Origin of the sequence: Selenomonas sp. ND2010 (assembly GCF_000702005.1) — a bacterium.
Lineage (GTDB): Bacteria > Bacillota > Negativicutes > Selenomonadales > Selenomonadaceae > Selenomonas_A.
Genome location: NZ_JNKI01000018.1, coordinates 1 through 57,671, shown reverse-complemented (window position 1 = coordinate 57,671; position 57,671 = coordinate 1). Strand labels below are relative to the sequence as shown.

General features: G+C 50.4%; 51 protein-coding genes and 1 riboswitch (1 of these 52 running past the window's edge). Of the genes, 26 read left to right on the top strand and 25 right to left on the bottom strand.

Annotated elements, in window-relative coordinates; genetic code table 11:
- Positions 1-222: the beginning of a Cof-type HAD-IIB family hydrolase gene (locus tag T504_RS0108230; protein ID WP_033170594.1), read on the bottom strand. Its footprint begins 594 nt before the window's first position; 222 of the gene's 816 nt are visible here — the first part of the coding sequence; its start codon is at positions 220-222; its stop codon lies beyond the left edge, outside the window.
- A 190-nt stretch (positions 223-412) separates the two neighbouring features.
- Here T504_RS0108230 and T504_RS0108225 point away from each other — a divergent pair, with 190 nt between their 5' ends.
- The gene (locus T504_RS0108225) at positions 413-814 is read left to right on the top strand and encodes a hypothetical protein (protein ID WP_033170593.1); all 402 of its coding nucleotides are present in this window, start codon (positions 413-415) and stop codon (positions 812-814) included.
- A gap of 78 nt (positions 815-892) precedes the next feature.
- Here the strand turns inward: T504_RS0108225 and T504_RS0108220 are convergent, their stop codons facing one another.
- From T504_RS0108220 to T504_RS0108190, 7 genes are all read right to left on the bottom strand, one after another.
- On the bottom strand, positions 893-3,229 hold the full coding sequence (locus tag T504_RS0108220; RefSeq protein ID WP_033170592.1) for an FAD-dependent oxidoreductase: 2,337 nt from the start codon (positions 3,227-3,229) through the stop codon (positions 893-895).
- A 27-nt stretch (positions 3,230-3,256) separates the two neighbouring features.
- Positions 3,257-4,888 (bottom strand): glutamate synthase-related protein, encoded by a 1,632-nt coding sequence (locus T504_RS0108215; protein WP_033170591.1) that lies wholly within the window; start codon positions 4,886-4,888, stop codon positions 3,257-3,259.
- Positions 4,876-5,982, bottom strand: a complete 1,107-nt coding sequence (locus tag T504_RS0108210; RefSeq protein ID WP_033170590.1) for a class II glutamine amidotransferase — start codon at positions 5,980-5,982, stop codon at positions 4,876-4,878. Before T504_RS0108210 ends, T504_RS0108215 begins: the two co-directional genes overlap by 13 nt.
- A gap of 419 nt (positions 5,983-6,401) precedes the next feature.
- Positions 6,402-7,367, bottom strand: a complete 966-nt coding sequence (locus T504_RS0108205; RefSeq protein ID WP_051635274.1) for a M23 family metallopeptidase — start codon at positions 7,365-7,367, stop codon at positions 6,402-6,404.
- A 144-nt stretch (positions 7,368-7,511) separates the two neighbouring features.
- Positions 7,512-8,021, bottom strand: coding sequence for a DUF4446 family protein (locus T504_RS0108200; RefSeq protein WP_033170589.1), 510 nt, complete (start codon positions 8,019-8,021; stop codon positions 7,512-7,514).
- A gap of 245 nt (positions 8,022-8,266) precedes the next feature.
- Positions 8,267-9,217, bottom strand: coding sequence for a ParB/RepB/Spo0J family partition protein (locus tag T504_RS0108195; protein WP_072022720.1), 951 nt, complete (start codon positions 9,215-9,217; stop codon positions 8,267-8,269).
- A complete protein-coding gene (locus T504_RS0108190; RefSeq protein ID WP_369793632.1) occupies positions 9,207-9,977 on the bottom strand; it encodes a ParA family protein in 771 nt (256 codons plus the stop codon). Before T504_RS0108190 ends, T504_RS0108195 begins: the two co-directional genes overlap by 11 nt.
- Positions 9,978-10,209: 232 nt before the next feature.
- Here T504_RS0108190 and T504_RS0108185 point away from each other — a divergent pair, with 232 nt between their 5' ends.
- Positions 10,210-10,890 carry a vitamin B12 dependent-methionine synthase activation domain-containing protein gene (locus T504_RS0108185; RefSeq protein WP_033170587.1) on the top strand — a complete coding sequence of 227 codons (681 nt, stop codon included), beginning with the start codon at positions 10,210-10,212 and terminating at the stop codon, positions 10,888-10,890.
- A 14-nt stretch (positions 10,891-10,904) separates the two neighbouring features.
- The gene (locus T504_RS0108180) at positions 10,905-13,277 is read left to right on the top strand and encodes a homocysteine S-methyltransferase family protein (RefSeq protein WP_033170586.1); all 2,373 of its coding nucleotides are present in this window, start codon (positions 10,905-10,907) and stop codon (positions 13,275-13,277) included.
- Between the two features lie 269 nt (positions 13,278-13,546).
- Here T504_RS0108180 and pfkA read toward each other — a convergent pair whose 3' ends face one another.
- The gene (gene pfkA / locus T504_RS0108175; protein WP_033170585.1) at positions 13,547-14,509 is read right to left on the bottom strand and encodes a 6-phosphofructokinase; all 963 of its coding nucleotides are present in this window, start codon (positions 14,507-14,509) and stop codon (positions 13,547-13,549) included.
- A gap of 204 nt (positions 14,510-14,713) precedes the next feature.
- Positions 14,714-14,790: riboswitch (ZMP/ZTP riboswitch) on the top strand.
- Between the two features lie 52 nt (positions 14,791-14,842).
- Here pfkA and T504_RS0108170 point away from each other — a divergent pair.
- Positions 14,843-16,015, top strand: coding sequence for a phosphoribosylaminoimidazolecarboxamide formyltransferase (locus T504_RS0108170; RefSeq protein WP_033170584.1), 1,173 nt, complete (start codon positions 14,843-14,845; stop codon positions 16,013-16,015).
- A 90-nt stretch (positions 16,016-16,105) separates the two neighbouring features.
- On the opposite strand, the gene T504_RS0108165 is transcribed toward T504_RS0108170, so the two are convergent.
- The 11 genes from T504_RS0108165 to rpmH all read right to left on the bottom strand — a co-directional run bounded on the left by T504_RS0108165 (position 16,106) and on the right by rpmH (position 26,727).
- Positions 16,106-18,259, bottom strand: coding sequence for a putative bifunctional diguanylate cyclase/phosphodiesterase (locus T504_RS0108165; protein ID WP_033170583.1), 2,154 nt, complete (start codon positions 18,257-18,259; stop codon positions 16,106-16,108).
- 130 nt (positions 18,260-18,389) lie between these two features.
- Entirely contained in the window at positions 18,390-18,812 is a 423-nt protein-coding gene (locus T504_RS0108160) for a hypothetical protein (RefSeq protein WP_156033500.1), read from the bottom strand.
- 352 nt (positions 18,813-19,164) lie between these two features.
- On the bottom strand, positions 19,165-20,031 hold the full coding sequence (locus tag T504_RS0108155; RefSeq protein ID WP_033170581.1) for a hypothetical protein: 867 nt from the start codon (positions 20,029-20,031) through the stop codon (positions 19,165-19,167).
- Between the two features lie 311 nt (positions 20,032-20,342).
- A complete protein-coding gene (rsmG, locus tag T504_RS0108150; RefSeq protein WP_033170580.1) occupies positions 20,343-21,056 on the bottom strand; it encodes a 16S rRNA (guanine(527)-N(7))-methyltransferase RsmG in 714 nt (237 codons plus the stop codon).
- A gap of 2 nt (positions 21,057-21,058) precedes the next feature.
- On the bottom strand, positions 21,059-22,945 hold the full coding sequence (gene mnmG, locus T504_RS0108145) for a tRNA uridine-5-carboxymethylaminomethyl(34) synthesis enzyme MnmG (protein WP_033170601.1): 1,887 nt from the start codon (positions 22,943-22,945) through the stop codon (positions 21,059-21,061).
- A 30-nt stretch (positions 22,946-22,975) separates the two neighbouring features.
- Entirely contained in the window at positions 22,976-24,358 is a 1,383-nt protein-coding gene (gene mnmE / locus T504_RS0108140) for a tRNA uridine-5-carboxymethylaminomethyl(34) synthesis GTPase MnmE (protein WP_033170579.1), read from the bottom strand.
- An 80-nt stretch (positions 24,359-24,438) separates the two neighbouring features.
- A complete protein-coding gene (jag, locus tag T504_RS0108135; protein WP_033170578.1) occupies positions 24,439-25,200 on the bottom strand; it encodes an RNA-binding cell elongation regulator Jag/EloR in 762 nt (253 codons plus the stop codon).
- Between the two features lies 1 nt (position 25,201).
- On the bottom strand, positions 25,202-25,870 hold the full coding sequence (locus tag T504_RS0108130) for a YidC/Oxa1 family membrane protein insertase (RefSeq protein WP_033170577.1): 669 nt from the start codon (positions 25,868-25,870) through the stop codon (positions 25,202-25,204).
- A 37-nt stretch (positions 25,871-25,907) separates the two neighbouring features.
- A complete protein-coding gene (gene yidD, locus T504_RS0108125; protein ID WP_033170576.1) occupies positions 25,908-26,117 on the bottom strand; it encodes a membrane protein insertion efficiency factor YidD in 210 nt (69 codons plus the stop codon).
- A complete protein-coding gene (gene rnpA / locus T504_RS0108120) occupies positions 26,117-26,494 on the bottom strand; it encodes a ribonuclease P protein component (RefSeq protein WP_033170575.1) in 378 nt (125 codons plus the stop codon). Before rnpA ends, yidD begins: the two co-directional genes overlap by 1 nt.
- A gap of 98 nt (positions 26,495-26,592) precedes the next feature.
- Positions 26,593-26,727, bottom strand: a complete 135-nt coding sequence (rpmH, locus tag T504_RS0108115; protein ID WP_033170574.1) for a 50S ribosomal protein L34 — start codon at positions 26,725-26,727, stop codon at positions 26,593-26,595.
- A 444-nt stretch (positions 26,728-27,171) separates the two neighbouring features.
- Between rpmH and dnaA the strand changes: the two genes are divergently transcribed.
- From dnaA to htpX, 9 genes are all read left to right on the top strand, one after another.
- Positions 27,172-28,584 (top strand): chromosomal replication initiator protein DnaA, encoded by a 1,413-nt coding sequence (gene dnaA, locus T504_RS0108110; protein ID WP_033170573.1) that lies wholly within the window; start codon positions 27,172-27,174, stop codon positions 28,582-28,584.
- Positions 28,585-28,855: 271 nt separating this feature from the next.
- A complete protein-coding gene (gene dnaN, locus T504_RS0108105; protein WP_033170572.1) occupies positions 28,856-29,968 on the top strand; it encodes a DNA polymerase III subunit beta in 1,113 nt (370 codons plus the stop codon).
- Positions 29,969-29,981: 13 nt separating this feature from the next.
- Complete coding sequence (locus T504_RS0108100; RefSeq protein ID WP_173663892.1) at positions 29,982-30,203, top strand: RNA-binding S4 domain-containing protein; 222 nt, start codon at positions 29,982-29,984, stop codon at positions 30,201-30,203.
- 37 nt (positions 30,204-30,240) lie between these two features.
- A complete protein-coding gene (recF, locus tag T504_RS0108095; protein ID WP_033170571.1) occupies positions 30,241-31,344 on the top strand; it encodes a DNA replication/repair protein RecF in 1,104 nt (367 codons plus the stop codon).
- A gap of 4 nt (positions 31,345-31,348) precedes the next feature.
- A complete protein-coding gene (locus T504_RS0108090; protein ID WP_033170570.1) occupies positions 31,349-32,302 on the top strand; it encodes a DciA family protein in 954 nt (317 codons plus the stop codon).
- Positions 32,302-32,622 (top strand): extracellular matrix regulator RemB, encoded by a 321-nt coding sequence (gene remB, locus T504_RS0108085; protein ID WP_051635273.1) that lies wholly within the window; start codon positions 32,302-32,304, stop codon positions 32,620-32,622. The genes T504_RS0108090 and remB overlap by 1 nt, the downstream gene beginning before the upstream one ends.
- Before the next feature lie 18 nt (positions 32,623-32,640).
- Complete coding sequence (gyrB, locus tag T504_RS0108080; protein WP_033170569.1) at positions 32,641-34,680, top strand: DNA topoisomerase (ATP-hydrolyzing) subunit B; 2,040 nt, start codon at positions 32,641-32,643, stop codon at positions 34,678-34,680.
- A 258-nt stretch (positions 34,681-34,938) separates the two neighbouring features.
- Positions 34,939-35,631, top strand: a complete 693-nt coding sequence (locus tag T504_RS0108075; RefSeq protein ID WP_033170568.1) for a TerC family protein — start codon at positions 34,939-34,941, stop codon at positions 35,629-35,631.
- 7 nt (positions 35,632-35,638) lie between these two features.
- Positions 35,639-36,493 (top strand): zinc metalloprotease HtpX, encoded by an 855-nt coding sequence (gene htpX / locus T504_RS0108070; RefSeq protein ID WP_033170567.1) that lies wholly within the window; start codon positions 35,639-35,641, stop codon positions 36,491-36,493.
- Between the two features lie 382 nt (positions 36,494-36,875).
- Here the strand turns inward: htpX and T504_RS0108065 are convergent, their stop codons facing one another.
- Positions 36,876-37,520, bottom strand: coding sequence for a prepilin peptidase (locus tag T504_RS0108065; RefSeq protein WP_033170566.1), 645 nt, complete (start codon positions 37,518-37,520; stop codon positions 36,876-36,878).
- Positions 37,521-37,813: 293 nt separating this feature from the next.
- Here T504_RS0108065 and cpaB point away from each other — a divergent pair, with 293 nt between their 5' ends.
- The 10 genes from cpaB (at position 37,814) to T504_RS0108015 (ending at position 47,018) form a co-directional block, all read left to right on the top strand.
- Positions 37,814-38,812 (top strand): Flp pilus assembly protein CpaB, encoded by a 999-nt coding sequence (gene cpaB, locus T504_RS0108060; RefSeq protein ID WP_231473881.1) that lies wholly within the window; start codon positions 37,814-37,816, stop codon positions 38,810-38,812.
- A 1-nt stretch (position 38,813) separates the two neighbouring features.
- Positions 38,814-40,496 carry a type II and III secretion system protein family protein gene (locus T504_RS13650; protein WP_072022719.1) on the top strand — a complete coding sequence of 561 codons (1,683 nt, stop codon included), beginning with the start codon at positions 38,814-38,816 and terminating at the stop codon, positions 40,494-40,496.
- A 20-nt stretch (positions 40,497-40,516) separates the two neighbouring features.
- Positions 40,517-41,350 (top strand): AAA family ATPase, encoded by an 834-nt coding sequence (locus T504_RS0108050; RefSeq protein ID WP_156033498.1) that lies wholly within the window; start codon positions 40,517-40,519, stop codon positions 41,348-41,350.
- Positions 41,351-41,380: 30 nt separating this feature from the next.
- On the top strand, positions 41,381-42,511 hold the full coding sequence (locus T504_RS0108045) for a P-loop NTPase (protein ID WP_033170564.1): 1,131 nt from the start codon (positions 41,381-41,383) through the stop codon (positions 42,509-42,511).
- Entirely contained in the window at positions 42,508-43,482 is a 975-nt protein-coding gene (locus tag T504_RS0108040) for a type II secretion system F family protein (RefSeq protein ID WP_033170563.1), read from the top strand. Before T504_RS0108045 ends, T504_RS0108040 begins: the two co-directional genes overlap by 4 nt.
- 65 nt (positions 43,483-43,547) lie before the next feature.
- A complete protein-coding gene (locus T504_RS0108035; protein WP_033170562.1) occupies positions 43,548-43,736 on the top strand; it encodes a hypothetical protein in 189 nt (62 codons plus the stop codon).
- Between the two features lie 38 nt (positions 43,737-43,774).
- Entirely contained in the window at positions 43,775-44,275 is a 501-nt protein-coding gene (locus T504_RS0108030; RefSeq protein WP_033170561.1) for a TadE family protein, read from the top strand.
- A gap of 16 nt (positions 44,276-44,291) precedes the next feature.
- Positions 44,292-45,701, top strand: a complete 1,410-nt coding sequence (locus T504_RS0108025) for a CpaF family protein (protein WP_033170560.1) — start codon at positions 44,292-44,294, stop codon at positions 45,699-45,701.
- Positions 45,701-46,642 carry a type II secretion system F family protein gene (locus T504_RS0108020; protein ID WP_033170559.1) on the top strand — a complete coding sequence of 314 codons (942 nt, stop codon included), beginning with the start codon at positions 45,701-45,703 and terminating at the stop codon, positions 46,640-46,642. The genes T504_RS0108025 and T504_RS0108020 overlap by 1 nt, the downstream gene beginning before the upstream one ends.
- A gap of 31 nt (positions 46,643-46,673) precedes the next feature.
- The gene (locus T504_RS0108015) at positions 46,674-47,018 is read left to right on the top strand and encodes a DUF192 domain-containing protein (RefSeq protein ID WP_231473880.1); all 345 of its coding nucleotides are present in this window, start codon (positions 46,674-46,676) and stop codon (positions 47,016-47,018) included.
- On the opposite strand, the gene T504_RS0108010 is transcribed toward T504_RS0108015, so the two are convergent.
- The 3 genes from T504_RS0108010 to T504_RS0108000 all read right to left on the bottom strand — a co-directional run bounded on the left by T504_RS0108010 (position 47,015) and on the right by T504_RS0108000 (position 49,990).
- Entirely contained in the window at positions 47,015-48,235 is a 1,221-nt protein-coding gene (locus T504_RS0108010) for a TadE/TadG family type IV pilus assembly protein (RefSeq protein WP_033170557.1), read from the bottom strand. The genes T504_RS0108015 and T504_RS0108010 overlap by 4 nt on opposite strands.
- A 100-nt stretch (positions 48,236-48,335) precedes the next feature.
- On the bottom strand, positions 48,336-49,229 hold the full coding sequence (locus T504_RS0108005; RefSeq protein WP_033170556.1) for a Fic family protein: 894 nt from the start codon (positions 49,227-49,229) through the stop codon (positions 48,336-48,338).
- Between the two features lie 170 nt (positions 49,230-49,399).
- Positions 49,400-49,990, bottom strand: a complete 591-nt coding sequence (locus T504_RS0108000; RefSeq protein ID WP_033170555.1) for an AAA family ATPase — start codon at positions 49,988-49,990, stop codon at positions 49,400-49,402.
- Between the two features lie 348 nt (positions 49,991-50,338).
- On the opposite strand from T504_RS0108000, the gene T504_RS0107995 reads away from it, so the two are divergent.
- The 3 genes from T504_RS0107995 to T504_RS0107985 all read left to right on the top strand — a co-directional run bounded on the left by T504_RS0107995 (position 50,339) and on the right by T504_RS0107985 (position 55,965).
- Positions 50,339-51,247 carry a Ppx/GppA phosphatase family protein gene (locus T504_RS0107995; protein WP_033170554.1) on the top strand — a complete coding sequence of 303 codons (909 nt, stop codon included), beginning with the start codon at positions 50,339-50,341 and terminating at the stop codon, positions 51,245-51,247.
- A gap of 127 nt (positions 51,248-51,374) precedes the next feature.
- Positions 51,375-53,804, top strand: coding sequence for a DNA gyrase subunit A (gyrA, locus tag T504_RS0107990; protein ID WP_033170553.1), 2,430 nt, complete (start codon positions 51,375-51,377; stop codon positions 53,802-53,804).
- A 181-nt stretch (positions 53,805-53,985) separates the two neighbouring features.
- On the top strand, positions 53,986-55,965 hold the full coding sequence (locus T504_RS0107985) for a methyl-accepting chemotaxis protein (protein ID WP_033170552.1): 1,980 nt from the start codon (positions 53,986-53,988) through the stop codon (positions 55,963-55,965).
- A gap of 67 nt (positions 55,966-56,032) precedes the next feature.
- Here the strand turns inward: T504_RS0107985 and T504_RS0107980 are convergent, their stop codons facing one another.
- Positions 56,033-57,265 (bottom strand): NAD(P)-dependent malic enzyme, encoded by a 1,233-nt coding sequence (locus T504_RS0107980; protein WP_033170551.1) that lies wholly within the window; start codon positions 57,263-57,265, stop codon positions 56,033-56,035.
- Positions 57,266-57,671: the final 406 nt, after the last annotated feature.

The following is a 57,671-nucleotide window of genomic DNA, read 5'->3' as shown; positions in this document are numbered from 1 at the left end:
CGTTTCCGTGAGCGCTAACGCGCCACTGTAGCTGATGATGGGAATCTTGATGCCAATCCCATCGGTCAAGGGATAGATAGCCTCCGGCATCCGGGCCGAAACCAGCACGAGCGGAATCCCCTCCGCCAGAAGTTTCTGCGCCGCCATTGCCGTGGCCGGACTCACCTTGCTCTCGGGGGTCAAAAAGGTTCCATCGATATCCGAAAATACAATTTTTACCATAAATACAGCCTCCATCGTCCTTTTACTTGTAAGTATAAATGATTATTTACGAAGGAACAATTGATATCTGTCACATCTTGACCGCATGGACAAAATATATCGTTAATGGCAATGTTTTATTGTGTGATAATATATTTTGCAAAAGACATTAAAATCATGTTATAATCTTAAAAAAATGAAGGAGGTCCTTATGACTTTAAAAAAACTGAAATCTAATCTCGTTGCCTGCTGCTTTGGTGCAGCTATCACCCTTACTGGACTTCACTTGATGCAGCCCAGTGTTGCAAGTGCTGATCCTTGGATTGACTTGGGCTATGGCAAATACCAGGCTACCTGGTCGGTTGACCGCGGTTCCCTGATGGCCAGCGGCCGCATCCCAAATACGGTACTGCGCATCCATGCTGTACTTGCTGACGATTACGCAGAATTTGAGGAGCGTGACTATCGCTTCACCCAGCAGGATGGAACTTGGAAATATATGTGGACGGGTTATACGGGCAAACATGCCTACATCTCGTCCGGTTCAAACTGGCAGAGAGTTTCCGGCGACCGCCTGGCGAACGATATTCTCTACATCGCTACGCATCATTAATCGATACACCGATAAAAGAAACGGGACCATGTGTTTTTCTCATGGTCCCGTTTTGTTGCACGTGAAACAATTATTCTTTTATGCTTTTGCTCCCGTCGAATACATAGCGATTTTTTCCGGATTGTCGTTGATACTCCAGACGCCACAGGGGCAGACCCCCGCGCAGATTCCGCAGCCGATACAGCGGTTCGGGTCAGATACGTACTCCCAGCTGCCATCTTCCTTCTGAATACGGGTGATGGCTTTTTCTGGGCAGGATTCCAGACACATCTTGCAGTCACGGCAGGTACCGCAGCTGACACAACGCGTATGGTCATCGACCGGATCCCCGAGCAGGCAGTGATGGCACTTATCAAAGTATGCTTTCGACAGGCGCTCGGCAGGGATCTGCTGCTTCTCAGGGAAGTCCGCAGTCTCTTGGCCCATGACATACTGATCGACATACCAGGCTGCTTTGCGGCCACTGCCGATAGCATCGGTCAGACGGCCCGGTTTGATCGTATCACCGGCGGTGAATACGCCTTTGGCAATGCTCTGGTCTTTCTTGGGTACCAGCCAGCTCTTGCGGAAGAACTCGATTCCCTCGTCTTCCGGCAGGAAGTCAAGCTCCGGTTCCTCACCGATGCTGACGATTACCTGATCGGCCGGGATGAAGCGGCCATCGTTGCCATAGACGCCCTCCGGCGTGATTTTATTCGTAAAGAACGGCCAGACGAGCTTGCCGCCGAGATTTTCGATGTACTCGATTTCATCAGCAAAAGCTGCCGGTTTCTGCACATCGACAGCTACGACCGTCTCCGCGCCCATTTCATAAGCGCCACGGCAGGTATCCATACCGGAGTTACCCGCACCGATTACCACGACATGCTTGCCCGTTGCCGGTTTTTCGCCGCGATTGATCGCCTTGAGGTACTCCAGCCCCATCGTGAGGTGTTCTGCTCCTTCCCACGGGAAGAAGCGGGATTTCGTGCCGCCCGTAGCGACAACAACGGCATCGTTTTCCTGGCGCAGGGCCGCGAATTTTTCTTTATCGACTTTGCAGGCCGTGACAAATTCGACGCCGACGCTCTGAATGCGTTTGAGTTCTGCCTCGAGAAGCTCATGCGCCAGACGGCCGCGCGGGATTACCTGCTCGAGCTTACCACCGATGTGGTCCGCATCATCATAGACCGTAACGCTATGGCCTTTGCGCGCAAGCTGCCAAGCCGTCGAGAGACCGGCCACACCACCACCGATGACGGCAATCTTTTTGCCCGTCTTTACTTTCGGCGGCTCCACCTTCAAGAAGGCGGAACGATAGCCGAGGTCACCGATCTGGATGGGCTCATCAATCGTACCGCGCGTACAGTGATCCATGCAGGGGTTCGGGCAGACCGAACCACAAACCGAACCGGGGAACGGCGTGTACTGCAATTCCAGCTGGAACGCCTCATCGAGCTTGCCCTGACGAATCAGGTCATAGCGGCGCTGCGTCGGGATGCCCGTCGGGCAGTTGAATTCGCACGGTGCGGCGAATTTCGCATTATCCCAGCTCGGCACACGCAGACGGTAAAGCCCCGTGGAAAGCGTATTATGAACGGCAAAATCATCATGAGCGACATCACTGAAGATACCGCCCTTCACCCAGTCATTCAGACGGAATGCCTTGAGGTCATGCGTCTTTTTGCCCTTTTTCTCAGCAGCCGTCAGCGGACGAAGTTTCTTCCACTGGCTCCAATCCGACAATTCCTCGCGCAAATCTTCGCGTTCGATATGCTGCAGGAATTCATCCATACCGCCATCGAGGAAGGCAATATCGTCCTCATCCAGATCCAGATATTTGATATCTGCCGGATAGGTATCGATGGTACCACGTACGTAGACGACACCACCGACCATGCCGACGCAGGCACGCTCACCGAGTACCGAGGCGAACTGCGCGCTGTCATAGCCACAGACGATGGCCCGGCCGCCGCCCATGAACTCGAACGAGAATGACCCAACATTCTTGAGAATCCAGAGCTCCGGCTCCTCATAGAGCGGGTCGTGTTTCATCAGCGAGCCCGTACGCGTACCGCCACGGCCACCGATGAAAATCTTACCCCCGGAAGAACAGTGACCAGCCGTATCGCCGGCATCGCCTTTAACCGTAATCGTACCACCGGAGTTCAGCCAGCCGACATCGGCCGATACGGAACCCTCCGCGATAATCTCCGTGCCTGGCAGGCACATGGAGCCGAGACGCTGACCGGCATTCGTGACATGGAAGTGCAGCGTCTTGCCTTCCGGATGCCATAACGGACCGCCGATATCATGTTGGCCGGAAGCCGCAATCTCGAACTCGGTCTCGCCCTGCTTTACCGCATCGCCGATAGCGAGCAGCAGGTCTTGAGTGGACATGCGTTCATGTCCCTGCATAGTTTCTATCTTGAACATAAGTTATTGCCTCCTGTTACGCCATCGTTAGCATACATACTGGATGCCGAGTTTCTCGGCCACAGCTTTATCCGTCGATACCAGTGCATCACTGCGGCCAATCGGCAGCGAGCTGTTGCCGATCGGTGCCATGAGTTTCTTGAGCTCGGCATCGAAGGCCAGTACATAATCGACGATTTTCTGTGCGCCGCGATCGATATCGAGGCGTTTGACGAGGCGCGGGTCCTGCGAGCAGATACCCATCGGGCATTTACCCGTGTTGCACGAATTGCAGCGTCCCTGCTCGTTGCCTACGCAGCCCAGGAGCTGAATGAGCACCTTGCCGACAAATACGCCGTTGGCGCCCAGGCACATCATCTTGAAGGCATCGGCGGCCGCATTCCCGGTCATGCCGATACCACCACCGCCGTAAAGCGGAATCTGTCCCTGCAGGCCCTGTTTGACGGCTGCGTTGTAGCAGTCACGAATCTTGGAGACAACCGGATGGCCCGTGTGGTCAAGCGAAACCTCATTGGCGGCACCCGTACCACCCTGAATGCCATCCAGGAAGAAACCGCCGCAGATTTTGTACGGGTCACGCAGCAGGTTGTTGTATACGGATACCGAAGTGGCCGAAGCGGCACACTTGATGCCGACCGGAACGCGGAACCCAAAGGCGGCATTCATGGAAAGATGCATTTTCTGGACCGATTCCTCGATGGAATAGAGGCCCTGATGGTTTGGCGGCGAAGCCAGCGTTGCTTTCGGAACGCCACGGATCGCCTGGACATGTTCCGCTACCTTTGCCTCCGGCAGCAGACCACCGTCACCCGGTTTTGCCCCCTGACCGATCTTGATGAGGATACCCGCCGGGTCCGTAACCATATGCGGCATTGCTTTGATGATGCGGTTCCAGCCAAAGTGACCAGACGCAATCTGTATAATGAAGTATTTGAGATACTCCGACTCCAATAGTTTTACTGGCATACCGCCCTCACCAGAACTCATGCGTACCGGCAGGCCGCATTTCTCGTTGAGGTAGCCCACAGCCAGTGCCACGGCTTCCCAAGCACGGGTCGACAGGGCACCGATGGACATATCCGAGAAAATCAGCGGGTAAATCCAATCGACCGGCGGCGTATGGCTTGCCTGAACGAGCTTGCCATCCTTGAGCTCAAACGGGAGCTCTTTGGCGGAAAGCACGCGGCCAAACGGCGAACGGATATCGAAGGTATGGCGGGCCGCATCGAGCGACGGGTCCGTCATCTGGGAAATACGGCCAACGACAATACTGTCAAGCGTACGCTGGGCATTGAGGTTCGTGCGGCCACCGCGTTTGATGGGGCCATTGTCTTTTGCCAGCAGCGTGCGGCGGCTGTCCGGATTGCGAACCGGACGAATGGCGTTGTTCGGGCAGATTTTCTCGCACATGCCACAGCCCCGGCAGAAATCCGTCAGGCTTGCCACCTGTTTGATGATGGGGCGCGCGACATGCGTATGCTTCGGTTCGGGCTGACTCCCCTCCGAAATCGTCAAAGACTGGCTCTGCGTAACCACTTTGATGGCCTTGAACGAGCAGCCGGCCACGCAGCTGCCGCACATCGTACAGCGGTCAGCATGATATTCGATTTTCCATGGCAGGTCGTTTACTGCCACGTCCTGAGTTTTTACTGCTTCCATCTCTGTACCTCCAGCTCATCGTTGATTACTATGATTTCCCGTTCATTCGGGTAAATGTCCTTCGTCTGGTCACGGTCCGGCATGATTTCATTGATGCCGCAAACCTCCGAAGAGATTGCCAGCATATCATCCGTGCGGCCGATGACAACGGGGCGCAGTTTCTTGGAGTCGCAGCAGGTAATCATGCGGTTGTCCGGCAGCACCCCAATGACAGTATTCGGTCCGTTAATCTCCAGATTCGCCAGCGACTGACGAATTGCCGTAAGGACCTCTTTATCCTCCCGCTGTTCGATTTCCTCGAACGGCAGCGGGGTAATGACATGCTTATAATAGGTAAGCGGCCATTTGAGCTCGTGATGTACATAATGAAGCGTATTGAGGAAACACTGGGAATCGGACTCAAAACCGATATAGCCACGATGCAGCGATTTCTGGAATTCCTTATTTTTCGTATAGAAGGTATTCTCACCATTCGCACAGAGCGTGTAGCCCTGCAGGAAGAACGGATGCGCTGCATAGCGCACGATGTCGTAGTTGGTATTCTGACGGCACTGCGCTACGATCGACTTCGCAGCCAGGCAGCCATTGTCATCCCAAAGGTGGAAATACGTAGCAATATCGCGCGGATCGCCGATTTCCTTCAAGGTCAATACATCCGGCCAAAACGAATAGACGAAGCCTTCGCCTGCCTCTTCGAGCAGTTTCCTGAGTGCCAGACGGGTATCGAGCAGCAGGTCTTCCTTCTGCTCCTTGGTCATCTTCTCAGCATCCTCCGGATAATCGTAGTTACGGAAAATGTAGTATGGCATTGCCTGAATATCAAGCCCCGGACGTTTATCCGGAATAGGAATCCATTCTGCCAGCTGTACGAAGTTGTGCGCATCCATGTATTCCTCTACAAGCTGCGCACCGCGCTGCGTGCAGGCCAGGGATAACAGCGGCTTATCCTTATAATTGGAAAAGATGCCGTACAGGTCCTGCATGACCATGGCAAATCCGGAGTTATCATGCCCTTCCTGCTGCGGAAGCATCAAACGCAGCGCCTTGGATGGCTGAATGGGTACTTTGCTCTTGATTGAACCAATTCTACACATATCCGTCTCTCCTTTGAGATTGTCCTTTGTATATAATACATTGTCTCTATACAATACATTTCGACTGTAATGTAACTCCTATTATAGGAAGAGTGTAAACCATTGTCAATATGCATATTCAAGCATAATATTCTGAAAAATATCGTATTTTCCTTGATTTTACGCCATCCCAGCCAAAAACAGTGATTATATTTATACATTATTGCATAAATATGTATGTATACAGTTTACAGTTTTATCATTTGTTATACTTATTCCGCCAATAAAAAAGCCCTATGCAGTTGTTTGCATAGAGCTTCTACTTATTATTCCCTTTTGTTATGTTATGTATTTTTTTACTGTATACACGCATACAACTGCGTGAAACCGTCTTTATTCGTCTATGAAAGTATACATAATACTTGTGCTGGCAGAACCTATCAATGAAGGTACGATGCGGGATTTACCGGTTCGCCACCAATGCGCACCTCATAATGGACGTGCGGCCCCGTAGAAAAGCCGGTGCTGCCCATGTAGGCAATGACCTGACCGCGACGAACATATTGGCCAGGGGTGACAACAACCTGCATGGCATGACCATAGCGGGTCATGATGCCATTGCCATGGTCAATATCCACCATATTGCCATAGCCGCCATCATTCCAGCCAGCCGTCGTGACTACGCCGTCTGCCGTAGCCAAAATCGGCGTACCGGCATCATTGGCAATGTCGATGCCCGGATGGAAATCCGATCCATTCCAACGGAGGCCAAACGGCGAGGAAACGTCACCATGCGCTGGCCAGATGGACGGGGTCGTACTGCCGCCCAGCAGCGGGTTGTAACCGAGTTTTTCCTGACGGTCCTTGATATGCTGCTGTAACTCCATAAGGGACTCACGGCGCTGGGTAATCCCTTGCTCCACCAAAGTGAGTACCTGGCCGATATTGTTCAAATCCGGCTGAACGACTGGTCCCCCCTGACCATCGTGTTTACCGTCACCATTGCCACTGGCATCTGGATTCTGCGCCGCTGGTGCATTGGCATCCTGCGCCGGTGCCATTCCAGTCATTTGACGCAATTCGTTTTCTACCTGTTTCAACTGCTCCATCTCATCCTGCAGGTCATTGGCTTTCTTCGAAAGCTGCAGCAATTGCTCCTGCTGGATCGTATTTACTTCCCGAAGTTCGCGAATCTCGCTTTGCCCACTCTGCGCCGCAAACGTGCTGTATACCGAGTAGCTGAATGCCCCCACAAACAGCAAGGCTCCCACGGCCAGGGAAGCGACCCCAATCTTGAGGTTGCGTTCGGACAAATGGATTTTCTTTACATCCCCGCCATTGGGTGGGATGAACTTGATCGTATACTCCGGTGATTCCTTTATCTCTGGTTTCTTCTCAGCTGCCAAAGTAAAGCCTCCAAACGTTTAAAACAAAAGAATCCACGGACATGAGTATTCCCTGGATTGCTTCAATAATAACATAAAACCTTATGCCATTATAGCATAAGGTTTTTGTTTTTTAAAGTTTTTTCTACTATAGAATAGACCCGTTTACTGCGCCTTGGCCATCGCATCGTGCAGGGCCTTTTCCTCTTCCTGCGTCAGCGTGTACGTCGAAGTCCCCGCTTCAATGGGTTTTACATAACTGCGGGAATCTTCACGGCCAAAGATGCTGGACAAAATCACACCATTATTATAGGAGTCCAGCAAGGCCACCGCATAGCTCAGATCGCTACCCATGTCTTCAAAGGCCCGGAAACGGACAACGCCCACCCGCGTGACCGCAGTCTGGAGCAGTGCATCCATCCGCTTGTTCTCACTATCGAGCCGCTGATTCTCCTCTACGACGTGACGAACCTCATCGATATGGCCCATAAGCAGGCGCTCCATGTTGGCACCATCAACGCCAGTCATCATCTTGCGATAACGCTTTCTCATATAACTGAGCTTCATCGCCTGATTAATCATAATTCCCAACATGATTACCATAATCACGGCCATGCCGGCAACGATAAATGGCATATTGTTCGTCATTATCTTCATGAACTGCTGAATATCCATTGTTTATTGAATGCTCCCTTTCTCTGCTTCCCTTCTCATGCAACCAAATGTTGCACGTGAAACAAAACCGCTAACCCTTAATCGCAAACCTTTAATATTATAACGCCATTGTTCTAGTTTTGCCATAGGCAAAACTTACCTATCAGCGTTTCAACGAGGCGGCAACTACACATATCGTCTATCAAGCACTCTTGCCTCGTTCTAACGCCATTATTCCAGTTTTGCCATAGGCAAAACCGCCTGGCTTAGACCGTAAATTTCTGCGTCAGCGACACTTGCCGCAAGGCATCGATCTTCTGCTTTTTGACTTGTTCTTCCCGCTCAAGAATCAATCCCATGATGCGTTCCAAATCCTCTGGGGAATAAAATTCTATTTCGATCTTGCTCTTTTTCTTGCCCGGATGGATTTTTACCTGCGTGCCAAATAGATGCGTAAGCTTATCGACGGCATCGGTCAGGAATACGTCCTGCTCCTTCTTATCTTTCTTCGCCGCCTCCGGTTTCTCCTTAAAGTAGTCCGGATTATCCTGCAATTTTTTGACCAGCGCCTCGCATTGGCGAGCCGACAGATCTTCTGCCTGGATGTATTCGGCAGCTTCCCGCTGCAAGTTCTGATTCTCAATGGCCAGCAGCGGTTTTGCCTGTCCCATGGACAGTGCCCCATTGGCAACGTAATCCTGTACCTGCGGCTCGAGCTTTAAGAGGCGCAGGAAATTGGCAATATGCGAACGACTGCGGCCGATTTTTTTTGCCATATCATCCTGCGTCATGCCGAAATCTTTCATCAGGCGGTTGTAGGCCTTGGCCTCTTCAATCGCATTCAGGTCTTCGCGCTGGATATTTTCAATCAAGGCGATTTCACTGACTTCCGCATCGTTGTATTCGCGAATCATGGCCGGCACGGTCTTCAAGCCTGCCAGTTTAGCCGCCCGCAGGCGGCGCTCGCCTGCAATCAGTTCATACCCCGTTCCCGGCAGTTTGCGGACCAGCAGCGGCTCTAGGATACCAATCCGTTTTACCGAGTCCTTCAACGTATCGAGTGCCGATTCATCAAATTCCTGACGCGGCTGATAGCGATTGGCCTTGATTTCTGCTACATTGAGTTCCTGCACTTTGTCCTTGGCCGGCGTGATTTTCGTATCTTTGAGCAATGCACCCAGCCCTTTGCCCAAACCGCCATGTGCCTTATTTGCCACGAGCAATCACCTCTTTCGCCAATTTCAGGTAAACCTCTGCTCCCTTCGAGCGTTTATCATAATAGAGAATCGGCTCCCCATAGGACGGAGCCTCGGACAAGCGGACCGTGCGGGGAATCATCGTCTTGTAAACCGTATCCCCGAAGTTGGCCCGGACTTCAGCAACTACCTGCTCCGAGAGCTTCGTGCGGGAATCGAACATCGTCATGAGAACGCCCTCAACCTCCAACTGCGGATTGAGATTATTGCGCACCAGCTCAATCGTATTCATGAGCTGGGATACCCCTTCCAGGGCATAAAACTCGCACTGGATGGGCATCAGCACCGAATCAGCAGCGGCCAGCGAGTTCAGCGTCAGCAAGCCTAACGATGGCGGACAGTCGATGATGATATAGTCATAGTTTTCCTTTACACTGTCCAAAGCCTTCTTGAGGCGGGTTTCCCGGGAAATTGCCGCCACCAGTTCGACCTCAGCACCAGCGAGCTCGATATTGGCCGGCAATACATCGACCTTGAACTCCGTTGGCTGGATGACGTCCTGAACGGCTGCATTATCAATCAAGACATGATAGATGGTCTGCTCCAATGCCGATTTATCAATGCCGTAACCACTGCTGGCATTGCCCTGCGGGTCACAATCTACCAGCAAAACTTTTTTCTTCTTTTCGGCCAGGCAGGCTGCCAGATTTACGGAGGTAGTCGTCTTGCCGACGCCACCTTTCTGATTTGCCACCGCAATAATCTTTGTCAACGAATCCACCACTTTCTCCACGTTAAAAACATTACAGTTTTTCTTGTAAAATCTAGCTGAAATAAGTATAATTGTTACGATAATATTAACTAGATAAACAGTTGTTATTATAACTTTTCAGCCTAAAACTTCTCTTTGTTTCACTACTTTATATAATAATATGAAATGACGGAAAAGCCAATGTTTCACGTGAAACATTTCAAAAAATATTTCTACCGCTGTGCGAAAGGATGTGAAGCGAATGCCCGTTTATAATGCACCGCTTTTAGCCATTGATGCACAAGAAACCAGACGATATGCCGGTCTGATGAAAGCCACGAATTTTGACGAAAGCAAAATCGAGGCGGCGTGTCAGGATGCCCGGTTGCTCGCTGCCCCCAAGGGAATCTGGCAAGTATACGACTACGATTGCGAAAAGCAGGAAATCGCCGCCGCCCCCGCCTGCCTGCTGCAGGGGGATAAGATTGGCGCGCATCTTGCCGGCTGTGAAAAGGTCATCGCCTTGGCGGCAACCGTCGGAAAAGCCATCGAAGAGACCGTGACGAAGCGCTTTGAAGAAGGCCAATACGCCGCCTCTGTCTTGCTGGATGCGGCCGCTACCGCCGCCGTAGAGCAAGTCGCTGACGCCATGGAAAAAGCCATCCGCCCCAAAGCTGCGGCTAAGGGCTACGGCATGCGCTGGCGATTCAGTCCCGGGTACGGCGATTGGCCGATCGAGCAGCAGCCAGAGCTCATCCGTCTCACCGATGCCACAACGATCGGCATCGAGCTGTCTTCATCGATGATGCTGATTCCCCGGAAAAGCATCACGGCTATCATTGGACTATATAAGGAAGACAAATCAACCCCCGAAGCAGCCACCATCCATAAAAAAGGCTGTGCCGTTTGTCCAAAAACAGACTGTCCTTCCCGAAATGTATAAGGAGCGTGACCTTTTTGATTCATATTTTCGACGGTGCTATGGGCACCATGCTTCAAGCCGGTGGGCTAAAACCAGGCGGCTGTCCGGAGCTCATGAATGTAGAAAATCCGGAAGTCGTAAAAAATATCCACCGTGCCTATATCGAGGCAGGTTCCACCATTATTGAGACCAATACCTTTGGTGCCAGCACCTTAAAACTCGAGCACTACGGCCTTGCGGACCGCACTTACGAACTAAATGCCGCCGCGGTAAAAATCGCCAAAGAAGCGGCCGCTGGCCGCGCCAAGGTTGCCGGATCCATGGGCCCCACGGGGCGTTTTGTCGTTCCCCTGGGCGATTTGGAATTCGAAGCGGCCTATCAGTGCTTTGCCGAACAAGCCAAAGCCCTGGCCGAAGCAGGTGCCGATTATCTGATCATCGAGACCTGCATCGACATCCAGGAAATGCGTGCCGCGCTGCTGGCGGCCAAGGATACGGCCCCCAACGTTCCTGTCATCTGCCAGCTGTCCTACAGCGAAGATGGCCGCACGGTAACCGGCACCGATCCACAGTCAGCGGCCATTATCCTTGCAGCTATGGGAGCCGATATCATCGGCGTCAATTGCTCCCTCGGACCAGAACAGCTCGTACCCATTGTCCGCACCTTGGCCGAAAACTGCGAGGTGCCGATAAGCGTCCAGCCTAATGCGGGCATGCCCTATCTGGAAAACGGCGAAACCGTATTCCCCATGGGCCCTGAGGATTTTGGCCGCTGGGGCACGAAACTCTTAGAAGCTGGAGCTACCTACCTCGGCGGCTGCTGTGGTACCACCCCCGCTCATATCGCCGCCCTTGCCCAGACGGTAAAGAATGCCAACGAACCCGAGCGGCCGAAGCGGCCGAAACGTCTCTGGCTAGCCAGCCGCAGCAAATCGGTCTGCATCGACAAAGATATTCCCACGCGGCTCATCGGAGAACGCATCAATCCCACGGGCCGCAAAAAACTTGCCGCCGAAATCCGCGAAGGCTCCTTCCTCTCCGTAAAGAAAGAAGCCCTCAATCAGGTAAAAGCCGGCGCGCAGCTGCTCGATGTAAATATGGGGGTCGGCGGCATCGATCAGCCGGCCGCCATGAAACACGCCGTTACGGAAATCTCCCAGCTGACCGATGCGCCGCTGGCAATCGATACCAGCGATGCCAAAGCCCTGGAAGCCGGCCTCCGCGCTTACCCAGGCCGGGCACTTATCAACTCGGTCAGTGCAGAAAAAGAGCGAATTGCCGAATTCCTGCCACTAGCTAAAAAATACGGTGCTGCCATTCTCTGCCTGCCGATTACCGATGACGGTGTTCCCAAAACAGCCCAAGACCGTCTGGAAACCATTCGCGGCATTATCAAAGCCGCCAAAGAAAATGGCCTCGACGATGGCGATTTCCTGCTGGACGCACTGGTCATGACCATTTCCGCGGATGCCAACGCCTGCCATGAAGTTCTGCGGACCCTCGCCCTCTATCGCGAGGAGCTTGGCTATCCCTCCACGATGGGACTTTCGAATATCTCCTTCGGCCTGCCGAACCGGCCCCTCATCAACAGCACCTTTTTCACGATGTGCCTGGCAGCCGGCCTCGATGCGCCCATCATGAATCCCTATGACGATTCCATGCAGCAGGCCTTAAAGGCCAGTGCTGCGCTCTTGGGCCATGACCCCAATGGCCTAGCCTTCAGCAAGGACGAAGCCAACCTCAGCGTGCCAAAAAAAGCCGCCGTTGCCAAGGAAACCATCCTTGCCACCCTGCCGGCCATCAAGCAGGCCGTTATCGAAGGGGAAAAGGACGATGTCGCCCCACTGGTCGAAAAGGCCATCCAGGAAGGTCACAGCGCCAACGAAATCACCGAACAGGCCTTGACCGCCGCCATGACGGAAATCGGCGAAGATTTCGGTGCGGGCCGCATGTTCCTGCCCCAAGTGCTGCTCTCGGCTGAGACGATGCGCGCAGCCTTCAACAAGCTAAAAGAACTGATTCCGGCCAGTGCCAATGCCGAAAACGGCACCGTAGTCATTGCCACGGTCAAGGGTGATGTCCACGACCTTGGCAAAAACATCACTGGTGCCCTGCTGGCCAACAGCGGCTTCAAACTCATCGATCTCGGCAAAGATGTCGATTCCACGGATATTGTCAAAGCTGCCATAGAAAACAACGCCGACATTGTCGGCCTCTGTGCGCTCATGACCACCACCATGGTCCAAATCGACAAAGTCATCGCTGACCTAAAGGCCGCTGGCTGCAACGCCAAAGTCATGGTCGGCGGCGCTGCCGTTACCCAGGAATACGCTGACAGCGCCGGTGCCGATGCCTATGCCCCCGACGGGGTCAAAGCCGTTGAACTGGCCAAAGGACTTGTAAAATAGCAATCGAAAAGGGAGATGCCCAAACGTGGCATCTCCCTTTTTGACTTGTCAAAAATCACTCAGCAATCGTAATGGTACTTGGAGAAATAGTGGTCTGTGCACTCATCTCCTTCCTGGATACCTTTCAATCCATGTGTCTGAAACGTAAGAAACTTTCTGTGCTTTCATTATACTATACACACAAAGTTTTATGCAACTATTTTTTATTTTCTGATAAATAACCACAAATAAAAGGCTGCACTCCTCGTGCAGCCTTAATTATCACGTTTTTAGAACAAAACTTTTGCCAGATGCAAATACTCCGGATCGAGTTTTTTCTTGTTATTGACCGAATCATGCAGGTCGATGGAAACGACGCGGCCCTTGCTGAAGCCGAATACGATATCCGAAAGGCCCGAGATAAGAGCAAGCGCTGCCTGCTCGCCGAGCTGGCTGGCGCGAACGCGGTCGATGACCGACGGGGAGCCCCCACGCTGGATATGACCGAGTACCGATACGCGCGTATCGAGTTCCGTCTTCTTGGCAATGTAGTCGCCGATCTCCTGGCCACTGCCAGCACCCTCAGCAACGACAACGAGAATGTAGCGCTTGCCTTTCTGATAAGCAGCCTTCATGTCTTCACAGATTTTATCAAGATCGAAGGGGGACTCCGGTACGAGGATATACTCTGCACCGCCAGAAATGCCCGAAACCAGAGCCAGCCAACCAGAGTTGCGGCCCATTACCTCCATGACAATGACGCGGCGATGTGCCGAAGCCGTATCACGGAGCTTGTTGATTGCATCGATGATGGTGTTGGCAGCCGTATCGCAGCCAATCGTGTAGTCCGAACCCCAGACATCGTTATCGATCGTGCCTGGCAGGCCTACGATAGGAATACCAGTCTCCTGCGAAAGCAAGGATGCGCCGCGCAGAGAGCCGTCACCACCGATGACGCAAAGGCCCTGGATGCCGCGGTCTACCAAATGCTGATAGCCCAGCATACGGCCTTCCGGCGTCTTCCAGCGTTTGCAGCGAGCCGTTCCCAGGAACGTACCACCGCGCTGGATAATGTCACCAACGTCTTTGGACTGCATCTCAAACATATCTTCTTCAAGCAGACCATGATAACCATCACGGATACCCCAGACTTTAACGCCTTCATAGAGAGCCGTGCGAACAACGGCACGAGCTGCTGCGTTCATTCCCGGGCTATCGCCACCACTGGTCATGACTGCGATGCTTTTTAACATAACTGAAGTCCCCCTTGAATATGAGAAATGTGTAACATAGTACGTCTAGTATTAAACCTTACTATCCCATATCATACCATAAATCTTGCAAATCTAACAGAGGTTTCGCATAGGATTGTTCGCGAAACTGCAAATTTTTGATTAGGTGATTCGTTCCCACTGTCCCCTCTTGACAAACGAGTCCTCTCTATGATAGATTGACAGTAGATGCTGTGCAACTGACGGAAGTGGATTACCACAGGGAGCACAGGGAAGAAAAGCCGACCGTCTGGGCGATGCCTGGATTTGTGTCGGCTTTTTTCGTATATGTTTTTAAAAAAGGAGAAACCTGCAATGAATGAAATGGAACTCAAGTATGGCTGCAATCCGAACCAGAAACCAGCCCGCGTCTTCATGGAAAAGGGCGACCTTCCCTTCACGGTATTGAATGGCAAGCCGGGCTATATCAACCTGCTTGATGCAATGAACAGCTGGCAGCTGGTTCAGGAGCTCAAAAAAGCTACCGGCCTTCCGGCAGCTGCTTCGTTCAAACATGTCAGCCCTGCTGGCGCAGCGGTAGCCGTTCCACTCTCCGAAACACTGCAGAAAGCCTATTTTGTCGAGGGGATTGAGCTGTCACCCATCGCTACCGCCTATATCCGTGCCCGTGGTGCTGACCGCATGTCCTCCTATGGCGATTTCGTGGCACTGTCCGACGAATGCGATGCACAGACTGCCTCCTTCCTCAAGCGCGAGGTATCCGATGGCATTATTGCACCGTCCTATTCTGAGGCCGCACTGGAGATTCTCAAGACGAAGCGCAAAGGCACCTATTTGGTTCTTCAGATGGATCCGAACTACCAGCCGGAAAAAATCGAGAAAAAGCAGGTATTCGGCATTACCTTCGAACAGCAGCGCAATGAGATCGATCTGACGGAGGACTGCCTCACGGAAATCCCCACGAAGAACAAAGACATCCCGGCAGCAGCGAAACGCGACCTGCTGATTTCCCTGATTACGCTCAAGTATACGCAGTCCAATTCGGTCTGCTATGCCAAGGATGGACAGGCCATCGGCATCGGTGCCGGCCAGCAGTCCCGCGTTCACTGCACGCGTCTTGCTGGAAATAAAGCGGATATCTGGTATCTGCGCCAAGCACCACAGGTGCTCTCGCTGCCGTTCCGCGAGGATGTCCGCCGCCCGGATCGCGACAATGCCATCGACGTCTATGTTGGCGACGAATATATGGACCTTTTGGGCGGTGACAACTGGAAACGGGTCTTCACGGAAAAACCGCCCGTATTTACGAAGGAAGAAAAACAGGCCTGGCTCTCTACACAGACCGGCGTAGCCCTTGGCTCTGATGCCTTCTTCCCCTTTGGCGACAACATTGAACGCGCGCACAAGAGCGGCGTAGCCTATGTCGCCCAGGCAGGTGGTTCCATCCGCGACGACAATGTCATCGAAACCTGTGACAAATACAACATGGCGATGGCAATGACCCACATTCGCCTGTTCCATCACTGATTTTTACCATTTGTTACCCCATTCTTACATTTACATACACATTAAACAAGAGGAGCAATATCCCATAGGATATTGCTCCTCTTGTTTATGTCAGTCTTTTACCTCACCGGCTTTTACGGACTCGAGCTGACTGCGCCCGTCCATATCCCTTATGCAGGAAAGCCAGCATTCCGCGCCGCCCAAACGGAACGGTATGATGATGTATATCTTTAGGGAAATATCCCCATCATCGTTATAGGTATGGAAAAACGCCGTAAAATGGTCGCGTTTCAGTTCTTTTTGCCGCTCGATAAGCGTCGTCAAATTGTAGAACGTTAAGAAAAGCTCCCGCTCCTCGGGAACGATATAGCGATCCGCATAGAGTTTCAAGATTTCCTCTACCGTAGATGCTTCGTAAGTCAAGCGGTTCTGTGTCTCATCAATATAGATATTTTCCGCCCGTCCACTTACCGAGAAGAAATCCACCCGAGTGAAAATACCGAGCAAATGACGGATCGCCACATGAAGATCCATCGACTCCAACTGCTTATCTGCGGAAAGCTTCGTGACGATAAAGGCAAAAGCATCCACCTTGCGTTTGGCATCGGTAGCAATATAACGGCAACGGATATTGCAAAGGTTGCCATTTATCGTATAGTCCACCGTTTCCTCTATTTTCGACTTGCGGCAGCGGTTCAACAGGCGCACAAACATCCGGGCAAAGTGCTCATGCCCCAGTTGATAATAGCGAATTTCCTCCGCCAAATCTTTGTAGCCCGTACTCTTCATGAAATCCACATAGGCCTCATTCTTATAGATATAGCGGAAGGTATCCACCGAATCTCCCTGCTCACAAATAGCCAGCGGCATGGCACTGATATAGTTCTCCCGCTCCTCAAAAGAGAGCAATGGCGATATGCTCAGTAAATTGATATTGCCAATTTTGCGGAAGTAATCCGTGCAGGCAAGCGGCTCAAAAGACAGGGTCGCCTCACTGCCCGCATAAGATTCGGCCGCCATTCGCAAGGGCTGTGGTTTGCCAAACAGATATCCCTGGCAGAGTTCGCAGCCCAGATCCTTCAGAAATTGATATTGTTCCTCGGTCTCGACTCCTTCCGCCAAGGTATGGATGCCAAGCTCCTTAGCCATATTGACCAAGGACTTTAAGATAACCTCGGTTTTATGCTTCTTGCCAAAATCCCGCAAGAACCGCATATCGAATTTTATGAGGTCAAACTCGTAATCCTTCAAGGTATTTAGCGAGGAATACCCACTGCCGAAGTCATCCATCCAGACCTCATAGCCAGCCTTGCGGAAGCGCTCAATCTGCTCAATGATATGATTGTCATCAAAGCTAAAGGCCCCTTCGGTGATTTCGATATGCAGCCGATCACAGGGAACCTGATACTCCTGACGGATTCGCTCCACATCTTCAAAGATATCCGTCAGCTGGAAATCCATCCGTGAAAGATTCAGCGAAATCCTGGCCTCCTGCCAGCCCTCGCCATGTTCACGGACCCGGCGGAAATCCTCGCAGGCCTCACGAATTACATACAGGTCCAATTTATGAATGAGATGGGCATCCTCCAGCACCTCGATAAACACCCCTGGCGATATCATTCCATACTCGGGTGAATTCCAACGGGCCAATGCCTCGAATCCCATAATCTGACGCGTCATCGTGCGTATTTCGGGCTGATACCAGACCTCAATATCGTGGTGTTCCAGCGCCCGATAGAAATTGCTCACGATGTAATTCTTGATCCGTATTTGCTTTTCCAGTGTTTCGTCAAAGACTTCCCAGCCCTTGTCGTAAATCCCCTTTATGCTATCACAGGCAAGCTTCGCGCGGTCGAGGATAAGCGCCGTATCCTGAATCCCGGCCGCCGGCACATAAATCCCCACCTTGATGTCCAAGGCAAGATTCTGGTCAAAATCATGAACAGCCTGCCGCACATACTCAATCCGATGCTCAATATTCTCATTTTCCACTGCGGCAACAAAATGGTCATCGTTCAGCCTGGCCAAAATTCCATGGGGAAACGCATCCCGCAGGATACCGGCAATGCGCCGCAGGAATTTATTGCCATCTTGAAAGCCGTATTTCTGATTATAACTTTTGAAATTCTCTACATCAAAATACAGGAAGCTTATATTCCCATTGCCCGCATCTTTCAGCAGATAATAGGAATCTTCCATAAAGTACATCATGTTAAACAAACCGGTAACTTCATCGATTTGATTTTTTCGAATTACATTCTTCATAATCGCACTCTCATCAGTGAACTTATCCACAGACATATCCACAAAGTAGTGGATATGTCAATAATTTTGTGGATAAATCCTGCTTTTATTCCCTAGTTATCCACTTCCACTGAGAAAAACCTCTTTAAAGTCAGAGGGATATTCTCAAATACTCCTCTACCATGTCACGAACACTCATGCCATTGCTGGATTTACCCCCCAGCCGGTTTTTCTTCATATTCTTGACGATGCCATGATAGAGCTCATCTTCCACCGACCCCGGCACGAGATTTTCCCAGTTCTGCATGCTGTACGGCCGCTCCTTGATGGCGTTATCCGGCCGCCCCGTAACCTCCAGCTCACTTAGAAACTGAATCTGCTGGGTATTCGGACGAACGTAATAATGAGCCAGGAAATACTTGGCCGGATAGCTGTACTCACCACTATCATCCGTCTGAATCAGCTTCACCCACACATCCGCGATATACTCATTGCCCGAATGAGGCATCTGAATCCAGCGGGCATTCTTCGTATCCAAATAATAGGTAAAGCCATTATCCTTCAACAGCTCCACAAAGCGCTTCTCCTCTTTGTCTTTCTGCTTCGTCTTTGACTCTTCTGACTGAGTAGTTATAGATTTTGTTTCATCTGGTCTCGTAAACCAATCATCTGCACTCCTGTTACTTGATACAGTAGACTCATTTCCATTTTTTTCACTTTCAGCTGCATATACCCAAGAACTTCCCAAAAGGGACAAAAAAAGCCCCACTATACAAAAACGAACCAAACGTTTCATAATATATCACCTCAAAATAGTTGTTTCATCTCTTGTACAATTCTCCGTGTAAGTAAATATTCCCTTCATTTTTTCCCATGAATAAAAAAGACCGCTCCCTTTCCAGACAACGGTCTTCCCCATTCTTCATTTATTCTGTTATCGCAATATCATCCAAAATTTCTTTCATAACCGTGGTAACCGATTGCTCGTAGATACGACCATTAAAATGTCCATTATGTGCCTCACCCTTTGCTGGCAAATCATTTCTATATACATAATGTTCTTTTTTTACATCCACAAAACGAGCTCTCATCCATATATTCTGTTCACTTGTATGGGTAGTGAAGAGCAGAGGTACACCTTTTTGGTATTTCACCCTATTGCTCAAAGTCATAGTCAAAACAAAAACGTAATCGTAATCTAAACGCCGACCTGCCTCTACGTAGTCATTTAAACGCATATCTGCCAACCCACGTGGCCGATTCCCTACAGGCATATCATCAACATCATTTGTTTTATTGCTAGAAACACTTTCTCCATGTTTTTCTGACACGCCATATTCATTTCGCGTATACCTCGATGAAGGATGTGAAAAATTATTTCCTTTTGATAAAGCCCCATCGTTCTCAGCTTTTTCTAGCAAATATGTATTGATATCAGTCCCTTTCATAATGGCGAAACTTTCTCGTGGAAACTTATCTCTTATCTGCTGATATATCTGGTTCTTTACTCGATTTTCCACCACCATATCTTCATCGCCATTTATGACCAAAGCAATTCTAACACGTCCATCAGGGCCCAATGGTGCCTTATCTCCATAAATTAAATGATGCGCTCTAGTATAAACATCTGATACTTGATGGTCTGGACTTTTTTTCAGCTCTCGCTGGTTTATCGACAAAGATGGTTGTTGAGCAGACGCAACCCTCATTCCAACATCATATGAATTTACATTCAAACTTCCTATTCCCCAAAAGGCAGCACACAGCGCACCAGCAATGAAAATCCTTTTCACGATAAACTCCTCCTCGTTCGTTATCCCTATGAGCTGTTATCCTTACAATATCACACTTCATATTATATGCATACACCTTTTTTATTTCTCTTTCTAACCCAAAAATCCTGCTATTCCCAATAATTATCTTCCAATTGCTCATGTTTTACATGAGATCCATTTTTTCTTTTAAGGTGAGGAAAACGCTACATCATTGTATGATTTTGGGGAATAGCTGTTTGAGAAAAAAAGCTCCCTATTCAGGAAGCGTTTTTCTGCCATTATCATAAAGGCTATTGCGGAATGTTTCACGTGGAACATTCCGCTTCGCGTTATAATGGATTTTTTACTGGCGTGCCTGCTTTGCGTGGGTAGGCTTTTGGCGTTGGCATGCCCTTGGTGATTTCCACCACAGCCCGCACATCATCAAGCCCAGGCAAATGAACCGGGCGCGTATTTACCTTACTGCCGCCCATTACCTTGATGGCCTTGGCGGCCTCCTTTTCTTCCTCCTGATACTGCATTCCCTTTAAGGCCAGGAATTTACCGCCGCGTTTGACAAACGGCATGCAATATTCGCAGAGAATTGGCAGCCGCGCCACTGCGCGCGATACTGCCAGATCAAACTGCTCCCGGTATTTCTTGTTGCGAGCACCTTCCTCCGCCCGGGCATGGACGCATTCCACATCCTGCAACCCCAGTTCGTCGACGACAGTCTGCAGGAATTTTACCCGCTTGTTGAGGGAATCCATCAAAGTCAGCTTAATCGTAGGATCAAAAATCTTCAAGGGGATTCCCGGGAAACCAGCCCCCGTACCAACGTCGATTACCGATACCCCTTCGGTAAAGTATTCCTTATCATATGCCGTAAGGGAGTCAATCATGTGCTTGACAGCTACCTCATGCGGTTCCGTAATCGCCGTGAGATTCATTACCTTATTCCACTCTACGAGCAGTTCATAATAACGATTGAACTGCTCCAACTGCCCTTCCATCAGCGAAATTCCGTAAGCCTCGGCGGCTTTTTTCATCTCTTCCCGAAACATCTTCAAACCTCTTTCTTATCCTGAATGCGGCGCTGCTGTTCGAGCCATACGAGGAGCACCGATATATCCGCCGGCGAAACGCCGCTGATACGGCTGGCCTGCCCAACAGAACGCGGACGGATTTTGGCCAGCTTTTCCCGGCCTTCATCGCGCAGGCTCGGCACTTGCTGATAGTCGATATCCTCTGGCAGGAGTTTTTCTTCCAATTTTTCCATATGCTCGACCTGCTCCAGCTGTTTTTTGATATAGCCTTCATAGGTAATGGAAATCTCTACCTGTTGGCGTACCTCCGGTTCCAAATCCGGCAGATTGAAACTTTCCTGCAGCTTGGCGTAATCCACATCCGGACGGCGCAGCAGTTCATAAAAGCTCGTTGCGTTGCGAATCGGCTCGATACCGGCCTCACGGAGTTTCTCCTTTATTTCCTGCGTCGGATTAATGGAATTCTTCTTGAGATATTCCATCGCCTGCTGGATTGCCGTCTGTTTTTTCGTAAAGCGTTCCCACCGGTCATCTTTTACGAGCCCTACCCGACGCCCCAATGGCGTCAGGCGCTGATCGGCATTATCCTGCCGCAGCAGCAGCCGGTATTCGGCCCGACTCGTCATAATACGATAGGGCTCACTCGTCCCCTTGGTGACCAGATCATCAATCAGCACGCCGATATAGGCATCACTGCGCTTTAATACCAGCGGCTCTTCGCCCTTGATAAACATAGCCGCATTGATGCCGGCAATGATGCCCTGAGCGGCCGCCTCCTCATAACCGGACGTGCCATTTGCCTGACCGGCCGAGAAGAAACCGTGAATATCCTTAAACTCCAGCGTCGACTTTAATTGCGTCGGGTCGATGCAGTCATATTCGATGGCGTAACCTGCCCGCATGACTTTCGCATGCTCCAGTCCTGGGATCGTCCGCAAAAATTCCAGCTGAACATCCATGGGCATACTGGTAGACATGCCCTGTACATAGACCTCATTGGTATTGAGTCCTTCCGGCTCCAGGAACAGCTGATGGCGCTCTTTGTCCGGGAAGCGCAAAATCTTCGTTTCAATCGAGGGGCAGTAGCGCGGCCCGATTCCCTCGATGATACCGTTAGCCATCGGTGCCCGATGCATATTATCCCGCAGGATTTTATGGGTCTTTTCGTTCGTATAAGTCAGCCAGCAGGGAATCTGCTCGCGGGTCGTCTCGTCACTCATAAAGGAAAAGTTCCGGCACTCCTCATCCCCCGGCTGGATTTCCATCTTATCGTAGTCCAGCGTCCGGGCATCGACACGGGCCGGCGTTCCCGTTTTGAAACGCATCAGGCGCACGCCTGCCTCCAGCAGGGAATCCGAGAACTTCATTGCTGCCCGCTGACCATTCGGACCACCCGTATAGGTGTGTTCACCGATGATGATACGCCCTTTGAGGTAGGTTCCCGTAGCCATGATGACCGCCTTGGCTTCATAGATTTCGCCAGTTTCGACCTGGACGCCTGTTACCTTATCTCCTTCTAAGAGCAGTTTATCGATGAGAATCTGTTTGACATCGAGATTCTCCGTATCTTCGCAAGTCTTTTTCATAGTAAACTGATAAAGTTTTTTATCTGCCTGGGCGCGCAGTGCATGAACCGCCGGCCCTTTGCCCGTGTTGAGCATACGGAACTGGATGCAGGTCTTATCGGCATTGACTCCCATTTCGCCGCCCAGCGCATCAAGTTCACGGACCAGATGCCCCTTAGCGGGTCCGCCTACCGACGGATTACAGGGCATCATGGCAATATTGTCCATCGACAGCGTTGCCAAAAGCGTACGGCAACCGATACGGGCAGCGGCCAAGGCTGCCTCAACGCCGGCATGGCCGGCACCTACTACAATAACATCATAGCGATCCGCTACGAACACATTTTTATCCAAAATCCATCAACCTTCTTTTTATTTGCCAATACAGAATTTCGAGAATATCTCATTGATGATATCTTCGCCGACCGTCTCACCGGTAAGTTCCCCAAGTTTCTCCCAGGCTGAGCGCAAATCAATCGAGATAAAATCCAGCCCCAGCTGCGCGTCGATTGTCCGCAAAGCCGCCGTGAGATGTGCATCCGCCTGTCGCAGGATCTCCGCCTGCCGCTCATCATTGACAAAGGCGCCCTCATCCCTGGCATCCAAACCACCGTCGTATACCTTCTGACGGATGGCGTCGGCCAAATTATCCAGACCGTGTTCGGTCACCGTAGAAATGACCAGAACCGGCGCCGCAGTTTTTGCCTGCAACATTTCTTCGGTTAACACGGGCTGCAAATCCGATTTATTGAGCAGGACGATTGCCTCCCGGCCTTCAATCAACGAGAAAATCTCCTCATCCTCAGCCGTAAGCTCCCGCGATGCATCAAATAAGGCCAATACCAGGGATGCCTGATTTACATAGGAACGAGCCTTATCGACACCAATCTGCTCCACCAAATCATCGGTAGCCCGGATGCCAGCGGTATCGATGATGCGCAATGGCACCCCGCCCACATTGGCATATTCCTCGATGGAGTCACGCGTCGTCCCTGGAATATCCGTCACAATCGCGCGTTCCTCCCGCAGCAGCGCATTGAGCAGCGAAGACTTGCCTACGTTTGGCTTGCCGACGATAGCTGTCATCAAACCATCCTTTAAAATCCGGCCAGTCTGGGCGGTCTTTAGCAGTTTTTCAATTTGGTTGCGTATATCAACCACATTATTCTCTACCTCATACATCACGACATCATCGACTTCATCCTCCGGAAAGTCAATGGCTGCTTCTAAATGCGCAATCTGTCCGAGAATCGAGTGACGCATCGCTCGTATCCCAGCCGAAAAATGACCAGAAAGATGTCCCGTTGCCATCTTGAGCGAACGCTCCGTCTTGGCGCTGATGACATCCATGACAGCCTGCGCCTGGGAAAGATCCAGACGCCCATTCAAAAAGGCCCGCTTGGTAAATTCTCCCCGCTCCGCGGGTCTGGCTCCTGCCTGCCACGTAAGCGCCAATGTCTTGCGAAGCGGCATGAGACCACCATGACACTGAAGCTCCACGACATCCTCCTTCGTATAGGAATGCGGTGCCCGCATCAACAGTACCATGGCTTCATCCACGACTTCTTCCTGTTCATCGACAATATGACCAAATACCGCCCGCTGGGTCTCATACTCCGCTAGCTTTTTGCCGCTGACAGCCCGAAAGACTTTATCGGCAGTCTCGATGGCATTTCGGCCGCTTATCCTTATGATGCCAATGCCGCCCTCTCCCTGGGCCGTTGCAATGGCACTTATCGTATCCCCTTGTTGCATGATTATTACCTCTCATATACACAAAAGGGCAGCCTCAAAATGAGACAGCCCTTTCACAGCTCTCTTGCCTGATAGCTATTTTATTCTTCGTCAAAACGCGGTTCGCTGTAATTCCTCCGGGAACGGCGGCGGCGTTTCGGTGCAATCACCACATAGCGGCGTGGCTCATCGCCAGCACTATAGGTGTTCACACGGCGGTTGTCCTGAAGCGCCATGTGGATGATTTTACGCTCATGGCGGTTCATCGGCTCCAAATGGACCTCTTCCCCAATGCGGCAGGCTTTCTCTGCCAAATGACCAGCCAGTCTCACGAGCGTCTCCTCACGCCGCGAACGGTAATTCTCGATATCGATAATGATACGGGCACGATTTTCCGAAAGCCCGCGATTAGCCGCCAAATTCGCCAAATACTGCAGCGAATCCAGCGTCTGGCCATGCTTACCGATCAGGATACCGAGATTCTCACCAATGAGCTGGAACAGAACCCCTTCTTCGGACTCACCGCGCTCAATCTGAACCTCTAGGTTCATGGTCTTAAATACATCGCGCAGGAATTTCTCCGCAATCTTTGCCTGTTCGTCAACCGATACAGCCGCCACGGCTGCCGTCGGCTCCTCAGCGGAGTCCACTACGACAGTCTGCTTCTCACGAATCACTTCCGGCTTTGCCTTTACCGCAGCCTCGATGCGGGCCAGCTTAGCGCCAAACAAGCCAAAAAATCCGTTAGATGGCTGCTGAATGACTTTATAGTCGAGCTGGTCCTCTGTGACACCAAGCGTTGAAGCAGCCGATGCAATGGCCGCTTCAACGGTTTTCCCCGATGCTTCTAATACCTCTGCCATATCAGGCAGCCTCCTTCGTTTTATCCTCACCACGATACATCCACCACTGCTGAACAATCTGGACGATATTCATCGTTACCCAGTACAGGACGAGACCAGACGGGAAGTTCAAGCTGATCCAACCGATGAAGAGCGGCATAACCGTCATCATGACCTTCATCTGCTGATTCATTTCCGTAGTCGTCATCTTCTGCTGGAGGAACGTCGTCAGTGCCGACAAGATTGGCAGCACATAAATCGGATCCGGATCCGACATGCTCGGCAGCCACATAAACTGCGCCGCCTCAGCCGACGGATAGGTGAAATTAAACAACGCGTAATACATGCCCATCAGAATCGGCATCTGAATCAAAAGCGGCAGGCAGCCAGCCAGTGGATTTACGCCGGCATCCTTATAGAGGGCACCGATTTTCTGCTGCATGACCTGCGGATTGTCCTTATACTTCTCCTGAATCTTCTTCATCTTCGGCGAAAGTTCCTGCATCGCCTTCATGGATTTTACCTGTTTTACCGTCAGCGGATACATCAGCATCTTAATGATAATGGTAAGCAAGATAATTGCCATACCATAGCTGCCAATCCCCACCATACTCGTCAACGAATATAACAGCTCAAGCACAAAATGCAGGAGATTTTCAATCGGTGCAAATAACGTTCCAAAGAAACCCAAACCATCACGTCCTAATCTAAAAAACTAAACCAACAACTTATGGAACGGGGTCATAGCCGCCCTTGTGGAACGGATGACAACGTAAAATACGCTTCAAAGCCAGCCAGCCACCACGGCGCGCCCCGTATCTTTCCACGGCAATCATCGCATACTCCGAACAGGTCGGAATATAACGGCAGGAAGGCGGCTTCAGCGGCGAAATAAAGTTTCGATAGAACTTAATCAGCAGCAGCAGCGCCTTTTTCATCATTTTTCCTTCTTTCTATCGGGAGACGCAGAATCGATGAAGATTCCCGCCTTGCGTCCCAACGAGACAAACGACTTCTCAACAACATCGCATTTCACGTCGACCATGCCCTTGCGCCCTACCAGCAGCAGTGCGAGTCCCGGACGAATCATCGCCTGATTCTTGCGATAGCTCTCACGCAGCAGTCTTTTTACACGGTTGCGAACCACAGCACAACCCAGTTTCTTGCCAGCAGCAAAGCCAACTTTTCCATCGAGGCAGTCTGTCTTAAATACATACAACACGAAGTATCGATTCGCCCAGGAACGGCCCGTACGATACACCCGTTGAAAATCACTGCGACGCTTAAGCATTTTCTTTCTCGGTAATGTAAGCATTCGTAATTTCACCAATATCTATAAAAACGATTCGGATTTGCTCCGAAACCAAATGATAACTAAAAGAAAAGGCCACCTAAGTGACCTTACTGTAAAATTTATGCCGAAAGCTTCTTTCTACCACGCTGGCGTCTTCTCTTCAGAACAAGACGACCGCCTTTCGTTTTCATGCGCTCACGGAAGCCATGGGTCTTCTTTCTCCAATGGTTGTTCGGCTGATAAGTCTGTTTCATTCGTTAAACACCTCCTTATACTGATTTCTGATTTTTCTATTCGTATAGAAGCAAAGCATCAGATCTTCTTTATGCTCGTGCAGGGGTCCCCCGCACTAAGACTCACCGTAAATTATAGCCTACGCCCTAAGAGGTGTCAAGATTTTCCCTGTGCATTTTTTGGCCGTAATTGTGGATAAAATATTCGTTTTCCTGAGTTATCCCCTTAAAAACTGTTGATAACTTGATTTTATTCTGATAAGATATTGTTGATTATTGTGCGGAAAACTCCACAGCACTTGAAAATCACGAGAACAGACAATTCCGTGAGCTTATCCATATTTCCCGCCTCTTCTCCTGGGGAAACCTTCATTTATCCACACTTGTGGATAAAAATGTGGATAAAATTATTCACCTGTGGAAAAAGCTTTCTACATATTCTATAAGCAGAAAGGATTATTTTTAATGGAGCAAGCAGAATTGCAGGCAATCTGGGAGCAGATTCTCAATAATATGAGAGATCAGCTCGCCGGCTCTGCCTTCAAATGGCTCGATCCGATCCAGCCACTCTCCCTGACGGAATCGGACTTAGTCCTCGGCACGCAGACGGCTATGGCCAAGGACTGGATTACCAGCCATTACCTGACGATAATTGAGGACGCAGTAGCGGCTGTTGTGGGCGGCCCACGAAAAATCGTCATGAAAGTAATTGAAGCGGAGAAAACGCCGGAACCAGAACCGGTACGCCGCGGTCCGAAAGACAACCCGGATCAGGGCACACTTTTCAACCACAACGAAGATACCACCCCCAGCGCCGAAGGCAGTGATATGCATATTGTCGCTGCTGGTGACAGTGCCTCACTGAACCCGAAATATACCTTCGATACCTTCGTAACTGGCAGCAGCAACCGCTTTGCTCATGCAGCCGCCATGGCTGTCGCCGAATCGCCGGGAAAAGTCTATAACCCCTTTTTCATGTACGGCGGTGTTGGTCTCGGCAAGACCCATTTGATGCATGCCATCGGCAACCGTGTTCTCCACAATCATCCGGAGATGCGCGTTCTCTATGTCTCCAGTGAACAGTTCACGAACGAGATCATCCGCAGCATCCAGGAAGGTAACGCCGAGAAATTCCGCCAGAAATACCGGAACATCGACGTTTTGCTCGTCGACGATATCCAGTTCCTTTCCGGAAAGACCAGTACCCAGGAAGAATTCTTCCATACGTTCAACACGCTGCACGACGCCGAGAAACAGATTATCCTGTCCTCCGACCGTCCGCCGCGCGAAGTAGAACGCCTGGAAGACCGCCTGCGTTCCCGCTTTGAATGGGGTCTTATCACCGACATTCAGGCACCGGATCTCGAGACGCGTATTGCCATCTTGAAGAATAAAGCGCAGCTTGATCACTTCAGTGTACCAAACGACGTCATGGTCTACATTGCCAGCCGCATCGACAGCAATATCCGTGAGCTTGAGGGAGCACTGACGCGTGTTGTTGCTTACGCTTCCCTGATTAAGAAGCCGGTCACCACGGATTTGGTCGCTGAAGCACTCAAAGATGTATTCCCGAACAACAAGACCAAAGAAATTACGATGGAAGTAATTCAGGAAATCGTAGCTTCTTATTTCAAAATAAAGATTGAAGATTTGCACGCCAAAAAGCGTACCCGCAGCATTGCTTACCCACGGCAGATTGCTATGTACCTCTGCCGCGAGCTCACCGATACGTCCCTGCCGCAGATCGGCAACTTCTTCGGTGGCCGTGACCACACTACGGTATTGCATGCCTGCGATAAAATCAGCAAAGAAAAAGAATCCGACATTAAACTCGGCGGTATCTTAAACGAACTCGTCGAGCGAATCCAGAAGATGTAACGTCATTTTATGAACAGAATCGTCGTGGATAACTCTGTGGAAAGTCCTGCGGATTTCTTGTCGACAGAATGTGGATAAAATACAGGGGAGGTTTTCACCGTGGATTGTGTGGATAACCTCCCCTCTTGTTATGAACATCTTACCCACAGGTAAATCGTTGATAACATTGGGTTTCCTGCAGTTTTCAACATTTCCACAAGCCCTACTACTACGACGGCTATTTATTTAAAAATACTCCGAGTAATAATAAAAAAAAGAGAGGACCACCAAAATGAAACTCACCTGTGCCAAGAATGAACTGGTCAGCGCATTACAGATTGTATCCAAGGCCGTAGCCACCAAACCGCAAACCCCCATCCTTTCCGGTATTTACCTCAAGGCAGAAGCCGGAATCTTAGAGCTTCAAGCAACCAATTATGAAATCGGCATGGTCTGCCGTATCCCAGCTGAAATTGAAGAACCAGGCCAAATCGCCATTTCGGGCCGTTATTTCCAGGAAGTTATCCGCAAACTGCCTGGGGATAGTGTTTCTCTTTCGTTCAATCGCGAAGAGAAGATTGTGCATATCCAGTCCAATCAGGCAAACTTCACCCTTCTCAGCATGAATGCATCGGAATTCCCAACGATCAAACCGATGGAGGGAAACCTTCAGTTCAAAATCAAGGATAACGTTCTTCGTTCTTTGGTTAAGAAAACGGTATTTGCCTGCTCCAACGACGAATCCCGCCCGGTATTTACTGGCTGCTATTTGGAAGTCGCCGACACGAAAGTCACGATGGCTGCGACCAACACCCATCGCCTGGCCGTGAAATATGAGACCTTTGATGAAAGCATCGGCAACATCAAGATCATCATTCCGTCTCGTATTTTGCAGGAACTTCTCCACAATATGACTTCAGAAATTCCAACGGATGTCACGGTTACCTGCACCTATAACCAGATCAGCTTCGCGTTTGAGAACCTCTACATGACTTCGCGTCTGATTGAGGGGGCTTTCCCGGATTACCGCCGCGTCATTCCGCCGGAGTTTGCTACGGTCGTTATCCTCGATGCGCATGAATTCAGCTCGGCCGTTGATCGCGTTTCGCTGATTTCCCGCGCTGGCGATTACAACATCATCAAGCTGGAATTTGCGAACAATCAGGTTCATATTACCTCGAACAACCCGGATATCGGTAATGCCGAAGAGTCGGTTGCCGCCTCGATTGAAGGTCCGGAACTGACGATTGCTTTCAATGCCCAGTACATCATGGATGTCATGAAGAACATCGACAGCGATACCTGCCAGATCAAGCTCAATCAGCCCCTTTCGCCGGCGGCTGTCCGCGAGTCGGATGACGAGGAGTTTATCTACATCGTAACGCCGGTCCGTACGGCTCACTAAGGAGGTTTTCCACATGCAGATTGAGGATATTGTCATCGAGACCGAAGAAATCCAGCTCGACCAGTTTCTAAAATGGGCTGGCGTGCTGCAATCTGGCGGCGAAGTAAAGATGCTTATTGAGGACCGCCGTATCAAGCGCAATGGTGAGACGGAAAGTGCCCGCCGCCGTAAGCTGCATCCAGGTGATGTCGTGGAAATCGAAGGCATGGGAGCCTGGAGAGTAACTAAGGAATAAGTACGGGCAGCCTGAGCGAACAGGAGATTAAAAAAGAATGTATGTACGTTCTATTTTTTTAAGAAATTATCGGAACTATTCCGAGATACAGCTCGATTTTGACCCCAATATTAATGTCTTTCTGGGGCAGAATGCTCAGGGAAAGACGAATATCTTAGAGGCGGTCTACTATGCGTCGTTGGGACATTCCCACCGCACGCACAGTGACACGGATTTGATTCGCTGGGAGGAGCCTACGGCATCGGTTCAGCTGGATTTTGACCGCCTGGGCGTCGGGAATCATTTGGAATTCCAATTCAGCCGCGAAAAACGGCGCCGGATTCTTTTAAATGAGCATCCTATCCGCCCCAAGGAATTAATCGGCAGTATCAATACCGTTCTGTTTTCTCCCGAAGATTTATTTTTGATAAAAGGAGCGCCGGCTGGACGCCGGCGCTTTTTAGACGCTGAGATTTCCCAGGCAAGTCCTGCCTACTATCACGAGCTTCAGCAGTACAACCGCATCGTGACCCAGCGCAATACGCTTTTAAAACGAATCCGGGAACGCAAGGCTTCGGCGGAAATGCTGGATCTCTGGGACCCGCAGCTCGTTGAAAGTGCCGTCAAGATTACGAAAAAGCGTCAGGAAGCAGTCAAGAAACTAAATATGCTGGCCAACCTCATGCAGCGACGCATATCGGATAATCGGGAGAACCTATCGGTTGCCTATGAAATTCATGGCATGGAAGATGCGGATATGACAAACGACCTCGCTTCATGGTATAATAAAGAGCTGGTTTCTCATCGTGAGGTGGACATCCTGCGCGGTTCAACGACCCGTGGGCCGCATCATGATGACATCGTGCTGACCGTCAATGGCATCAATCTGCGGAATTTTGGTTCCCAGGGGCAGCAGCGCACTGGTGTGTTGTCGCTCAAGTTGTCGGAGCTGGAATTTTTGCGCTCAGAAACGGGCGAATATCCGATTCTGCTGTTGGATGATGTCATGAGTGAGTTGGATGCTTCCCGGCGTCAGCAGTTGATGGCTTATATTCGCCGGGAGCGGATTCAGACGATGATTACGGCAACGGATGCAGCTTATTTCCCGCAGGAGCGTATTGGCACGTATTTTTACGTCAAGGCGGGCCGGATTACGAGGTAATAGAATGGCAAAGCGCACACCAGGACTGGAAAAAGTAAAATCCGTCATCCCCCGTTGGGTACACACCAAGGGCGCTGCTTTTGAAAAGAGATTTTTCATGCATTGGGTGCTCTGGCATTGGGAGGATATTGTCGGTTCGTTTAATGCCAAACATACGGAACCGCAGGGAATCCGCAAGGAAATCCTGTATCTTTACTGTGGCAATCCGTCCCTGCGGAATAATCTCGTTATGATGCAGGAGCAAATCACGCAGCTGGTCAACAATTACGCTGGCCAGAAGATGATTAAAGGGATTGCTTTCAGCCGCCGCTGGGAGCATCCGGATACCGATGGGATTGATGAAATCCGCATCGCGCATACGAAGCGGGAATATAACTGGGGCAAAAATCGCCAGCAGGTTCTGCTCACCGCCGAAGATGTGCAGGCATCCGAGCAAATCGGCAACGAAGCGATGGATGCGGATATCGTCACCAAGGCAAGAGAGCTTTTTCGCAAGCATATGCAAATGGAAAAGCTCCGCGCTGCGAAGGACTGGCATCCCTGTGTGGATTGTGGTACGCTCTGTCCGAAGGACGAGTTGCGCTGTCCAGTATGTGCGCGCAGCCAACGGGAAAAGCTGGCAGCCAGAGTGCGTCAAGTCTTGCGGGATATTCCTTGGGCGCGCTGTAAGGAAGTGCGGGAATACGTACCAGAATGCACGCCAAAGCTTTTGAATGATCAACGTGCTTCAATGGTACAGCAGCTGGCAACTGAGGTGGATGTGAACGATACGCAAAGTATCAAGGCAAAGAACCTCGTGATGCTCTATCGCTGCCTGCCACCGGAGCAGCTTACGGAGGATGAAATCGTAAGGACGATATACCGCCTGCGGTTCAATCTTCATCGGCCCAAGGACTATAAAGCACCAAAGCGTTACTCGGTCATTAAGCTGGGCAAGAAAGGCAGAGGTGAACACTGATGTTTTTACATTTAGGAAATGGCGTATCGGTTCGGACCAAAGACGTCATAGCCATTCAGGATTTTGCACTCTTTCAGAATGGTCCAGGGAAAAAAATGCTGGCAGCGAAACGAAAAGCCGGCCGGGTGGTAAATACGCTGGAACTTGGCCCGGAGGATGATCATGAGTCCATTAAGGCCTTGGTATTGACCGAAGATAAAATATACCTGTCAGTAATATCGCCGCTCACTTTAAAGCGGCGTTCAGAGCTGGCGTTTACGACGATAGATGCAGTGGATGCAACAAAGAAAATAACGGAAACAAGATTGGTTACGGAATGATGGGAGCGTAGGATTTTCATGGCAAATGACAAGGAAACGAAAGTAATTGACCTGACTCCAAACGAGGTTCAGGCGCCTAGCGATGAATTTGCGGATAAAGATCTCGATACTACTGGTGTCGAAATCCATACAGATGAAAGCAGTGCCGAGGTAACGGCTGTTGAGGCGGATTACGGTGCAGAGCAGATTCAGATTCTCGAGGGTCTGGAGGCCGTCCGCATGCGTCCGGGTATGTATATCGGCAGCACGTCGGAACGCGGCCTGCACCATCTGGTATACGAGGTCGTCGACAACTCCATCGATGAGGCTTTGGCTGGTTACTGCGATAAGATTGATGTGACCATCAATAAGGACAACAGCATCACGGTTGTCGATAATGGCCGTGGTATTCCGGTTGATATGCACGAAAGCGGCATGCCGGCCGTCGAGGTCGTTTTGACGGTCCTCCATGCCGGTGGTAAATTCGGCGGCGACGGTTATAAGGTATCGGGCGGCCTGCATGGCGTCGGTGTTTCTGTCGTCAATGCGCTTTCGACTTCGATGGATGTTCAGGTAAAACGCGATGGTAAAATCCATGAGATTTCCTTCAAACGCGGTGTCACCCAGCAGCCGCTGACGGTTACGGGCGATACGGAGACTACGGGTACACGCGTCCACTTTGTACCGGACCCGGAGATTTTCTCGGTTACGACCTACAGCTATGAGACCCTTCGTCACCGTCTGCGCGAGCTGGCTTTCCTTAACCATGGCATTACGATTGCCCTGCATGACGAGCGCGGCGAAGAAGTTCGCAGTGAAACGTTCCATTTCGAGGGCGGCATCAGTTCCTTTGTGGAGCATCTGAACCGCAAAAAAGAAAAAATCAATCCGCAGCCGATTTATTTCAACGGCGTAAAGGATGATACGGTGGTAGAAGTTGCGCTGCAGTATAACGACAGCTACCAGGAGAACATCTACTCGTTCGTAAACAATATCAACACGGAGGAGGGCGGCACGCATCTGGCTGGCTTCAAACTGGCACTCACGCGTGCAGCCAATGATTTTGCCCGCAAACAGGGCATCCTCAAGGACAAAGACGGCAACCTCTCCGGTGATGATGTCCGCGAGGGCCTTACCTGTGTCATCAGCCTTAAAATCCGCGAGCCGCAGTTCGAGGGTCAGACCAAGACCAAACTGGGGAACAGTGAGGTTCGTGGTATTGTCGACAGCATCGTGAGTGAAGGACTGTCGGAATACTTCGAGGAGAACCCGGTCATCACGAAGAAATTCATCGAGAAGGCTATCATGGCCGCTCGTGCCCGTGAGGCTGCCCGCAAGGCCCGTGAGCTCACCCGCCGCAAGAATGCACTGGAGGTATCCAGCCTGCCGGGCAAACTGGCAGACTGCTCGGTCAAAGATCCGGAGCAGGCCGAGATTTACCTCGTCGAGGGTGATTCGGCAGGCGGTTCGGCAAAACAGGGACGTGACCGCCGTTTCCAGGCTATCCTGCCGCTGCGCGGTAAGATTCTCAACGTCGAAAAGGCACGCCTGGACAAGATTTTTGCCAATGCCGAAATCCGTACGATGATAACGGCTTTTGGTACGGGTATCAGTGAGGATTTCGACCTGGCAAAACGCCGTTACGGCAAGATCATTATCATGACCGATGCCGATGTCGATGGTGCGCATATCCGTACGCTGCTCCTCACCTTCCTCTATCGCTATATGAAACCGCTGATTGAGCATGGCCATGTATTTATTGCGCAGCCGCCGCTCTATCAGATTCGCAAGGCCAAGAAACATTGGTACACGTACAGCGATGAAGAGCTCGCCAAGAAACTCGATGAAGTCGGCCGCGATGGCGTTACGGTTCAGCGCTACAAAGGTCTGGGTGAGATGAACCCAGAACAGCTTTGGGAGACGACCATGGACCCGGAGACGCGCACGATGCTGCGAGTGGATATGGAAGATGCCGAAGCGGCGGATGAACTGTTCACGATTCTCATGGGCGACAAGGTTGAGCCGCGTCGTCAGTTTATCGAGGAAAATGCAAAACTCGTCCGCAATTTGGATATTTAATCGAATTTTTAGCTGACGTTTTGACATTTTTGCTTGCAAAGTCAAAACGGCTATGGTATATTATAGCCATAGTCAACTAAATCTATACCCCACAAGGGGAGTAGCTGAACGGCCTGATATCGTCAGTACGGATGCTGGAGCATCCCGGTACGGCCGGCTAATCGTTAGTAAGCGAGACCTTGATCTTATATAAAGTCATATTACGACTGTATATAGGTCAAGGTCTTTTTGGTACAGAAAGAAGAAGTGATAACGAAGATGGAAAATTTATTTACTGGTATGTTTTCACCGGAATGGCTGGCAGCTTTTTCGGGAATCTTGCTCTTGGATTTACTGCTGTCCGGGGATAATGCGATTCTCATCGCGCTGGCATGTAAGAATCTGCCGAAGCACAATCGGCGCAAGGCGATTCTGATTGGTGGTTTTGGTGCGGTATTTATCCGCATTGTTTGCACGCTGTTTGCTACGGGGATTTTGGCAACGCCCTATATTGAGGCAATCGGTGGTGCGGCGCTCTTGTACATCGCGGTAAAGCTGGTCACAGACCACCGGGAAGAAAAGGGCGAAGATGCCGGCCAGCCGACGACCTTTATGGCGGCGGTGCGGACGATTTTGATTGCCGACTTTATCATGAGCATCGACAATATATTATCGCTGGCTGGTGTCGCCAATACCGTACCCGATGGAAAATGGAGCCTGATTATATGCGGCTTGCTGATTTCTATCCCCATCGTGCTTTTCGGTGCTCAGGTTTTCCTGATGATCATGTTGAAAGTGCCGGCGCTGATTTATGCTGGTGCGGCCATCCTCGGCTATACTGCGGCGGAACTCATGGTTGCGGATAAGGCAGTTGGTGCCCTTCTCCTCCCCTACGCCCTGTATATGAAAATTATTTTTGTAGCAGCCGTTTTAGCGATTGGCTGGTATATCAATCATCACAATAAGGAGTGAATCAATCATGAATAATCTCAAGACTCTTTTACTAATGGTTCTATTGGCAGCCCTGATGATGTTTGTGGGCGGCCTGATTGGCGGCAAAGCCGGTCTTATGGCTATGCTGATCCTGTCGCTGGGTATGGATATGTTCATGTACTGGTTCAGCGATACGATGGCATTGAAATCCGCCGGTGCGCAGGAAATCTCCCGGGAAGATGCTCCGCAGCTTTTCCAGCTGGTGGAGAAACTGGCCGCTAATGCCAACCTCCCCATGCCGAAGGTGTGCATCATCAACAGCGATGTGCCAAATGCTTTTGCCACGGGCCGTAATCCGGATCATGCAGCTGTGGCCGTTACGACGGGAATCATGAATGTGCTCGATTATAATGAGCTTTCCGGCGTTCTGGCCCATGAGCTCTCCCATGTTAAGAATCGCGACATCCTGACGGGAACGATTGCGGCTATGATGGCAACGGTTATCACCTACTCGGCACAGTTCCTGGCCTTCTTTGGCAACTCGGATGACGAGGATGGCGGCAACCCGATTGCCGCTTTGGCAATGGTTATTCTGGCACCGATTGCCGCTATGCTGATTCAGATGGCCATCAGCCGTTCGCGTGAGTATGAGGCCGACCATGATGGCGGTGAAATTTGCGGCAATCCGAATTATTTGGCTGATGCCCTGGAGAAAATCGAGTATTATGCAACGCATGCTCAGCCGATGGCACAGGCACAGCCAGCTACGGCTCATATGTATATCATCAACCCGCTGAAAGGGTCTGGCAAAGCCATTGCCAACTTGTTCAGCACGCATCCGGAAACCGCTGAGCGTATCGCCCGTCTGCGTCAGCAGGCCGCTGAAGCCCATATCCGTTGAGAAAAAAAGGATAAACGAAAAGCCGTCCATTTGGTCTTGGACGGCTTTTCTCCCTCTACGACTGACCTTTGCCCGAGGGATTTACTGATTGCTGTACTAATTCATCAGCAAAGTGAAAAGATAGTTGGCTGCCAATCCTGCAATCAAGGAAAGCAGGAAGTCGCGCAACAGGTTAAGATAATGCATCTACGATCCTCCCTTCCGCTGAGAGGCGCACAGCAAATTGATTATAGCATTTTCAGGAAAGATGTGCTACAATGTCAGTAGGTTAAGAAATGCATTACGACTGCGTTGTAGGTTGACCGCTTGCGACGCACAGAGTCCGCTTTTAGGACAAAAGCAGAAAAAGCCACCCTTTTGGTCGAGGGTGGCTTTTTTTTGCTTAAATTACCGCGACGATTATCGTTACGATGGTGAAGTAGGGACCGTAGGCGAAATATTCGTTGCGTTTCTTTTTGCCGGTGACGAGCAGCAGCAGGGCGGCAATTCCGCCGAGAATCAGTCCGGTTATGGTGATGCTTAGCAGTGCATCGGTGCCGAGCCAGAGACCCAGCGAGGCGATCAGTTTGATATCTCCCCCACCGATTCCGCCGTGGGTCAGAATCGCAAGCAGCAGGAAGACAATGCCACCAGCGGCGGCAGCCAGTGCATGGTCGAAGACTGGCAGGTCCATCATCGTGGTGTAGATGCCGCCAAGCAGGGCAAAGGGCAGCAGCATATTGTCAAAGATGACTTGCTGTTCGAAATCCGTAAACGTATAAAGCAGCAGCAGGTATTCGAACGCGAATAGGAAATAAAGCTGGAGGGGAATCATAGCAGGATGGCGCAGGGCTGTCAGTGAAAACAAAACGCCGAGCAAAAAGGCAAGACCTTTATGGCGCAGGAAACTTCGCCTGGCTATATCGTGGGGGAAGCTGAGATTGGCTGGTGAAGCTGCATAGAGCCGATCAATCCAGCGATTGCCGGCGATGCTCAGGAAAACGGCTAGGATGATAGTCATAAGCAGTAAAAAGACAGTGTCGGTCATAAATTAATCCTCTTTTCATCCGATATTAATCTCTTTGAACATAGCATATTTGAAAAAAAAAGTAAATGAAAGCAAGTTTCTTATTTTTGCTATATTTTTAGTTGCTTTATGACATTTTATGCCTTACTATAGGGAAAATGTATAAGAAATAAGAGGAAAATATTAAAAAAATTTAATAAAACTCATTCTATAACATGAAGAAGTGTGTTATACTCATGTTGTTATTTAGAAATAAATTAGGAAAAACAATAGGACTTTTAGACTGAAACTTAATCATGGGGAGACTTTCGTAAATGTTGAAAATGCCTAATTCATCGGGAAATTTCAAGGATTTACTGGACAAGATCACCTACCGGCAATGGGTTATCATGGCGGTTATGTTCAGCTGTTTTATGGGATTGCTCGTCTACTTTTCGCTATCCGGAGTGGATTCCAATACGAAGAGTGCGGGCAAGGAATTGAAGGTCAAAGTAGTTGTGGCCAAACAGGACATACCAGAGCGTACCATCGTCAAAGACGATATGCTCAAGGTAGTGGAAGTACCGGCGGATCTTGTGCCGGAAGGTGCTTTTGCTGAAGTGGCGGAAGCGATGGATCACCCTGCCAGTACGGCAATCCAGCAGGGGGATATCGTGACGGACAAGAAGGTCTATACCGATGTCCGCATGGCCGGGTTTACGGGGACGATTCCGCCGAACTGCCGGGCGGTGTCGGTGGCAATCACCGATATAACGGGTGTATCTGGTTTTGCTAAGCCCGGCGATTACGTCGATATCATGGTCATCAGCGGCAAAAAAGAAGATGGCATCAAGGGCGAAGTGTTGATGCAAAATGTTCTGCTGCTGGCAATCAATAAGGTCGGCGAGCAGGCTGTAAAGCCGGATGAGGATAAGAAAAAGGACGACAAGGATAAGTCCAAGGATCAAAACGAGGGGAAAATCGAAGGGGCGAAAGACGCTATGGCCACAGCAACCGTAGCACTGCCGCTCGATGAAGCGCTGAAATTGGCCGTTGCCTCCCAGAAAGGAACAATCTATCTGGTATTGCGTCCGTATAATCCAACGGATTTGTTTACCCTCGACAAGGATTATTTTATACCAGGGGACAAGAAATCGGTACCGCAGCAGCCGCAGCAAACGCAACCGACAGCGCCAGTAGTGACGCGCACCGAGCCGGTTCACTATACCCCACCGGCCCCGGCGAAATTGCCAACCAGACCGGTAACGGCGGATTATGGAAACAGCATCGAAGTGATACGCGGTGTGGATTCTAGTAAAGTGGGGGTAAATTAACATGATGCAATGGAAAAAAGCCCTTGCTTTGGGAATGGTGGCGGCTACTACAGCAGTCGTGGCTCCGGCACCTGCTTATGCCTATGTTCAGCCAATCTGGCTGGGGGTCAATCAGTCGTACTACCTCAATACCGGAAGTGGGATTTCCCGTGTGGCCGTAGCGAATCCGAAGATTGCGGATGTGAAGATTCTCGGGGCAAGTGCGCTAAATGTCGTCGCCTTTGCACCGGGAACGACAACGCTTAATATTTGGACTAAGAACGGCATGCGTCAGGAGTACAGCGTTACCGTGTCCAAAGAGGATAAGGGACTGGCGGCTATTATCGAAAAAGCCATTGACCTGCCGCATGTCGAAGTAACGATGGTCGGTGATCGTGTACTGCTCAAGGGCCATGTCGAAAACCAATACGAGAAAGAACTTGCTTTTAAGATTGCCTGCCTTTATGTCGGGGATGACACGGTAGCGCAAACGAAAAAAGTGACGAAGAAGATGCAGGACAATGTCTCTGGTATTGCCACGGACATCGAAGGCGATGAAGCCATCGACAGCAGTGCCAGAGTCGTCAACCTGCTCGAGATGACCAATCCAGACCAGATAAATATCGAGGCTATGGTTATCGAAATCAATTCCGATGCCGCCAAGCAGCTCGGCGTAGAATACAGTTCGCCGTCGAATATCGAGTACAATGAGGATGCCAATTGGAAGAAAGTAACCAAGGGCTCAACCGGTTCGTTTTATGCTGGTGAGACCTATGGCAAGACACGTGATCAGGGAAATCACTGGTACAACCGCAATTGGTTGTTTACGCATTTTTCCCAGATCAATGCCGATATTCATGCGCTGGTCAATAAGGGCAAGGCCAGAATCATCTCCCGTCCCAATATTACCACGATGAGCGGGAAAACGGCTGGCATCCTCGTGGGCGGCCAGATTCCGGTGCCGATAAAGAGTAATGATACCGTATCGGTAGAGTATAAGCCTTATGGTATCCAGCTCAATCTCGTGAAACCGGCGGTGGATAACGACGGCAATATTACCGCCGATGTGCAGGCAATTGTCAGCCGGCTCGATTGGTCCAATGCCGTTACGGTAAATGGCTTCAATATGCCAGGGCTCATAACCCGGCAGGCGACGACGGTAGTGAATATTCCGACGGGAATGACCATGGCAATCGGTGGCCTGCTCAACTCGGAAGACAGCCAGAGCATCAGCAAAGTGCCGCTCTTGGGCAATATCCCCGTGGTTGGAGAGCTCTTTAAATACCACAACAAATCCCGTCAGAAATCAGAAATCATGATCATGATTACGCCGCGCGTAGTCAATGAGCAGACGCGGACTACGATGTCGGAAAAGATGAAGGACGCCTATGTCGAAAGCCGCCGGGAGAAACAGAAAATGCCAGCGGTAGACCTCAACGAGGAACTTCCGTCTAAGCAGGAGGAGAAGCAGGAAAAGCCAGCAAAAAAGAAAAAGCCGGCCAAAGTGGTGGAACAGCCACAGGCAGAGCCGCCGGCTGGAAGTTTTGCTGAACGGCTGGCGAATTTGCGCCAAGAGATAGCGGCAGAAAAACAGGCAGAAGAAGCTGCCGCCAAGGTAAAGCCTGCTAAGGCAGCGAAAACAACGTCACCGGTTTATTCGTTGGATAATATCCAGAAGCCGGAGGTAATTCAAGGGGCGCAGTAAAGAGGAAAGGAGACATCATCATGCCAGATATTGAAAAGGAAATCCATGGTGCGGTGTTCACTTTTTTCAGTACGGCCTCAGCCGTGGGGAAGACGCTTCTAAGCTGTAATATGGCGTCGGAACTGGCACGCCAGCGCAAGCGGGTTTGTCTGGTGGATTTCGATCTTCAGTTTGGCGATGTTTGCAACTATCTGCAGCTGCTTCCTCAGCGGACGCTGGCAGATGTCCAGCAGGCGATGCTCATGCAGGGCGAAGCCTGCCATGTGGAAGAATATCTGACGCCTTACGAATACGGCGGGGTGGTGTTCTACGTTTTGGCGGCGCCCAAGAAGCTGGAGGAGGCCTACAACATCCAATCGGATTACGCCATCAGGGCAATCCGCCAGTTGCAGACGAAATTCGATTATGTCATCGTGGATACGACTTCGATGTTCAGCGTTTTGAATCTGGCTTTGCTGGATTTATCGACGATTGTAACCTTTTTAGGAATCGTGGATTTTATCCCGACGATTAAGAATATGAAAATCGGCAGCGATACGCTGAATGACTTAAATTACGATAAACATAAGATTCGCATGGTGCTCAATCGAAGCAACGCGAAGACTAGAATCGGTATCGACGATGTCGAAAAGCTGCTCGGCGAGCCGTTCTATCATATCCTGCCCAATGATTTCCGGGCAGCCAGCCAGTCCATCAAAGAGGGCATTCCCTTGGTGCTGAAAACGGAGCGTACCGACCTGGGGGAGGCGCTTCGCGACTTGGTAGCCCGTTATACGAATCAGGGCTATGAGGAGAATGACGAAGAGATGGACGAATATGTCGGGGAATCCTGGCTCAGCCGTATTTTTGGCTAAAAGGATCTTTACAGGAAAGGAGGAAGTCCGATGGTAAATCGTGTGCTGCTCGTTGAGCGCGACCGCCTGATGCTCGAAAAGCTCACGCAGGTGGTGCAGGGAACCAATGGATTCGAACTCGTCGCCCGTTATCAGTCGATAAGTGATGCGCTGGGGCAAGGGGCGATATTCAATCCGAATCTCATCCTGCTCGATATCGAAAAACAGAATTCCGTAGCTCTCATTGCAGACTTCCTCAAGGTATATCCTAAGGCATCCATTCTCTGCATGGGCGAGAAATGGCAGGCTGAAAGTGCCAGCCATATCGTCAAAGCCGGTGCCCGCGGGTATATCATAAAACCGTTTACGGGGGTAGAGCTGCAGGAAGCAGTCGATACCTTTGCCAAAATGGGGTCGGAGAGCGGCTGTGAAACCTTGGTGTTTTTCAGTCCAAAGGGCAAGAGCGGCAAGACTACCTTGATTGCGAATCTGGCAGTAGCGCTGGCCCGCAAAACGCATGAGCAGGTCGGTATCATCGATGCGGATTTGCAATTCGGTGACATGGCGGTGTTCTTCAATCTGGCGCCGAAATCGACCATTGTCGAAGCCACCCGAGATGCCAAATTCCTATCGCCCATCACCCTGCATTCCTACTACATGCCGGTGACACAGAATGTCAGCGTGCTCTGTGGTACGGAAACGCCCAATCTCAGCGATAAGGTATCGATACGACGGCTGGAGAACATCATCAGCATGAGCCGGAGCCTGTTCCGCTACTTGCTGATTGACGTGCCGCCAGGGTTCAATCCCACGAGTATTGCGGCGGCAGAGAAGTCAAATACGACGTTTTTGGTCAGCATGATAAACGATGCCTATGAAATCGACCATACGAAACGGGCGTTGGAGATTTTTAAAGACTGGGAAAACTACGAGGATCGGGTGAAGGCCATCTTTACCCGCGTGGAGCCCTGCAACAGCCAGTCCAAGCAAAACCTTTCGGATCGGCTGGGGTATCCCGTAACGGCCATTATCCCGAACGAATACGGCATCGTCTCGGATGCTGCGGATAATGGCAAAATGGCCAGCGATATCCGGCCGGACAGCCCGCTGGCCAGGAGTGTAGACCATCTGGCCGATGAAATCACCGGCCGTGGTCATAGAATCAGGTGGGACAAGTCATGAGAATTATCCTGGCATTAGCAGTTACCCTTTTTTGCTTGATGATGTTTTTGATGCTGCTTCGCATCAAAGCGCGGGAACATAAAAATATCGTCAATCGCATGGAGTATTTTTCCGGCAATGCGGTGAAACTCCGGCAGCAGCAGCTCCGGCAACGGCAACGCAAAAAAGTCAAAGGGCAGTTCCGGGAATTTGTCCGGAAAGTCGCCCAAAAGGTGCAAAATATCCAGAAGGGAAACCAGATGGACTTCAAGATGCAGCAGGCCGATTGGCCGCTCTTGGGGTCTGAATTTGAAGTCATCCTGGTAATCTTCGGTGGCTTTTGTGCCATCCTCACACTGGCAGCCACGCTAAATCCGTGGATAGCTTTAGCGGCTGGTTTTGTCGGTGTGATTCTAGGTCTCATGCTGCTGGATATCAGCATCAAACGGAGACAAAAAGCTTTTACGAATCAGCTCGGGGATATGCTGACGATGGTGGCCAATGCCCTGCGGGCAGGCTTCAGCTTTATGCAGGCCTTCGAGCTTATCGCCCGCGAAATGGACGCGCCCATCGGACGCGAAGTCCAGAAGGTGGTCAACGAGGTAAATGTCGGCGTTACGTTGGAGACGGCTCTCGAGAACATGCAAAAGCGCGTGGAGAGTCCCGATTTTGAACTCGTGGTCACCGCGGTGCTGATCCAGCGCCAGGTGGGCGGCAATCTCGCGCAGATTCTCGATACCATCAGCGGAACGATTCAGGAACGCGTCCGCATGCGGCGTGAAGTCATGGCGCTGACGGCACAGGGGCGAATGTCGGGCATCGTACTGGCACTGCTGCCAGTAGCACTAGGCGTGTTTTTGACAACGGTGAGCCCGGACTATATGCGGCCGCTGTTTGAGGAGACCACCGGGCAGATTGCCATTGGCGTGGCCGTCGTGATGGAGATCATCGGCTTCCTGGTCATCCGCAAGATTGTCGATATCAAGGTGTGATATGTGATATCCTTCGGGATTTTACATAAATTTATTGTTCTATTTTTTTTAGGGAGGAACTAATTATGAAGGAGATTCTTGAGTATCTGAAAGCACGTTATCTGAGCGAGAAAGCTCAGGGTATGGTGGAGTATGCCCTGATCGTTGCTTTTATCGTCGGTGTTGCCGCAGTCGTATTTGCTAGCGATGGCAGCTTCCAGCATGCTGTAGAAGCAGGTTTTAGCAAAGTTAAAACTAAAGTAGATGCCCTTTAAGTCTAATATTTGATAGTTTTTTTTAGGAGATGACAGAAATGAAATTGATGCAAAAGGGTCAAAGCATGGTGGAGTTTTCTGTCATCTTTCCTTTTTTTCTATTCTTGGTGTTAGCGGTGGCTTATTTCAGTTTTGCCTTTGCCGATTATTTGCAGCTGACCTATATCGCGCGCGACAGTGCCCGCGAAGCGGCAATCGTTTCGGTGTCCTCAAAGGATAAGAATAATAAAACACGCAGTGAAAAGGCGAAACAACAGGCGCGTGAGGAAAAATATCAGGAAATCTGTAATAAGTATAAAAAAAGCGGCTTGATTTCTGATGTTTATACGATGGGGGATTTTTCGATAACCGCCAAGGACGACGATGTGTTAGTGAAGATCAATGCCCCGTTGAATGAAAAATCCGTATTGGGAAATACGATAAATACCTTGTTGAATTTCTTTGCCAAAGAAAATGAAAAAGACAACAATAAAGTGCGAGCTTTTGATATAGATATCCAGTACAAGATGTATAACGAGAAAAATGTCGATAAGTCATAACGGGAGGTGAGATACGATGTCATTGCTTACGCGTCTGGGGCGCATGGATGGGAAAAACAGGCAGGTGATGATTTTCTCCGCGCATGAGGAGAATCAGGATATGGCGGAGGAAGCTTCCTACCAGAATATCAAGCATCGTATCCATCAGCGGATTGTCGAGGAAATGACTCCGGACGAACAACGGGTGCTTTCCTCGGTAAATCAGGATACGCATCAAGTAGAAACGGTCATCAGCAAATACTGTCAGGAAGTCATGGAGGAAGAACCCTTTGCCGTTTCGCGCGGCGAGGTAAAACACCTCATCGAGGACATTCAGGATGAGATGTTAGGGCTCGGTCCTATCCAGTCGCTTTTGGATGATGATTCCATTACGGAGGTAATGGTAAATGGTCCGAAAAAGGTATTTGTCGAGCGGTTGGGTAAGCTCGAATATACCGATGTGAAATTCCATGACAACGCCCATCTGATGAATATCATCGAGCGAATTTTGACGCCGCTCGGCCGCCGTATTGATGAGTCATCGCCACTAGTTGATGCCCGACTCGAGGATGGTTCGCGTGTCAACATCATCATTCCGCCGCTGTCCTTGGTGGGGCCGGCTATCACGATCCGTAAATTCTCGAAAAAGCCTTTGTCGGTGGAGAATCTGATTTCCTTTGGTACAATGGATGAGAAGATGGCCACGTTCTTGCGAGCCTGTGTCCGGGCGCGCATCAATATTCTGGTATCCGGCGGTACCGGCTCTGGTAAAACCACGACGCTCAATGTCATCTCCTCCTTTATCCCCGAACGGGAGCGTATTGTCACCATCGAGGATGCTGCCGAGCTGCGGCTCCAGCAGGAGCATGTCGTGACGCTCGAGTCACGGCCGGCCAATATCGAGGGCAAGGGGCAGATTACGATTCGCGATTTGGTGCGCAATGCCCTGCGCATGCGTCCGGATCGCATTATCGTCGGTGAGGTACGAAGCGGCGAGGCGCTCGACATGCTGCAGGCGATGAATACCGGTCATGATGGTTCGCTGACGACGGCTCATGCCAATAGTCCGCGCGATGCCTTGTCGCGTCTGGAAACCATGGTGCTTATGAGTGGACTGGAACTTCCTGTGCGCGCTATCCGCGAGCAGATTTCCTCGGCTATCGACCTCATCATTCAGCAGTCGCGCATCCGTGATGGCAGCCGCAAGATTACGTATATAACGGAAGTCCAGCACATGGAAGACAATACGATTACGACGCAGGATATCTTCCGCTATGAGCAGACTGGTTTTGACGAGAACGGCAAGGCCATTGGCCATTTCGTGCCGACAGGCCTGCAGCCGGGGTTCCTCGATAAATTTGAGCTTAATGGAGTGGAAATTCCCGAGGATTTCTTCATGCCCGATGGCGGCAGTGACGAAACGTATAACAGGAGTGTGTTTGGCTGATGGTTGCTATTTTCGCTATATCGTTATCCTTGGTAGTATTCCTGTTATTGTATGGCCTGATTGAAAAAAAGATCCGTCCGCAGTCGAAGATTCATCAGCGCATCCTAAGTATGCAGGACCATACCCATATACCGGGAACCGCAGAGAAAAAACTGGCGGGCAAGCGGCGGACGCTTAAAGATATCCCGTTTGCGACGCGCGTGGTTAAGCCGCTGAAGCAGGCCATCGCCCAATCGATATCGCGTTTGGCCCCCAAAGAGCTTTCGGAAATCATTGCCGCAAAGATAGCCATGGCCGGTAAGTCAAAGGAATGGACGGTCAATGAGTTCGTCTTTTCGTGTTTGTTGGGAATGGCCGCTATGTTTGCGCTGGTATTTCTGATGACTTGGAACGCGCATTATGCGCTGATTCAAAAAGTGATGTTTTTGATTTTCGGCAGTTTTATGGGCGGCGTTATGCCTGTGGTGTTTTTGAACATCATGATTCAAAAACGGCAGGCCGCCATTCAGCATCAGTTGCCGGAAGTTCTCGATCTCCTTTGTGTCAGCGTCCAGGCAGGACTATCGTTTGACGCGTCAATGCGCAAGATTATCGACCGCATGAAGGGGCCCTTTGTGGAGGAATGCCAGCGAATGCAGGAAGATATTCGCATGGGAATGGTGCGGCGGACCGCTATGCACAATGTTGCCAGCCGCTGTAAGGTACAGGATGTCTCGCTGTTTATGACATCACTTATTCAGGCGGAACGATTGGGTACGAGTATGGGCAAGACCCTCAAGAATCAGGCCGATAATATTCGGGAACGGCGGCGGCAGTATGTAAAGGCTGAGGCCATGAAGGCACCGGTAAAGATTATCTTTCCGCTGGTACTCTTTATCTTCCCGGCGTTGTTTGTCGTGGCCTTGATACCATCCCTGTTGAATTTGATGAAAAATTTGTAGGAAAGAAGTGCTCGATATGAAGATAGTATCCTTGCAAGTAACGGGCGCTGAAAATAAAAAGAATCCGTACCTTCAAATCGAAGTAGCGGATTCTTTTTTTCGGCGTTTTTTAGGGCTTATGGGGAGGAAACGAATAGCGAATGGAACAGGTCTTTTAATCGCTCCCTGCAACAGTATCCACATGTGCTTTATGCGGTTTAAAATCGATGTCGTCTATCTGGATAAAAATTACCGAGTATTAAAAACGGTAGAAAATATTCTTCCCTGGATTGGTCTTTCCTGCTGTTTTAAAGCATGGGCAGTGCTTGAACTTCCCGCAGGTGAAATAAAACGGCAGGGCATCGGGAAAGATATGGTGTTTCGTCCGGTGGATTAATTCCAGTCGACATCACTGTCATCAGCTAGGGATACATCGGATTCCGCGGTGCCGCTATTGCCGCCGGAAATGTCGGGGGATTCATGCGTAAAGGTTCGGCTGGAGGATTGGATTTTTACATTTCGCGAAGCCAGGGAACCGTAAAAGTTAATTCCCTGAGGGTTCCAGTTCAATTCGCCAGCATTCGGGGCATAAATAGTAGCATGCAGCGTGGTATCGGAGCTGCTATCCGTTTCAATGGCAAAATTATCATAGCTGAGGTTAATGTAGATTAATTTGCAGTTGATATTTTTTTTGACAATCAGATTGCCGGTTCCCTTGGTAATGATGAGGATGTGCGTGGCATTGGGGTCGGAGTCAATCGGCCCATCCAGTTCGATGCGGCTGACGATTTTATCGCCATCGCCGCTGCCATAGACAAAGGTTACCTTTGAGGTCAGGTCCGAGGCATGAAGCGTTTGGGAGTGGATGTCATTTTGCATCGATATCTTTTTGGTGTTGCTGTCATTTTTTAGCGCTTCGATATAGTCGCGAAGCGTTTTATTTTTGGAGTCATCCAGCGATATGGCTAGATTGCCGTTATAATATTGGTCACCGCTCGGATTCCAGGCTTTGCCATCGGAGGAGTGAAGCTGTGACATTTCCGTTCCGTTTACGATGTCGCCCTGCACGTATACCGATGCATTTCGGTTGGTATGGATGATATCACCGTTGAATTTCTTCTGGTTGGAATTGACCACGTAAAAGGTATTTTCAAAGGTGACCAGATTGTTGAATAGCGGCAAGGTTGGCGAGGTGCTATCGGTGTAGATTTTCGCATTGGCATGAGCGGATATTTCCATGAAGTCGAAATTAAAATACCGCAGGAATATCATCGGCACTTTTTCGGTGAGCTTGACGACATAATACTGCGTCTTTTTGGGATTGCTTTTGCTTTTTTTTACGGCAAGATAGGGATCCTCACTCAGGGCGTATTTTTGATTGTCATTGATTAGCGATTTTGCCTTTTTATCGGCGGTGTTTTTATCGAATTTCCCGTTTAGTCTCATTTTTGCACCACCCAAAGCGGCCGCATCCGCCGAGTTTTGCAGAATGGATTTGTGGAGGTAAACATTGCCGAAATCAATAGCGATTCCTGTAAAGGCAATCAGCAGGGGAAATATCAAAGCAGTCAATGCTAAAATAGCGCCTTTTTGGTGTAGATATTTTGCAAACATAAGCCAACCTCTTCCCTTATATTTTTGGGGAAATAATACTTATCCCTGCATAATATTTTACCCTTTTTCTCTGTTTTTTTAAAGAGAAAAAGGGTAATTTTTAATACGAAATACGAAAATATTCTAGATGTTTTTTGAAGGCATCCTGTGCGGTAAGACAGGTATCGCGGAGCCATCCTTTTTCCGTTTTCCAGTTGGAGAGTCCTCGATAATAAAAGAGTTTTAGCTGGTCAGTTATGATGAAAGGCACGATTTTATGATGCAGGCATTCTTTAAATAAAAGCAGGCGACCGATGCGGCCGTTGCCATCCTGGAACGGATGAATCTGTTCAAAGCGATAATGGAATTCCAATAGGTCATCGAAAGATACCTCTTTTTGCTCGTTGTACCATTTTAGCAGTGCTTTTATCTTGATGGCTACATCTTCGGGCGGACAGGTTGGTTTACCACCTACTTCATTGGGAAGTTTTTTGTAGTCTCCGACAGCAAACCAATCTTGCCGGCTGTCCGAGGTACCGTTTTTGAGCTGACGATGAAGTTCTTTTATCAGTTTTTCGGTAAGGCGATTCTCGGCGGTGTCAATGATTCTGTCGATACAGCGAAAGTGATTCATGGTTTCAACGATATCGTTGACATTAATGCTTTTATTGGCTGTTTGGCCAATGGTATTTGTCTCATAGATATAGCGCGTTTCATCATGGGAAAGGTGGCTGCCTTCGATATGATTCGAGTTGTAAGTAAGGTCAATCTGTATTCGGTGGTAGATTCCGCCTTTTTGCTGATGGGCTTTTTCTTGCCGAAGTACGGGCAATAGGGTACGCGACTTTGTCGTTGTACGTGGTTTGCGGTGCGGTGGCTGAGCATCAGCAGGGATATTCCAGTTGCGGCCAGTTTGAAAAGCGCCGGTAATGCGGCCGGTGGTGCAGTAATTACGCACGCTGCGCGTCGAAAGTCCCCATTTTTCCGCAACTTCTTGTACGGATAGATAAGTCATGGAAATTTCCTTTCTTGCCATTAGCGGCAAAATATAATCAATAAATTAAAGAAAAAAACAATATATATATTGCCGATGTCGGCAATATCATTATACCGCTAGATATTGTGCTTGGCTATAGCTGGTATAGAAAAACCGCCAGCTGGAAGCTGACGGTTTGGGATTACGATTTATTTTATCATGGCGTCGAAGTCCTTTTGCGGTACGACGGTGGTGAGGCCCATGATGGACAGGAGCTGGATAAGCGCCTGGTCGGGTTCACCGGTGTTCTTGATGACATGGTCGGTGATTTTCCAACTGTCGAATTCCTTGTTGTTTTCGGCATATTGGAGGTGATATTTTATTTCGTCATTGGTATAGCCGTCGTTTAACATGCGGTCTACTAAGGTCATATAATCGGCCATGAGATAGATCGTAGCAAGTTTTTTCCGGATGAGCTTGGTGAGCTGTTTAATGCCGTTGACTTCAAGAATCATGACACTGATTTGGTGGTCTTTGAGCGAATCGAGAATATCATTCTTGCGAATGCCGTAGGAATCGCCTTTGTGGGTGAATTGTATAACCAAATCCAGCTGGTTGAATTGTTCGCGGCTTACGCTGCGATAGAGTTGCGCAAACTTTTTACCGGCCCTTCCGCGTTCGGGAAAAGCGTAAGTGGTATACGTGGGGATGAAATGAATTCCCATAGCTATGAGTTTGGAAGCCATGGTAGACTTGCCCGCTGCATGAGGACCGACAAGTGCATAAATCCTATTCGTCATAATATCTGCATCCTTACTGTTCCAAATATTTTTTGGTAATTGAAATCCGTCTCTATTTTAGCATAGGTGCGGGCAATACAAAAGCGGGAACAACCGAACGTTCCCGCTTTTGCCGCCTCTATACCTTCTGCCTACACCCACATATACAATATGTAGGTGTTCTCCCATGACTATAATACAACATTTGCAAAGTGATTTCAATAGGGGGCTTTGGGAAATTTCTGGTGAAAATTTTGTCGGTATGGGGAAAGGGAAACGGTTTTGTATGGCGAATTACTACAATTAAGAAAATTTACAAGTATACATCCCGCTGGTAAAGAGAACCAAGATGATAGGAGACGAATGAAAATGCTTCACGGAATCATAGATATTGGCTCGAATACGGTACGCATGGCAATTTATCTGATTGAGGGCAGTCATATTGAGATGCTGCTAAAGAAAAAGCATACTGTGGGACTGGCAGGTTACTTGCGCGAGGGGGTCATGCAGCAGCAGGGCATCGATAAGGCCGTGGAAATTTTGGAGGAGTTCAAGTCATTTCTGGAACTTTTCCGGATTACGAATGTTTCTGCCTTTACGACGGCGGCGCTTCGCAATGCCAAGAACAGCCAGGAGGCTGTCCGTCAAATTGAAGAACGGACAGGTCTTACAATCCGGGTCATTACGGGAGACGAGGAAGCGACATTTGATTTCATCGGGGCGACGCGAACGCTGCAGTCGGAAGATGGACTGTTGATTGATATCGGTGGTGGCAGCACGGAGATTGTCACTTATCGCCAGCGCAAGATTGAGCATAAAACCAGTTTGCCCATCGGGTCGTTAGCTTTTCGCACCCAATATGTAAAGGGGCTGCTGCCAACGCTTACCGAGTGTATGGCGATGCGGGCTGCGGCAGAAGAGATTATAGCGTCGGCTGATGCGTTTGCTGATACTCAGGTGGATGGCATTGCCGGTATTGGTGGAACGGTCAAGGGAGCCTCGGCGCTTTATAATATCTTGTTCAATCAACCGGCCGCCAATACCCGCATGGAGACGAAGCGCCTGCGGACGATTATCGGGAATTTCGTCAGTGACCATGAGATGACCCAGGAAATGACTATCGCACTGATGCGGGCCGTACCAGACCGTATGCATACGATTATCCCAGGGCTCGTCATTGCCGATGTGCTGGCGCGCAGGTTCAAGGCAAAGGTGATTACCTACAGTGATTCAGGGGTTCGGGAAGGCTATATTTACGATCAGATTATTGGCCGCTGATTCATTGGCTTTTTTGGCGAATCTATGGTAAAATAAGACAGTATGAATTGATAATTCAAGGGCCCGGCTGCTCATACGGCTGGGCTTTGTTTTTGTAAGGAAGTAATATTTGTTTTGAGGTGAGATTGTGGATTTTGGTCATGGAAAGATAGTCCCGGTCAATCTGGAACACGAAATGAAGAATTGCTACATCGATTATGCGATGAGCGTCATCGTTGCCCGTGCCTTGCCAGATGTCCGTGACGGCCTGAAGCCGGTACATCGCCGCATCCTTTATGCGATGCAGGAAGCCGGTATGGGTTCCAATAAACCGTACAAGAAATCGGCTCGTATCGTCGGCGAAGTTCTCGGTAAGTATCATCCGCATGGTGATTCCTCCGTCTATGATGCTATCGTGCGCATGGCTCAGGATTTCTCGATGCGCTATATGCTCGCTGATGGCCACGGCAACTTCGGTTCAGTCGATGGCGACCCGGCAGCTGCTATGCGTTACACCGAGGTCCGTATGTCGAAGATTTCGGAGCTCATGCTGCAGGATATCGACAAGGATACGGTGGAATTCGTACCGAACTACGATGAGTCGATGAAGGAGCCGTCGGTTCTGCCGGCGAAGTTCCCGCAGCTGCTCGTAAATGGTACTTCGGGTATCGCCGTCGGTATGGCGACGAATATTCCGCCGCATAACATGAGCGAGGTCATCGATGGCACGCTGATGCTTATCGACAATCCGGATGCTACGGTTGAGGAACTCATGACGGTCATCAAGGGACCGGATTTCCCGACGGCCGGTCTTATCCTCGGTTCCGAGGGAATCCGGCAGGCGTATACGACGGGCCGCGGCATCATCAAGATGCGCGCCAATGCTCATATTGAGACGATGTCGAATGGCAAGCCGCGCATTATCGTCACGGAGTTGCCGTATCAGGTCAACAAGGCCCGTCTGGTCGAGAAGATCGCTCAACTCGTCCGCGATAAGCAGATTGAGGGCATCACGGACCTGCGCGATGAATCGGACCGCAATGGTATGCGTGTCGTCGTCGATCTGCGCAAGGATTCCAACCCGAATGTCATCTTGAACCAGCTTTACAAGCACACGCAGCTGCAGGACAGCTTCGGTGTCATCATGCTGGCGCTCGTCGATGGCAAGCCGCAGGTACTCAACCTCAAGCAGGTTCTGCACTATTACATCAAACATCAGGAAGATGTAATCACCCGCCGGACGAAATACGAGCTGGCGAAAGCTGAGGCTCGGGCTCATATCCTCGAAGGCTTGACGATTGCTCTCGATCATCTCGATGCAGTCATCACGACCATCCGCGAGAGCCGTACGGCCGATATTGCCCGTGAAGCACTTATGTCGGGCTTCAAGTTAAGCGAGAAGCAGGCACAGGCAATCCTGGATTTGCGTCTGCAGCGCCTGACCGGTCTCGAACGCGACAAGATTCAGGAAGAATATCAGGAAGTCTTGAAGGCAATCGAGGAGTACAAGGCAATCCTCGCCGATGAGCAGCGCATCCTGGCCATCATCAAGGATGAGCTCACGGCAGTCAAAGAGAAATACGGGGATGAACGCCGCACGAAGCTTACGATTGACACGTCGGAAATCGATGTGGAAGACCTTATCGCTGAGGAAGACGTCGTCATCACGCTCACGCATAACAACTACATCAAGCGCATGCCGCTCGATACCTATCGCCGCCAGAACCGCGGGGGCAAGGGTATCAAGGGGATGGGAACGAAGGAAGAGGACTTCGTCGAGAATATGCTCATCACGACGACGCATCACACTATCCTGTTCTTCACGACCCGCGGCCGTGTATACCATCTGAAGGCCTACGAGATCGCCGAAGCAAGCCGTCAGGCAAAGGGTACGGCGATAATCAACCTGCTGCAGCTTGAACAGGGCGAGAAGATTACGGCTGTCATCCAGGTCAAGGGCTTCGATCCGGATCGCTATCTCTTCATGGCAACGCGCAAGGGTATCGTCAAGAAGACCAGCTTGTCCGAGTTCAGCAACATGCGCAAGGTTGGCCTCATCGCCATCAACCTTGATGACGATGACGACCTGATTGGCGTTAAGTTCACCGATGGCGAAAGCTATCTGATGCTCGGTACCAAGAGCGGTAAGGCGATTGCCTTCTCCGAGGACGATGTCCGCGCTATGGGCCGTACGGCTCGCGGTGTCAAGGGGATCAGCCTGGGCATGGGCGACGAGGTCGTCGGCATGGATATCCTCACGCACAATGCTGAGGTCTTGACGGTAACGGAGGGCGGCTATGGCAAGCGTACGCCGACCGATGAATACCGCAGCCAGACGCGCGGCGGCAAGGGCCTCATCAACATGAAGGTTACGGATAAGACGGGCTATGTCATCGGCATCAAAGTCGTTCGTCCGGACCAGGAGCTCATGCTGATTACGACGGATGGTATTGTCATCCGCACCAATGTCGAAGATATCTCCGTTATCAGCCGCAACACGCAGGGCGTTAAGCTCATGAGCACGGCTGAGAATGATAAGGTCGCTTCGATGGCTACGATGGATCAGAAAAACGATTGACAAGAAATAGATTGTTGCGCATAAAAGAGCAGGCTTTTTAGGAGCTTGCTCTTTTTGTTGTAAAACAATATTGCGAATTTTTTTACAGTAACAAGGATTTTTCCGCAGGGTGTCGAAGTATTGGCCATAGGGAAATTTTGTCCGTTGTGGACAGTAAGATAAGGAAGAGAGGGTGGTAAGTATGGGGATAAGACAAAAATTTTACGTATTGGCTGGTGTTGTCGGTGTCTTGATGGCCGTAATATCGGTTATTGGGTTTTATACCGCCGATAAGAATCTCGAACAGGCTGTGGAGCAGGAACTTTCTGCCACCGTGGGACAGGCTTCCTATAAGATGAATGGCTGGTTGTTGCAAAAGGGAAGTTCGGCGCAGTATGCAGCGGATTTGATGACGGAGTTCAATGGCGATGAGGAAAGGCTGCAGAGCATTGCTTCGCTGGCTTTGGGGGCTTCAGACAATGAAATCCTGGATTTGAACATCGGTATGGAAGATGGCTATTTTGCTTCCTACCGCACCCAGAACAAGAGCACGGGGAAACTCGATCCGCGTACGCGTGATTGGTATAACAATGTCAAAAAGGCTGGTAAGATGGTATTTACCGAACCGTATATCGATAAAAACACCGGTAAGCTGGTGGTTTCGGCCGTAGCTCCTTTCAAAAAGGATGGACAGTTCTACGGTGCGCTTTGTACGGATATTGATTTGGCCGTGGTGGATGATACGGTCAAGAAGTTGAAATATCACGATGAGGCTGGTATGGCTATCGTAACGGATGAAAAAGGTATAATCCTGGGTAATGGCGGACCAGGCGATATCGGTTCGAAACTCCAGGAGCTGCCTGGTATTGGTACGCATTTTGAAGAAATGATCAAAAATGGCAGTGGCTATTTCTTTTATGATAGCAATACCGATGGCAAGATGATTTGTGGTTACACAAAAGTTGAGAGTACAGGCTGGCTGTTGGCCATGAGTGTTCCTTATGACTATGTATTCGCTTCGGTTACGACGCTCAAGACCGTATATGGGCTTCTGACAGTGGTTGGACTTATTCTGGTACTGGGCGTATGTTTCCAGTTTGCTGGCCGTATTACGCGTCCGCTGGTGGCGCTGGAAGCCCATGCGTCCGAGATGGCCAAAGGAAATCTCGGCATCAAGGAACTGCCGGTGGAAACGAGCGACGAGATTGGCTCGCTTACTGGTGCGTTCAATACGATGAAGAAGAATCTGCACGATTTGATTTCGCAGATGGCGACGACGGCAGAACAGGTAGCGGCCTCTTCGGAGGAGCTGACAGCCAATGCGCAGCAGTCTGCGGATACGGCGGTGCATGTAGCGGAAAATGTCGGTGATGTCAGCGCTCAGGTAGCCCAGCAGCTCGACGAAGTTGAAAAGGCAAAACAGAGTGTCGATGGGGTTTATCACGATATCGATTTGATGTCGGAAAGGGCCGTACAGGTTACGGTCGCATCGACGCATACGGCTGAGGCAGCCAAACGCGGCGCGGGGCTGATGGAAGAGGCTATCCGCAAGATGGGTTCCATCGAGAAAAGTGTTATGGAGTCAGCCGCTGTCGTTAAGGCCTTGGGCGAAAATTCGCAGCAGATCGGCCAGATTGTCGAGGCTATTTCCTCGATTGCCCAGCAGACGAACCTGCTGTCGCTCAATGCAGCGATTGAGGCAGCCCGGGCTGGCGAGCAGGGCCGTGGCTTTGCGGTCGTTGCCGAAGAGGTAAGGAAGCTGGCGGCTGAGTCGCAGGAGTCAGCTGAACAGATAAAAGCGCGCATTTCGTCGATTCAAAGTGATACGGCTCAGGCTGTCGAGTCGATGCAGAATGGCACGAATGAAGTGACGCAGGGCACGAAAGCCATTCGCGATGTCGGCGAGCAGTTCGAGGATATCATGACGAAGGTCGATGACATCAACCAGCAGATGGCACAAATCAATGATGCGGTCAGCAAGGTTTCGGCAGGAGCAGAGCAGATTGTCACGGCTGTTGATGCTATTGATAGTGTTAGCAACAAGACGGCGAATAACACGCAGACGATTTCCTCGGCGACGGAGGAACAATCGGCCTCGAATGAAGAGATTGCAGCTGCTTCGCAGGCGCTTTCCACGTTGGCCGGCAAGATGCAGGAAGCCGTGGGCAAGTTCAAGATTTAATCGCGAGAGAATACAAAAACGGCGTATGCTGGAAGCATTGGCTTCCGGCATACGCCGTTTTATGAGGTTATTTCGCCAGCAGCTGACGCGTGTGCTCGGCAACCATGGCTGGCGTCATGTCGCGGTTGCGGGCGACGCCGGTTTGGCGGGCGGCATGGGCCACGGCGGCGGCAACGGCCGGTGCTACTTCTGGGTTGAACGGGCTCGTGATGACGTGATCTTCATCAAGCTGATCCGGCTGGATGAGGTCGGCAATGGCCTTGGCGGCAGCGACTTTCATCGTCTCGTTGATTTCGCTGGCGCGCACGTCGAGGGCGCCGCGGAAGATGCCTGGGAAGGCCAGGAGGTTGTTGACCTGATTCGGATAATCGCTGCGGCCCGTGCAGACGATGCGGGCACCGGCTTCTTTGGCAAGATTCGGCAGGATTTCCGGTTCGGGGTTTGCCATGCCCATGACGATGGCATTGGGGTTCATGGTGCGCACCATGTCCTGTGTGACACAGCCAGCGACGGAGACGCCGATGAATACGTCAGCCTTGCGGATGACGGACTCAAGCGGGCCCGCCTCGTTCTGCGGGTTGGTGATTTTGGCAATGTCCTCCTTATAGGGATTCATGCCGTTCGGCCGGCCGGCGTAGATGGCGCCGCGGGAATCACAGAGGATGATATTGCGGCCGCCAGCGCTGTAAATAAGGCGTGTAATGGCCTGGCCGGCAGCACCGGCACCATTGACGACGAATTTGGCATCGGCAAAGGTTTTGCCGGTGAGCTTGAAGGCATTGATGAGTGCCGAAACGACGACAATGGCCGTGCCGTGCTGATCGTCGTGGAAGACCGGGATATCCAGTGTCTTGCGCAGTTCTTTTTCGATGTCAAAGCACTGCGGGGCTTTGATGTCCTCGAGGTTGATGCCGCCAAAGGTCGGTGCAATGAGCTGGACGGCTTTGATCACTTCCATGGGGTCCTGGGTATCCAGGCAGATGGGGACGGCATCAACGCCGGCAAAGCCTTTGAATAGGACGGCCTTGCCTTCCATGACGGGGAGACCGGCACCAGCGCCGATATTGCCGAGACCTAAAACCGCCGTGCCGTTGGTCACGACGGCAACCATATTGCCCTTCGTGGTATAATCGTAGATTTTCTGTGGGTTATCGCGAATCTCAAGACAGGGAGCAGCGACGCCGGGAGAATAAGCCAAGGTTAAATCCTCGGCACGATTCAGGGCAACTTTGCTCGTTACTTCGAGCTTTCCCTGATGTTTTTTATGTAAGGCCAAAGCCTGTTCGTTAATATTATCCATAAAGGAATCGTCCTTTCTATTCTAGGGGAATTTAGTGAAATTGATTGTTATTTTTACAGAATAAATTATAGTAGCCTTGATTTTTTTTTCCAATATTGATTTTTCATAAGGGGATAGTTTTTTTTTATGACTAAAAAAGGGCTGTGAAATTACAGTTTGCAGGTCTCATTCGAAGCAACTCTTCGCCGCCGCTAGGGGCAGTGCCAACACTACGCGGGAGATGTTTTTCTAAACGAAATTTTTATCTTTAATTAAGCATCGAAAAAGTTGCAAAACGCGCTTCGCTTGAACGGTAGCAATTTTTCGACGAATGGTGAGGATAAAAATTTCGTTCTTCACGAAAAACATCAAACGCTTCGTTTATGGCACTGCCCCTAGCGGCGGCTGAGGATGTGGCGAGTTTTCC

Coding starts and splice junctions, on each gene's coding strand:
- dnaA (WP_033170573.1), top strand. CDS start 27,172: ATGGAGCAAGCAGAATTGCAGGCAATCTGGGAGCAGATTCTCAATAAT.
- T504_RS0108170 (WP_033170584.1), top strand. CDS start 14,843: ATGAATGAAATGGAACTCAAGTATGGCTGCAATCCGAACCAGAAACCA.
- rsmG (WP_033170580.1), bottom strand. CDS start 21,056: ATGTTTCGGGAAGAGATGAAAAAAGCCGCCGAGGCTTACGGAATTTCG.
- T504_RS0108220 (WP_033170592.1), bottom strand. CDS start 3,229: ATGTTCAAGATAGAAACTATGCAGGGACATGAACGCATGTCCACTCAA.
- T504_RS13650 (WP_072022719.1), top strand. CDS start 38,814: ATGATGCAATGGAAAAAAGCCCTTGCTTTGGGAATGGTGGCGGCTACT.
- dnaN (WP_033170572.1), top strand. CDS start 28,856: ATGAAACTCACCTGTGCCAAGAATGAACTGGTCAGCGCATTACAGATT.
- T504_RS0108050 (WP_156033498.1), top strand. CDS start 40,517: ATGCCAGATATTGAAAAGGAAATCCATGGTGCGGTGTTCACTTTTTTC.
- T504_RS0108025 (WP_033170560.1), top strand. CDS start 44,292: ATGTCATTGCTTACGCGTCTGGGGCGCATGGATGGGAAAAACAGGCAG.
- pfkA (WP_033170585.1), bottom strand. CDS start 14,509: ATGTTAAAAAGCATCGCAGTCATGACCAGTGGTGGCGATAGCCCGGGA.
- yidD (WP_033170576.1), bottom strand. CDS start 26,117: ATGAAAAAGGCGCTGCTGCTGCTGATTAAGTTCTATCGAAACTTTATT.
- T504_RS0108090 (WP_033170570.1), top strand. CDS start 31,349: ATGGCAAAGCGCACACCAGGACTGGAAAAAGTAAAATCCGTCATCCCC.
- T504_RS0108100 (WP_173663892.1), top strand. CDS start 29,982: ATGCAGATTGAGGATATTGTCATCGAGACCGAAGAAATCCAGCTCGAC.
- T504_RS0108030 (WP_033170561.1), top strand. CDS start 43,775: ATGAAATTGATGCAAAAGGGTCAAAGCATGGTGGAGTTTTCTGTCATC.
- recF (WP_033170571.1), top strand. CDS start 30,241: ATGTATGTACGTTCTATTTTTTTAAGAAATTATCGGAACTATTCCGAG.
- mnmE (WP_033170579.1), bottom strand. CDS start 24,358: ATGCAACAAGGGGATACGATAAGTGCCATTGCAACGGCCCAGGGAGAG.
- T504_RS0108005 (WP_033170556.1), bottom strand. CDS start 49,229: ATGACTTATCTATCCGTACAAGAAGTTGCGGAAAAATGGGGACTTTCG.
- gyrB (WP_033170569.1), top strand. CDS start 32,641: ATGGCAAATGACAAGGAAACGAAAGTAATTGACCTGACTCCAAACGAG.
- T504_RS0108215 (WP_033170591.1), bottom strand. CDS start 4,888: ATGGAAGCAGTAAAAACTCAGGACGTGGCAGTAAACGACCTGCCATGG.
- jag (WP_033170578.1), bottom strand. CDS start 25,200: ATGGCAGAGGTATTAGAAGCATCGGGGAAAACCGTTGAAGCGGCCATT.
- T504_RS0108075 (WP_033170568.1), top strand. CDS start 34,939: ATGGAAAATTTATTTACTGGTATGTTTTCACCGGAATGGCTGGCAGCT.
- rnpA (WP_033170575.1), bottom strand. CDS start 26,494: ATGCTTACATTACCGAGAAAGAAAATGCTTAAGCGTCGCAGTGATTTT.
- cpaB (WP_231473881.1), top strand. CDS start 37,814: ATGTTGAAAATGCCTAATTCATCGGGAAATTTCAAGGATTTACTGGAC.
- T504_RS0108045 (WP_033170564.1), top strand. CDS start 41,381: ATGGTAAATCGTGTGCTGCTCGTTGAGCGCGACCGCCTGATGCTCGAA.
- T504_RS0108200 (WP_033170589.1), bottom strand. CDS start 8,021: ATGGATATTCAGCAGTTCATGAAGATAATGACGAACAATATGCCATTT.
- T504_RS0107985 (WP_033170552.1), top strand. CDS start 53,986: ATGGGGATAAGACAAAAATTTTACGTATTGGCTGGTGTTGTCGGTGTC.
- T504_RS0108020 (WP_033170559.1), top strand. CDS start 45,701: ATGGTTGCTATTTTCGCTATATCGTTATCCTTGGTAGTATTCCTGTTA.
- T504_RS0108165 (WP_033170583.1), bottom strand. CDS start 18,259: ATGAAGAATGTAATTCGAAAAAATCAAATCGATGAAGTTACCGGTTTG.
- remB (WP_051635273.1), top strand. CDS start 32,302: ATGTTTTTACATTTAGGAAATGGCGTATCGGTTCGGACCAAAGACGTC.
- rpmH (WP_033170574.1), bottom strand. CDS start 26,727: ATGAAACAGACTTATCAGCCGAACAACCATTGGAGAAAGAAGACCCAT.
- htpX (WP_033170567.1), top strand. CDS start 35,639: ATGAATAATCTCAAGACTCTTTTACTAATGGTTCTATTGGCAGCCCTG.
- T504_RS0108210 (WP_033170590.1), bottom strand. CDS start 5,982: ATGTGTAGAATTGGTTCAATCAAGAGCAAAGTACCCATTCAGCCATCC.
- T504_RS0108225 (WP_033170593.1), top strand. CDS start 413: ATGACTTTAAAAAAACTGAAATCTAATCTCGTTGCCTGCTGCTTTGGT.
- T504_RS0108185 (WP_033170587.1), top strand. CDS start 10,210: ATGCCCGTTTATAATGCACCGCTTTTAGCCATTGATGCACAAGAAACC.
- T504_RS0107980 (WP_033170551.1), bottom strand. CDS start 57,265: ATGGATAATATTAACGAACAGGCTTTGGCCTTACATAAAAAACATCAG.
- T504_RS0107995 (WP_033170554.1), top strand. CDS start 50,339: ATGCTTCACGGAATCATAGATATTGGCTCGAATACGGTACGCATGGCA.
- T504_RS0108040 (WP_033170563.1), top strand. CDS start 42,508: ATGAGAATTATCCTGGCATTAGCAGTTACCCTTTTTTGCTTGATGATG.
- T504_RS0108000 (WP_033170555.1), bottom strand. CDS start 49,990: ATGACGAATAGGATTTATGCACTTGTCGGTCCTCATGCAGCGGGCAAG.
- T504_RS0108035 (WP_033170562.1), top strand. CDS start 43,548: ATGAAGGAGATTCTTGAGTATCTGAAAGCACGTTATCTGAGCGAGAAA.
- T504_RS0108010 (WP_033170557.1), bottom strand. CDS start 48,235: ATGTTTGCAAAATATCTACACCAAAAAGGCGCTATTTTAGCATTGACT.
- T504_RS0108065 (WP_033170566.1), bottom strand. CDS start 37,520: ATGACCGACACTGTCTTTTTACTGCTTATGACTATCATCCTAGCCGTT.